At 46.9% G+C, this 55,759-nt stretch carries 44 protein-coding genes, 6 tRNA genes, 1 riboswitch and 2 other annotated features (1 of these 53 running past the window's edge); of the genes, 42 read left to right on the top strand and 8 right to left on the bottom strand.

The window, feature by feature from the left end; all coding sequences use genetic code 11:
• Window positions 1-6 precede the first annotated feature (6 nt).
• The 16 genes from BK127_RS28660 to BK127_RS28585 all read left to right on the top strand — a co-directional run bounded on the left by BK127_RS28660 (window position 7) and on the right by BK127_RS28585 (window position 12,807).
• Window positions 7-86 (top strand) — tRNA-Leu (locus tag BK127_RS28660).
• Between the two features lie 488 nt (window positions 87-574).
• Window positions 575-2,254 (top strand): sensor histidine kinase, encoded by a 1,680-nt coding sequence (locus BK127_RS28655; protein WP_179097641.1) that lies wholly within the window; start codon window positions 575-577, stop codon window positions 2,252-2,254.
• A gap of 6 nt (window positions 2,255-2,260) precedes the next feature.
• Window positions 2,261-3,886: a response regulator gene (locus BK127_RS28650; RefSeq protein ID WP_076235526.1), complete on the top strand. Its 1,626-nt coding sequence runs from the start codon at window positions 2,261-2,263 to the stop codon at window positions 3,884-3,886.
• Window positions 3,887-3,999: 113 nt separating this feature from the next.
• Window positions 4,000-5,352: an ABC transporter substrate-binding protein gene (locus tag BK127_RS28645; protein WP_076235525.1), complete on the top strand. Its 1,353-nt coding sequence runs from the start codon at window positions 4,000-4,002 to the stop codon at window positions 5,350-5,352.
• 105 nt (window positions 5,353-5,457) lie between these two features.
• Window positions 5,458-6,336 carry a carbohydrate ABC transporter permease gene (locus BK127_RS28640; RefSeq protein ID WP_076235524.1) on the top strand — a complete coding sequence of 293 codons (879 nt, stop codon included), beginning with the start codon at window positions 5,458-5,460 and terminating at the stop codon, window positions 6,334-6,336.
• 1 nt (window position 6,337) lies between these two features.
• Window positions 6,338-7,177, top strand: a complete 840-nt coding sequence (locus tag BK127_RS28635) for a carbohydrate ABC transporter permease (RefSeq protein WP_076235523.1) — start codon at window positions 6,338-6,340, stop codon at window positions 7,175-7,177.
• A gap of 48 nt (window positions 7,178-7,225) precedes the next feature.
• Entirely contained in the window at window positions 7,226-8,215 is a 990-nt protein-coding gene (locus tag BK127_RS28630; protein ID WP_076235522.1) for a zinc-dependent alcohol dehydrogenase, read from the top strand.
• Window positions 8,216-8,233: 18 nt separating this feature from the next.
• Window positions 8,234-9,076, top strand: coding sequence for a sugar phosphate isomerase/epimerase family protein (locus tag BK127_RS28625; RefSeq protein ID WP_076235521.1), 843 nt, complete (start codon window positions 8,234-8,236; stop codon window positions 9,074-9,076).
• 219 nt (window positions 9,077-9,295) lie between these two features.
• Window positions 9,296-9,370 (top strand) — tRNA-Gly (locus tag BK127_RS28620).
• Window positions 9,371-9,380: 10 nt separating this feature from the next.
• A tRNA-Leu gene (locus BK127_RS28615) sits at window positions 9,381-9,460 on the top strand.
• Window positions 9,461-9,470: 10 nt separating this feature from the next.
• Window positions 9,471-9,544, top strand: a tRNA-Pro gene (locus BK127_RS28610).
• 34 nt (window positions 9,545-9,578) lie between these two features.
• Window positions 9,579-9,649 (top strand) — tRNA-Gly (locus BK127_RS28605).
• Between the two features lie 124 nt (window positions 9,650-9,773).
• A tRNA-Arg gene (locus BK127_RS28600) sits at window positions 9,774-9,847 on the top strand.
• A 217-nt stretch (window positions 9,848-10,064) separates the two neighbouring features.
• The gene (kduD, locus tag BK127_RS28595; protein ID WP_076235520.1) at window positions 10,065-10,820 is read left to right on the top strand and encodes a 2-dehydro-3-deoxy-D-gluconate 5-dehydrogenase KduD; all 756 of its coding nucleotides are present in this window, start codon (window positions 10,065-10,067) and stop codon (window positions 10,818-10,820) included.
• Window positions 10,820-11,803: a sugar kinase gene (locus BK127_RS28590; protein WP_076235519.1), complete on the top strand. Its 984-nt coding sequence runs from the start codon at window positions 10,820-10,822 to the stop codon at window positions 11,801-11,803. Before kduD ends, BK127_RS28590 begins: the two co-directional genes overlap by 1 nt.
• A 341-nt stretch (window positions 11,804-12,144) precedes the next feature.
• A complete protein-coding gene (locus BK127_RS28585; protein ID WP_076235518.1) occupies window positions 12,145-12,807 on the top strand; it encodes a bifunctional 2-keto-4-hydroxyglutarate aldolase/2-keto-3-deoxy-6-phosphogluconate aldolase in 663 nt (220 codons plus the stop codon).
• 248 nt (window positions 12,808-13,055) lie between these two features.
• Here BK127_RS28585 and BK127_RS45005 read toward each other — a convergent pair whose 3' ends face one another.
• The 6 genes from BK127_RS45005 to BK127_RS28560 all read right to left on the bottom strand — a co-directional run bounded on the left by BK127_RS45005 (window position 13,056) and on the right by BK127_RS28560 (window position 22,820).
• Window positions 13,056-13,532 carry a hypothetical protein gene (locus BK127_RS45005; protein WP_256711490.1) on the bottom strand — a complete coding sequence of 159 codons (477 nt, stop codon included), beginning with the start codon at window positions 13,530-13,532 and terminating at the stop codon, window positions 13,056-13,058.
• A complete protein-coding gene (locus tag BK127_RS45000; protein ID WP_256711489.1) occupies window positions 13,471-14,052 on the bottom strand; it encodes a Rieske 2Fe-2S domain-containing protein in 582 nt (193 codons plus the stop codon). Before BK127_RS45000 ends, BK127_RS45005 begins: the two co-directional genes overlap by 62 nt.
• Before the next feature lie 219 nt (window positions 14,053-14,271).
• Window positions 14,272-18,825: a glutamate synthase-related protein gene (locus BK127_RS28575; RefSeq protein ID WP_256711488.1), complete on the bottom strand. Its 4,554-nt coding sequence runs from the start codon at window positions 18,823-18,825 to the stop codon at window positions 14,272-14,274.
• Window positions 18,826-19,336: 511 nt separating this feature from the next.
• Complete coding sequence (locus tag BK127_RS28570) at window positions 19,337-20,683, bottom strand: glutamate-1-semialdehyde 2,1-aminomutase (protein WP_076235516.1); 1,347 nt, start codon at window positions 20,681-20,683, stop codon at window positions 19,337-19,339.
• A 40-nt stretch (window positions 20,684-20,723) separates the two neighbouring features.
• A complete protein-coding gene (locus tag BK127_RS28565; RefSeq protein WP_076235515.1) occupies window positions 20,724-21,521 on the bottom strand; it encodes a PhzF family phenazine biosynthesis protein in 798 nt (265 codons plus the stop codon).
• Between the two features lie 147 nt (window positions 21,522-21,668).
• Window positions 21,669-22,820, bottom strand: coding sequence for an LCP family protein (locus tag BK127_RS28560; protein ID WP_083689666.1), 1,152 nt, complete (start codon window positions 22,818-22,820; stop codon window positions 21,669-21,671).
• A gap of 246 nt (window positions 22,821-23,066) precedes the next feature.
• On the opposite strand from BK127_RS28560, the gene BK127_RS28555 reads away from it, so the two are divergent.
• From BK127_RS28555 to BK127_RS28525, 7 genes are all read left to right on the top strand, one after another.
• Window positions 23,067-24,143 (top strand): ABC transporter ATP-binding protein, encoded by a 1,077-nt coding sequence (locus BK127_RS28555; protein ID WP_076235514.1) that lies wholly within the window; start codon window positions 23,067-23,069, stop codon window positions 24,141-24,143.
• The gene (locus tag BK127_RS28550; protein ID WP_076235513.1) at window positions 24,136-24,930 is read left to right on the top strand and encodes an ABC transporter permease; all 795 of its coding nucleotides are present in this window, start codon (window positions 24,136-24,138) and stop codon (window positions 24,928-24,930) included. Before BK127_RS28555 ends, BK127_RS28550 begins: the two co-directional genes overlap by 8 nt.
• 4 nt (window positions 24,931-24,934) lie before the next feature.
• Entirely contained in the window at window positions 24,935-25,723 is a 789-nt protein-coding gene (locus BK127_RS28545; RefSeq protein WP_076235512.1) for an ABC transporter permease, read from the top strand.
• A 245-nt stretch (window positions 25,724-25,968) separates the two neighbouring features.
• Window positions 25,969-27,264, top strand: coding sequence for a serine hydrolase domain-containing protein (locus BK127_RS28540; protein ID WP_076235511.1), 1,296 nt, complete (start codon window positions 25,969-25,971; stop codon window positions 27,262-27,264).
• A 112-nt stretch (window positions 27,265-27,376) separates the two neighbouring features.
• Entirely contained in the window at window positions 27,377-27,841 is a 465-nt protein-coding gene (gene bcp, locus BK127_RS28535) for a thioredoxin-dependent thiol peroxidase (protein ID WP_076235510.1), read from the top strand.
• Window positions 27,842-27,934: 93 nt separating this feature from the next.
• Window positions 27,935-29,104: a serine hydrolase domain-containing protein gene (locus tag BK127_RS28530; RefSeq protein ID WP_076235509.1), complete on the top strand. Its 1,170-nt coding sequence runs from the start codon at window positions 27,935-27,937 to the stop codon at window positions 29,102-29,104.
• Window positions 29,105-29,243: 139 nt separating this feature from the next.
• Window positions 29,244-30,683, top strand: a complete 1,440-nt coding sequence (locus BK127_RS28525) for a polysaccharide deacetylase family protein (protein ID WP_076235508.1) — start codon at window positions 29,244-29,246, stop codon at window positions 30,681-30,683.
• A 100-nt stretch (window positions 30,684-30,783) separates the two neighbouring features.
• Here BK127_RS28525 and BK127_RS28520 read toward each other — a convergent pair whose 3' ends face one another.
• Entirely contained in the window at window positions 30,784-31,530 is a 747-nt protein-coding gene (locus tag BK127_RS28520) for an MBL fold metallo-hydrolase (protein ID WP_076235507.1), read from the bottom strand.
• A gap of 128 nt (window positions 31,531-31,658) precedes the next feature.
• Between BK127_RS28520 and BK127_RS28515 the strand changes: the two genes are divergently transcribed.
• The 12 genes from BK127_RS28515 (at window position 31,659) to BK127_RS28460 (ending at window position 48,395) form a co-directional block, all read left to right on the top strand.
• A complete protein-coding gene (locus BK127_RS28515) occupies window positions 31,659-32,087 on the top strand; it encodes an Lrp/AsnC family transcriptional regulator (protein ID WP_076235506.1) in 429 nt (142 codons plus the stop codon).
• Between the two features lie 151 nt (window positions 32,088-32,238).
• The gene (guaA, locus tag BK127_RS28510; protein ID WP_076235505.1) at window positions 32,239-33,777 is read left to right on the top strand and encodes a glutamine-hydrolyzing GMP synthase; all 1,539 of its coding nucleotides are present in this window, start codon (window positions 32,239-32,241) and stop codon (window positions 33,775-33,777) included.
• Window positions 33,778-33,936: 159 nt separating this feature from the next.
• Entirely contained in the window at window positions 33,937-34,125 is a 189-nt protein-coding gene (locus BK127_RS28505) for a hypothetical protein (protein ID WP_076235504.1), read from the top strand.
• Window positions 34,126-34,246: 121 nt separating this feature from the next.
• On the top strand, window positions 34,247-34,924 hold the full coding sequence (locus BK127_RS28500) for a response regulator transcription factor (protein WP_076235503.1): 678 nt from the start codon (window positions 34,247-34,249) through the stop codon (window positions 34,922-34,924).
• A complete protein-coding gene (locus BK127_RS28495; RefSeq protein ID WP_076235502.1) occupies window positions 34,921-36,324 on the top strand; it encodes a HAMP domain-containing sensor histidine kinase in 1,404 nt (467 codons plus the stop codon). The genes BK127_RS28500 and BK127_RS28495 overlap by 4 nt, the downstream gene beginning before the upstream one ends.
• 204 nt (window positions 36,325-36,528) lie before the next feature.
• Entirely contained in the window at window positions 36,529-37,659 is a 1,131-nt protein-coding gene (locus BK127_RS28490) for a Fe(3+) ABC transporter substrate-binding protein (protein WP_076235501.1), read from the top strand.
• Window positions 37,660-37,661: 2 nt separating this feature from the next.
• A complete protein-coding gene (locus BK127_RS28485) occupies window positions 37,662-39,314 on the top strand; it encodes an ABC transporter permease (protein ID WP_076235500.1) in 1,653 nt (550 codons plus the stop codon).
• Window positions 39,311-39,958, top strand: coding sequence for an ABC transporter ATP-binding protein (locus tag BK127_RS28480; RefSeq protein ID WP_076235499.1), 648 nt, complete (start codon window positions 39,311-39,313; stop codon window positions 39,956-39,958). The genes BK127_RS28485 and BK127_RS28480 overlap by 4 nt, the downstream gene beginning before the upstream one ends.
• A gap of 387 nt (window positions 39,959-40,345) precedes the next feature.
• Window positions 40,346-40,446: riboswitch (purine riboswitch) on the top strand.
• Between the two features lie 180 nt (window positions 40,447-40,626).
• Window positions 40,627-42,024 (top strand): NCS2 family permease, encoded by a 1,398-nt coding sequence (locus tag BK127_RS28475; RefSeq protein WP_076235536.1) that lies wholly within the window; start codon window positions 40,627-40,629, stop codon window positions 42,022-42,024.
• Window positions 42,025-42,171: 147 nt separating this feature from the next.
• Window positions 42,172-42,470 (top strand) — a binding site (T-box leader).
• Between the two features lie 45 nt (window positions 42,471-42,515).
• Window positions 42,516-42,835 (top strand) — a binding site (T-box leader).
• Between the two features lie 94 nt (window positions 42,836-42,929).
• A complete protein-coding gene (locus BK127_RS28470; RefSeq protein ID WP_083689664.1) occupies window positions 42,930-44,564 on the top strand; it encodes a 2-isopropylmalate synthase in 1,635 nt (544 codons plus the stop codon).
• 174 nt (window positions 44,565-44,738) lie between these two features.
• Complete coding sequence (locus BK127_RS28465; protein ID WP_076235498.1) at window positions 44,739-45,575, top strand: class I SAM-dependent methyltransferase; 837 nt, start codon at window positions 44,739-44,741, stop codon at window positions 45,573-45,575.
• A 333-nt stretch (window positions 45,576-45,908) separates the two neighbouring features.
• The gene (locus BK127_RS28460; RefSeq protein ID WP_076235497.1) at window positions 45,909-48,395 is read left to right on the top strand and encodes a hypothetical protein; all 2,487 of its coding nucleotides are present in this window, start codon (window positions 45,909-45,911) and stop codon (window positions 48,393-48,395) included.
• A gap of 274 nt (window positions 48,396-48,669) precedes the next feature.
• On the opposite strand, the gene BK127_RS28455 is transcribed toward BK127_RS28460, so the two are convergent.
• The gene (locus BK127_RS28455) at window positions 48,670-50,634 is read right to left on the bottom strand and encodes an ABC-F family ATP-binding cassette domain-containing protein (RefSeq protein WP_076235496.1); all 1,965 of its coding nucleotides are present in this window, start codon (window positions 50,632-50,634) and stop codon (window positions 48,670-48,672) included.
• Between the two features lie 374 nt (window positions 50,635-51,008).
• On the opposite strand from BK127_RS28455, the gene BK127_RS28450 reads away from it, so the two are divergent.
• From BK127_RS28450 to tatC, 7 genes are all read left to right on the top strand, one after another.
• Window positions 51,009-51,782: a helicase-related protein gene (locus BK127_RS28450; protein ID WP_179097640.1), complete on the top strand. Its 774-nt coding sequence runs from the start codon at window positions 51,009-51,011 to the stop codon at window positions 51,780-51,782.
• 224 nt (window positions 51,783-52,006) lie between these two features.
• The gene (locus BK127_RS28445; RefSeq protein ID WP_076235494.1) at window positions 52,007-52,642 is read left to right on the top strand and encodes a 5-formyltetrahydrofolate cyclo-ligase; all 636 of its coding nucleotides are present in this window, start codon (window positions 52,007-52,009) and stop codon (window positions 52,640-52,642) included.
• A 97-nt stretch (window positions 52,643-52,739) separates the two neighbouring features.
• On the top strand, window positions 52,740-53,222 hold the full coding sequence (gene moaC / locus BK127_RS28440; RefSeq protein ID WP_076235534.1) for a cyclic pyranopterin monophosphate synthase MoaC: 483 nt from the start codon (window positions 52,740-52,742) through the stop codon (window positions 53,220-53,222).
• A gap of 41 nt (window positions 53,223-53,263) precedes the next feature.
• Window positions 53,264-53,764 carry a molybdopterin adenylyltransferase gene (gene mog, locus BK127_RS28435; RefSeq protein ID WP_076235493.1) on the top strand — a complete coding sequence of 167 codons (501 nt, stop codon included), beginning with the start codon at window positions 53,264-53,266 and terminating at the stop codon, window positions 53,762-53,764.
• Window positions 53,754-54,758, top strand: coding sequence for a molybdopterin-binding protein (locus BK127_RS28430; protein WP_083689663.1), 1,005 nt, complete (start codon window positions 53,754-53,756; stop codon window positions 54,756-54,758). Before mog ends, BK127_RS28430 begins: the two co-directional genes overlap by 11 nt.
• A gap of 36 nt (window positions 54,759-54,794) precedes the next feature.
• A complete protein-coding gene (locus tag BK127_RS28425; protein WP_083689662.1) occupies window positions 54,795-55,085 on the top strand; it encodes a twin-arginine translocase TatA/TatE family subunit in 291 nt (96 codons plus the stop codon).
• A 36-nt stretch (window positions 55,086-55,121) separates the two neighbouring features.
• Window positions 55,122-55,759 carry the 5' portion of a twin-arginine translocase subunit TatC gene (gene tatC, locus BK127_RS28420; RefSeq protein ID WP_076235490.1) on the top strand. It continues 124 nt past the right edge of the window, so only the first 638 of its 762 coding nucleotides appear in the window; the start codon lies at window positions 55,122-55,124; its stop codon lies beyond the right edge, outside the window.

Below are 55,759 nucleotides of genomic sequence, written 5' to 3'. Positions count from 1 at the left end.
CAATGCGCGCGTATGGCGGAATTGGCAGACGCACTAGACTTAGGATCTAGCGGGCGACCGTGGGGGTTCAAGTCCCTCTACGCGCATCATGTACAAAAGGGTTCCTGATCACTCCTATATCTTATAGGTATGCATAATCAGGAAGTAAGCTGACAACGGTTTTATACCGTGTCAGCTTTTTTTTATTTACTCTGTGTTTTTCAATAAAAGATGTGTCGCAATAAATGTAAATTAATGTAAATTAATTTGGTTTTGGTTAAATGAATTTCCAATGACTTTATGGGCATTTGGTTGTGTGTGGTGTACAATGACTACGAATACATTGTTCATACTGCCAAAGTATAGAGGTGAATGTGGGGAGAAAAAGACTTAAGTACGTAGGAGTCGAAACTAGATTATGAAAGCGATTTTAAAGCAGATAGGTGAATTAAAAAATCTTGCCACCGTTGTCTTAGCGAGTGCCAAGAGGAAATTTTATAAGAAGGAGTTCAACGCTGTGGAGACAATACTCAAGCTGATTCAACGGTTCAGTCATGGATGTAGATGGTTCCAATTAAAAAATCATAAGATTGAGATGAAATTGCTGCTAACGTATCCTTTGCTCATCATTGTCTCTATTACTGTGGTCAGTGTATTTGCCATATATTTTAGCATGTTCCTGTTTCGCGAAAAGTCCCAAGATAATTTTCAAAATGTATTGAAGCAAATCAGCTATAACATGGATACACAGTTGAAACAGCAGGACTTGGATACATATCTGTTTATTCAGGATCTGAAGGTGAAACGTTTTTTTGATTCCAGCAACATGGCGGATTCACCAGAATCTGTACAGCTCAAAATTGATTTGCGTAACTTGTTAACGAACTACTTGCTATCTCATTCCAATATCGAAAGAATCGTTCTTATTAACAACCATGATGAGATCGTAAGTAATACCGATGAACCGATTCCGCTTTCTTTGGCTGATTACCATCAAGCAGCAGCGCGTGGTGACGGTAAAATGGTATGGATGAAAACGCAGATCTGGCCTGAAAACAAGGTAGTCATTCCTGTATTGAGGCAAATTAAAGACTTGTCCACGCTAAAAAATAACGGGGTGCTATTGTTATTTTTCAAAGAAAAAATATTCAAAAATAGCGATTTTAAGGGAAATCTGCGTGTGTTGGAACAGGATAACTATGTAATTTCAAGCAACTATTCAGATCAAATAGGCAGTCAATACTCCCTACAAAATGTAAACGCTCTTTCGGGCAGTACGGGGTCTTTTGTTGATACATCCAAGGGTATGTTCTTTAGTTATTATAAATCAGAATATACGTATTGGACGTATTTATTCAGCATACCGACAAAGGAGCTCTATTCCGGAATTGAGGTTGTACGCAACTGGGTTATTGTCGTAGCTATTCTATTTACAATCATCGGAATTTTGCTGGCAAAAATGATTGCAAGTAATATTTCCAAGCCCCTCATACAAATTATTCGTGAAATGAGAAATATCGAGACCAACGATTTATCGGTCAATTTGAATTATGACGGCAATGATGAATTAACCTCGCTGGCTGCTACTTTTAACAATATGATGAATCGGATCAGAGAGCTGATCGAAAGAGATTCCAATTTACAAAGGCTCAAGCACGAATTGGAAATGCGAGCGCTGCAGGCGGAGATCAATCCACATTTTTTGTACAATACATTGGAAGCGATTAATTGGATTGGCCGTATGAATAAAGTGAATGAAATATGCGATATTACGGCGATGCTTGCTGATATTATGAGATACAGCATCGATCAAAGCAAAGATATTGTAACCATTCAGGAGGAATACGAGCACACTCAGAAGTATACGGGTATCCAGCGCATACGTTATGCGGATAACCTTTCTTTTTTTATGGACCTTCCGAAGGAAATGTTAAACGTGCGTATTCCCAAATTAACTCTACAGCCTCTTGTTGAAAACGCTATTTTGCATGGATTCGAGAATAAACGGGAGGTCGGAAAAATAAAAATTTTGGGCATTGTCGATGAGGAATTTATCAAGATCAGGATTGAGGATAACGGTTGTGGCATGACACAGGACAAAGTGCATTCTCTATTGTCTCAACAGGAGCCAGGAACACATAGGGGCATCGGTATTTATAATGTTCACCAGCGAATCCGGTTATTGTTTGGAGAAGGATATGGTCTGAGCATCCGCAGCGAGGTTGATAAGGGCACTAGTATTACGATTACTTTACCATTAAATGAAGTGAGGTGACTGATCATGTACAAGGTATTAATTATTGATGACGAAGCAATGATCAGGAAAGGTTTGCGTGAATCCGTTCCTTGGACCGATATTGAGTGTGAGGTGGTCGGCGTTGCTAGCAACGGATACGATGGGCTGCAGGCGATAGATCGATGGGAACCAGATATTGTAGTAACTGATATTAAAATGCCGGGATACGACGGTATCCAGGTTGCAGAGCATGCGATTCAGACAAACCCTCTGGCGAAAGTCATCTTACTTAGTGGATATAGCGAGTTTGAATATGCACGCAAGGCGATTCAACTGGGTGTGTTTCACTTTATGTTAAAGCCGACCGTATATGAAGAAATGAAAAGGGTCATTGCGGATGCAGTTCGAAACATTAAATCAGAGGAACGGCGAATCCGTGAGTTGGCGAAGTTCAGGAGCGAATTTCAACAGCAGTTGCACATGTATCGCAGCATCTTTTTAAGAAAAATCATTTTGAACGGTCAATCGGATTCTGGAGCACAGGCTTCTGACGACTCGCTGCGGCTTTATGAAATTCCGTTGGAACGGGACTCCTATTTGATTGTATTCAAACCGGATGAGCTGGACACCTTTATTGATAAGGAAGAGGAAAAGCAATACTGGATGACATCCATTACATCTAGTGTGGAGCAATATGTAAGCAGGCGTTCGTCCTGCTATTTTGTTCCTTTAAAAGATGAATGGTTCAGTATCGTATATGTAACCGAGGATGAAGAATGCCGTGAAGCGATAACACAGATTTGTGAGGAGATCCAAAGCCTCCAATTGACCAATGATATGCCGTTAACACTGTCGTTCAGCATCAGCCGTAGAAAACCGAGGTTAACCCATTTGAATCAGGCTTACTTGGAGGCGGTGGATGCTATTCAGCATATTTTTTATATGGGTGCAGGCTCCATCATCTTTCATGCAGACGTATCGCAAGCATCTGACAAGGAGGATGGCAGCGTTCCATTTGCCTACTATAGCGAATGCAGCAAATTGATCATCAAGGCGCTTCAGGTTGGTGACGAAGAGAGATGCCAGCACGAGCTCTCCGATTTGTATCAGTCTTTCACCAAAAATCAGGAGCGACCGGGTGTTGTAAGAGCAGTGAGCGTTGAAATTGCAGCACAGGTGCTTAGCTTTGTTGTACGTGGACATATAGAGCTGGATTTCAATACGAGGGAAAAACTGTTTAACGATATCATGTTATGCGAAACTTCAGAGGGCTGTTTCAAAATTATTGAAGATGTTGTGATTTCGATGGTACGTGAAATTTACAAACAAACGAAAACACGGCATAAAAAAGTGATTGAGCAAATCATCGGGCTGCTGCAAGAGCATTATTCGCAAAATATTAGCTTGGAATGGCTGTCGGATCAGGTTCATTTAAACAGTAACTACATTAGCAGATTGATTAAAAAAGAAACCAAAGAAACGTTTACAGATTTACTTACTAATCTTAGAATCGAACAAGCCAAAAAACTGCTGCAAAATCCACTCTATAAAATATATGAGATATCCGGGATGACAGGCTTTGAGGACCCTCATTATTTTTCCGTCAAATTCAAAAAAATAACCGGGATCAGCCCGAGCGAATATAGGGACCATTACAAGGACTTGTTTTAAATTTGGTTTATGTCATGATTTTAAACGAAATGTACATTTTGTAGTCTACTGATTCGTTCCGGGTTGTCTTAAACTAAATGAGTAATCGAAAGAACTATAAGGGGGAACCTTGAATGAAAAGGTATGGAAAGGCTTTCAAAAGTGGGGTAGCCGGGCTGGCGCTTACCCTGGTTATGACTGCATGTTCGTCTGGCGCTGGAAACGCTCCGGTGTCTGGCACGGATGCCAAAAGTACGGCAGATTCCGCAAAAAAAGTAACGCTGCAGCTGATGTTTCCTAAAAACAGCGGTTCTGCTGATCCGCGTGCGCAATGGATGCATGATAATGTTGAGGCGTTCAAGAAGGTAGAGCCCAATATCAATTTTGATGTGATTGATAACACGAGTGGTGACAACTACCTGACGACAGTCACAACGAGAATGGCTGCAAATGATGTGCCTGATATTTTTCAAACATGGACACTGGAAAGATTGAGGCCTTTTGCCGAATCGAATCGTGTATATGATCTTACCGAATTTTTGAATTCGACTCCGGAATTAAAGAGTAAATTTTCTCCCTCTGCCTTAAGTGCTACTACATTCGGTAATAAAACATTTGCAATGCCATTAACACAGGATTTGGAGATTATTTATTACAACAAGGAAGTTTTTCGAAAATTCAATCTGCAGACACCGCAAACGTACGATGAATTGCTTAACATCATTGATGTTCTGAAGAAGAATGACATCGTTCCGATTACACTTCCCAATAAAGAGCCATGGGTCGGCACCATTCTTTTTATGATGCTAGCTGAGCGGATCGGTGGTATGGATGTTTATCAAAAAACAGTGATCGAGAAAACAGGCTCCTGGACGGATAAACCTTTTGTAGATGCAGCTGCCATGATGCAGGATCTTGTAAAACGAGGTGCTTTCGAGAAAAACGTGAACAGCTTGACCCGTCCGGAATCGGAAATCAAGTTAAGTCAGGGTAAAGCCGGTATGTATATTGGTTTAACATCATCGAGCAACGCGAATCTTGTACAATCGATGGGCGATAAAGTGGGCTTTTTCAATTTCCCTAATGTAACAGGAGGCAAAGGAAGCAAAGACGATTATTTGCAAACGCCAACAAACGCCTATTCGGTTAGTGCGGCAACGAAACATCCCGAGGAAGTTAAGAAGTTTATCAAATTCATGTACTCCGAGGAACGGCAATTGGCTTTGGCTAAGCTTGGGAATATGCTGGCTTATCAATTTACGGCGAAACCGGGCGATTTACCGACACTTAGTGAAGATTTGACGAAAGCCGGCAAAAGCGCGAAAAGCTCCATGTACTTCTGGGATTTGCCATTAGGCGTATACATGGGCAAAGAGCTGAATAATACGACGCAAGGCTTTTATATGGATGTCGACCCTCAGCAAGCACTTGCGGCTTTGCAAAAGAAGGCAGAGGATCAGTCGAAGCAAGCACCAGGATCGAAATAGGGGATAGGGAAGCGATAGCAACTACTGGGGAGCCTAAGGATTCTATGATCAGGTTCCCTCCCTCCTGGTGGTCATTAAGTGTATGAAGGAGGCACATATCCCAACATGGAAAAAATGCTGCGGAACAAATGGACAATCTCATTTTTTGTTTTTCCGGCGCTGCTTATTTATATGTATGTGCTGCCGATTCCGATCATTAAATCCATCTATTACAGCTTTTTTGATTGGAATTTGATTGGAACGCAAATATTTGTCGGTCTTAAAAATTATTCAGACCTGTTTATAAATGACAATATTTTTATGATGTCACTGAAAAATACTTTGATTTTCTCATTTGGCTGCATCGTTCTACAGCTTCCCTTAGCCTTTCTGCTAGCCAATTTGTTGAATGGCGGCGTTAGGGCGGTTAATTTTTTTAGAAATGTTTATTTTTTTCCGGTTATTATTTCAGGGACCTCCGTTGGATTGCTGTTTTTATTTATTTTTCACAGCGACATGGGTCTGCTCAATATGATGATCCGGGTATTGGGATACACCGGGTTTGATAAGGATTGGTTGTCCGATTCGAAATTCGCCATATACGGTCCTATTATCGCATTATCGTGGCAATATTTTGGTTATCATATGGTGATTTACTTGACCGGGATGTCGACGATATCGAAAGATACGTTCGAATCAGCAAAAATTGATGGAGTTAACGGAGCACAGATGCTGCTACACATCACGCTTCCGCTGATCAAGCCATTTATCATTATTAGTCTTGTTCTATGCTTGACTGGATCGGTAAAAGCCTTTGATACGGTGATCTCCTTAACTGGAGGCGGCCCTGCGCATCATTCAGATGTACTGGCTTTACATATGTATAATACGGCTTTTGTTCAAATGAGATACGGTTATGGGAGCGCTGTGGCGGTAGTTCTGCTAATGATGAATATTATTTTTTCAGTCACGCTTTCGATATTTGCCCGGGAAAGGAGGTCATAGCATGCAATCCTCCACATCCCGCTATTTGGCCATTATTGTTCGATATGGGTTATTAGTTATTTTGGCAGCAGCTGTCATCTATCCGATTGTCTGGGTTTTTCTAGGTTCCTTGAAATCACAAGAATCGTTTTATACCAATCCATGGGGGCTGCCTGATCAATTTCACTGGGAAGTATATAAAATTATTTTTGTGGATTTTCATTTACAGATCAATGTATGGAACAGTCTCTATATTTCCGTCATTTCCACTTTGATTATCATTATGCTCTCGACGATGGCGGCGTATGGCTTAATCCGTTTAAACTGGAAGGGCAGCAGGATGGTACTGGGCGTCATCTTATTAGGGATTATGATTCCGGTGCATTCCACGTTGATCCCGATCTATCTCGACTTGCAAGCCTTTAACAACTATGTGGATACGAGAATCCTGCTCATGCTTCCCTATATTGCATTTGGTATACCTACTTCTATCCTCATCTTGTCGGGATATTATGCTACGATTTCCAAGGATATGGAAGAGGCAGCGGTTATCGACGGGAGCAGCATCATTGGTTGTTTTTTCAAAATCATCTTTCCAATATCGATGCCAGCTATAGCTACAGTGGCGATTCTAAGCTTTATTCATTCATGGAATGAGTTATTATATGCGCTGATCTTTTTGAGAAAGACTGAGGCGCAGACTTTACCGGTTGCTTTGCTGCAATTTATGGGCTTTTATTCGACGGATTGGGCTCAGGTACTTGCAGCTATTACAGTAGCTATGCTGCCCGGTGTTTTGATCTATATGTTTTTGCAAAATTATATCGTGCAGGGGATTACGGCCGGTGCTGTAAAGGGATAAACAAATTAAGTCTCATACTTAGCAATCTATAAACAGGAGGCCGTTCAAATGAAAAAAGCAGCGATTGTTGGAGAAAGACAGGCCATACTCGTGGAAGCGCCTATACCCACAATTCAAAACGATGAGGTGCTTGTTAAGGTACATGTCGCTCCGATGTGTTCGGAGTACAAAAAGTTTGTCAATGGAACTGTAGGACAATGTTTGGGACATGAGGCTGTTGGTGAGGTAGTGGATATTGCGCAGCATGGACCGCATCAGATTGGAGATCGCGTGGTTCTGATGCCCTTGAACGGCTGCGGCAAATGCCATCTTTGTCTGGCTGGAGATTACATTCATTGTCTGGACAACAAGATGTCCGACTGCACCATGTCGCAGTATATCGTTAAACCGGCTTTTATGCTAAAGAAAATCCCTGATGAAGTCAGCTACGAAAAGGCATCGCTGGCCTGCTGCGCTCTCGGACCGACGTTTGGAGCGATGCAGACTTTGGGTGTCAACGTGTTCGATACGCTGCTGGTTACGGGTCTTGGACCTGTCGGTATAGGCGCCATTGTGAATGCGCGTTATAGGGGAGCGAGGGTTATTGCCGTCGAATCCAATGCATATCGAAGCCAACTGGCGAGGGAGCTCGGAGTTGTAGATGTCATTGATCCCCGTGACCCTGATGCGCTGGAGAAGATTCGCTCTTACTGCGATCAGAATGGCCCTGATTATGCCATCGACTGCTCGGGTGCGGTTCCCGCTCACAGACTGTGTATTGATGCCGTGAGGCGAAAAGGAAGTGTTGTGTTTGTTGGGGAAAGCCACGTGGAAACTCCGGTTACCATCAGCAAGGATATGATTCGTAAAGGTCTTCATCTGTTTGGGGCGTGGCATTATAATCTGAATGACTTCCCGAAAATTATGCAGGTGATCCAGCACTCCCCGTTGGTGGAGAAAATGATTACCCATCGATTTCCGATGAGCCGTATTCAGGATGCATTCGAAACGTCGGCACAGCAAAACAGCGTTAAAATTTTATTGAAACCATGGGAGTAATCTAAGGGAGGAACGTATATGATACCCGCTTTAAACCCGGTAACGACCGGAAAACATGTACCATTTTTGGATTTTTTGGACGCTGCTGCGACAGCTCAATTTCCTGCAATTGATTATCCGATAGTACCTTTCAGTCAAGTAGCCGATGAACAATCCAAAGATGCAGCCAAGGAGTTATTGCTATCCAGGCAGCTTGTTCTGGGCAGCTTTGGGCTGCCGGTTGAATTCAGGAAAGACGAAAATACATTTTTATCGGATCTTAAAGAACTACCCAAGCACGCTGCATTGGCCAAACATATGGGTGTTACTCGCTGCTGCACCTGGTTATTTCCAGCAACAGACGAGCCTGTAGCGGAATACACGTGCCGATTTGTAAGAAGATTGAGAGAATGTGCAAAAATATTGGGAGCGTACGGCATACGTTTTGGTATTGAATGGGTCGGGCCCAAAACGTCAAGAACATTAAAACATGATTTCATCCATACGCTGCCGGGTACGCTGGATTTGATTGATGCAATTGGAGAGACTAACGTCGGTCTGCTGTTCGACAGTTTCCACTGGTTTACATCCCATGCGACCAAGGAGGACATTTTGTCGCTGAAGGCAGACCAAATTGTTCTAGTTCATATCAATGATGCGCCGGATAAGCCGAAAGATCAACAAATTGATAACGAACGGCTGCTTCCCGGGGAAGGTATCATTGATTTAAAGGTAATGCTGACCTCGCTCCAGCAGATCGGTTATGATAGCTTCATTTCCGTAGAAACGTTTAGCAAAGAATTGCCTCTGCTGCCACCTGTTGAAGTTGCTTTAAAAACGAAAAGCGCAGTTGATCGGGTTATTGCCGCAAGTCTATTATAAGTAAGGTTAAGTACAAAGCTTGGAACTACCTTTTCCATAGGAGGTAGTTCTTTTTTTAGAAGCCGATGACTGTGGTGAGGATTATCAAGATGCTTGCGAAACTTAGGAATCCGGCCATAAAAATGTAATATAATGTAAAATGTTATTGATTTCAAAAAAAAATTTGCATTTCATTACGAATCCTGATATATTACTATTTGTCGCTAAATTCACGGATATGCGGAAGTGGCTCAGCGGTAGAGCATCGCCTTGCCAAGGCGAGGGTCGCGGGTTCGATTCCCGTCTTCCGCTCCAAAGAAAATATGCCGGTATGGCGGAATTGGCAGACGCGCGCGACTCAAAATCGTGAGGGAAACCGTGGGGGTTCAAGTCCCTCTATCGGCACTAGTTTTAACGGGACGTAGCTCAGCTTGGTAGAGCACCTGGTTTGGGACCAGGGGGTCGCATGTTCAAATCGTGTCGTCCCGATATTCAGCAAATTCTTATGAGTTTGCCAGTCTTTGCGGGTGTAGTTCAATGGTAGAACTTCAGCCTTCCAAGCTGATAGCGTGGGTTCGATTCCCATCACCCGCTTCGAGCTTAAAGAAAAACCTTGATGATTGTATCAAGGTTTTTTTATTTGCAAAATGCCGATTAATCCTTAATAATTTAGGACTTGCATCCTCTTCTTAATTGTGATATATTATAAATCGTTCTTGTTTCAGTAGCTCAGCTGGATAGAGCAACGCCCTTCTAAGGCGTGGGTCGGGGGTTCGAATCCCTCCTGGAACGTAATGAATAACCATTAAAGCCGCGATGCTGTCGCGGCTTTTTATATTGCGTATCAAATTAGGGCCTGTTATCATTACAGGTTTTTTTCCATAAGCACTTGTGAATTTTCAAGGTGTGTCTGGCAACTCAGAGGTACTTCACTTATAATAAGAAAGGCAGACAGCTAACTATATTAGCTTTCCGGATAGCACATAAAATGTTCGAACGGGGTGTAAAGATGAGTTTTTTTGATTTGTCGGGTAAAGTAGCCATCGTAACGGGTGGAGCAGTAGGCTTGGGCGGTGGAATCTCATTAGGCTTGGCACAGGCAGGCGCTGATATTGCGATAGTTACAAGTAATGATCGGAATCGTGAAACACAGCAGCAAATCGAAGCTATGGGACGTAAGGTTCATACGATTGTAGCCAATTTGTCTGACGAAAAAGAATTGCCTCGAATCGTTAGTGAAACGCTCTCAGTGTTTGGCAAAATTGATATTTTAGTTAATAATGCGGGAATTATTCGTCGTACGCCTGCGGCTGAGCATGCTGCTCAGGATTGGCACGATGTGATTAATTTGAATATGAATGCCGTTTTCTTTTTGTGTCAGCTTGTGGGTAACGAGATGATCAAGCAAGGATCCGGTAAAATCATCAATATAGCTTCCATGCTTAGCTTCCAAGGCGGCATCAACGTTCCGGGTTATACGGCATCGAAGCATGCAGTAGCAGGAATTACCAAGGCTTTGGCCAATGAATGGGCGAGTAAAGGCGTGCAGATCAACGCGATCGCTCCTGGATATATGGATACAGACAATACGGCAGCTATACGTGCCGATCAAGATCGCAACGCACAAATTTTGGCGCGTATTCCTGCAGGTCGTTGGGGAACGACAACGGATTTGCAAGGACCAGCAGTGTTCCTGGCTTCGTCAGCTTCTGATTATATGAACGGCCACGTAATGTGTGTCGACGGTGGGTGGATGAATCGATAATGGCAAACGAACAAAGTTCCAATCGGACTCAAATGTTTCAGCCGGAGCTGATCACATTCGGTGAAACGATGGCGCTAATGATGCCGGCAAATTCCAAAGGAATTGAATATTCCTCGCAATTTCAGAGCTTGTTTGGCGGTGCAGAAAGTAATGTAGCTATCGGGGTTGCGCGTCTCGGTCATCGTGCAGGCTGGTTTAGCCGTCTTGGGAAGGATCCATTTGGTCAGGTGATATTGAAGAAACTTCGCGGTGAGGGCATTGACGTATCCCAAGTCGAGCTGACATCGGAGGCTCCCACGGGACTGATGCTTCGCGAGGTCGTTTCCGGTAAAACTTCTGTGTACTACTATCGTAAAGGCTCTGCTGCCAGCACCTTGAAGCCGGAGCACCTGAGCGAGGAATATATCAAGCAGGCGAAGTTTCTCCATGTGACGGGCATTACACCTGCTCTCAGCGCATCGTGCCGCGAAGCCGCTATTGAGGCGATGAGAATTGCGCGTAAGCATGGGGTTAAAGTGTGCTTTGACCCGAATCTGCGTCTGAAGCTGTGGGCATTGGATGAAGCCCGTGAAGTGCTGCTGGAGATGGCAAAAGAAGCGGATTATTTCCTCCCTGGGTTGGACGAGCTAAAGCTGCTGTACCAAACGGATAGCTTTGAAGAGATCGTAGTGAAATTAAGAGAATTAAATGCTGTTTCCATTGTAAAAGGTGGAGATGATGAAACATACGTAGTCGAGAAGGATTCGGTTCAGTCCGTTCCATATTTCAAAGTTGAGCAGGTCGTAGACACTATTGGTGCCGGTGATGGCTTTTGTGCGGGATTTATTGTCGGATTGCTAAAAGAGTATTCGCATGTAGAAGCTGTTCGTCTTGGCAACCTGATCGGCAGTATGGTTGTGCAAATGGAAGGCGATTGGGAAGGCATCCCAACCTGGGAGCAGGTTGAAGCCGTACTTAATAATGTGAAGCATGTAGAGCGCTAGGACAAGTCGCCCTGAGAACCGGCAGTCTCGCAAACCAGCATCACACCAACAGTAAAGCTTGTCCCGAAGGGGCCAAAGCGCCCCGAGAACCGGCAGTCACGCATACCAGCACCACACCAAAAGTGAAGCTTGTCCCGAAGGGGCCAAAGCGCCCCGAGAACAGGCAGTCACGCATACCAGCATCACACCATCAGTCCAGCGTGTCCCATAGGGACGAAAGCGGCCCGAGAACCCAACCCTATCGCATACGTGCCAAGGGAGTCCAGAGGGCAGCGTCCTTTGGGGCCCTCCCTATAGGGAGGGTTTGGGAGGGTAAAGTACAATGAAAAGGATGATCCAACATGAAAAAAATCAAGCTTGTACAGCAAATTTGCCAGGAAGGTGTAGTCGCGGTTCTGCGCGGAGAAACACCTGATGAAGTAGTTGAAATGGCTGAGCAAGCCATTGAGGGCGGTATTAAAGTTATTGAGGTCACAATGACTGTTCCGTTTGCACTGCAAGCGATTGAGAAGCTGGCTAAAAAATATTCCAGCTCCGCGCAAGACCCGTCCAAATACGCTATCATTGGCGTGGGTACAGTTTTGGATCCAGAGACGGCGCGCATCGCCATACTAAGCGGTTCTGAGTTTGTTGTAGGGCCAGCTCTGAACCCGGCTACAGTTACTTTGTGCAACCGATACCGAGTGCCAGTAATGCCGGGTGTGATGACGATCCAGGAGATTCAACAGGCGTTGGAGCTTGGTGTAGATATTGTGAAGCTGTTCCCTGGCAATCTATATTCACCAGCAACAATCAAGGCAATCAAAGGCCCATTGCCACAAGCAAATATCATGCCAACCGGTGGCGTATCGCTAAGCAATTTGGCCGAGTGGGTTAAAGCGGGAGCTGTTGCAGTAGGAATTGGCTCCGATTTGACTACCGATGCGTTGAAAGCAGGCGATTACAGTCTTGTAGCTAAAAAGGCAGCGCAATACATTGAGGCTTATCAAGCCGCCAAACAGTAATCGGGGTTGTATTTTGTTTTTTAGGATGATTTTTTTAATGATCAGCAGGAGATGGGGGCCGAGTGTTTCCATCAGTCTGCTGATTAAGAGTTGAAAATTAGTAGGATTCATGCGAACAGGTTCGATCAATATCCTCAGACCTATCCCCGTAAAGCTATTTAACCGCCACGGTCAATACCACAGGTATTCAACATATTCCTATACATACATAAAAGATGTTTTTCAGAATGGCTGCTTTTCTGCTGTTGTTAGATCTGGATTGGGCTGATCGATATTTGTGAATTCGGATCACCCGTTAAAAACGAATACCAGCGATTTCTGAAGCGCACCTGCGGACCATCGGCCAGGACATGGGCTTCCATTCGTAAAGCATCAGGAATAGGACGGGGATGCTGGCTCTCCACGATGAACTGATCCTCCTTAAGGACCTTGCTGCTGTACTTGGAAAATATAAGGATCACGCCCGGAAGTTTGGCAAAATTACGTCCTGCAACCCCGAATATGGCGGTAACTTCCTTATCTATAGGTGTAAATGTAACGTAATTGATGAATTGGCTGCGCTTAGTCTGATCGACAGGAGAGAGAAGCCAATGATTTGGAAATTGGTAATTGAGAAAGGCACTGCCGTTATGTATCCGAATGGTGTCTTCCGTGGCCTCAAATTCAATATTGATCTCCTTGCGGGATGTTTTTCCGATGAACGATAGGCAGGTGAGCAACGTCAAGTACGCTTTCCACCACACGTGTCAGATGAGCCTTCCATACAGCATCATAGGGAGCCATAATATAATCAGGATTTTCGAGAACCGGATATAGTTCCAGTGGAGGAAGGGGTTCTTTAGCCAGCTCCTGATAGGTCTTCGGATAAACCCAGATCAAATTGGCTTTTTCCAAAACTGGGTAAGAGCGCGTGTGGGCAAAATTGGGGATTTCGCGATTTGGATGGGCGGGAATATCGACGCACTGTCCTTCACCGTTAAAGCTCCATGCGTGGTAAGCGCGCTGTAATAGTCCGTCCTTGCAGCTGCCCAATGACAAGTCAGCACCACGATGCGGACAATAAGCATGCAGGGCACACAGCTTTCCCTGATCGTCACGAAACAGAACCAGGTCGCGTCCTAACAACCGTTTTTTCAATAGCTTCTGTCCCGCCCTTATCTCCTTGGTCCAACCGATTGCATACCAGGTACAGGGGAATATTTCATGATCTTCCTTACGGCTCTTCCGATACGTTTCGTTTTCCATACTGACAACCCTCCTAATATGTTAGTGTTGCCAATGGGTCAAATGCGATTCATTAAATAGTGAGCACAATCAGGCGTTAAGGCGCCTGCATGATCCGGGGATGGATCTCGGCAAGCTACTATTATATACACTATACCAACGGTAGTAGACTTTGAAACAAAAAACCATCCCGCCAAGGAGGGTTAGCTCCGGCGTGGATGGTCTGGTTATTAAGTGTTTTTATTCAGTTGCTACAGATTGGTCAGCTTGCAGGCCAACTGGCGCAATACGTACAAAGCTGGTCTCGAGATTGTTCAGCAAATGCTGTATCGTGTCAGCTGCATCCTGCTGCCCGGAACCAAGCAGCTCTTGATGGTAGGCGGTAAGCAGCTCGTTCAAATCCTTGCTGCTTTGCGCGCCAATCTTTTCGATCTTGACTTTCGCGCCTTTGGCAATACGGCGAGTGATGGCTTGCTCATCCAAGCCCATTTCAGGCACGAGACGTTGGTATATCACGCCACCAGTCATACCTGCGCAAATCCAAGGGCCAGGATCACCAAGCACTACTGCGCGGCCATTAGTCATATATTCAAAGGCGAAGCCCTTTAGATTGGCACGGCTCGCGATACCGCCCAGCTCATCCTGAAGCGGCGTATTGATTTCACCGCCAAATACGACATCGGCACCGGAAAAGCGGATGCAGGCACGGCTATCGGCATTGCCCTGAATAAGGAACAGCCCTTTTTGGGCACCGTAACCGAACGATTTACCTACGGAGCCGTTAATGTATTGATTGTTATGGCTAGGTGATTTCAAAATGGCAATCCTGCCGCCAAACGACATTTTGCCAACCCCGTCCTCAGCACCACCGTGTACAGTAATTTGCAAGCCATGTGCGTTAAAAGCACCGAGACCATTGCCTGGTACAGAACCGTCCGTCAAGTTCAACGATACCGTCGGTAGAGCCTCATAGCTTCCGTCGAAACGATTTCTTACGCGGTGGCTGGCATAACGGGTACCCAGAATTCGGGACTCGGCATCGACCTTGGACCAGTTGCGCTGAATAGGAGCCTGGAAGCTCAGGGAGTCAGGGAAGAACTCCTGCCCTTCTGCACCTGCGGCAATGCGGATATCCGATGAAATCTCGGAAACAGCCGCTGCTTGGGCATCCACGGCAGCTGCAAAGGAAACAGGCGCGGGCCGTAGGATTTCACTTAAGTCGATTTTATCGAGACCATTGATTTGCTGCAATAAATCAGAGCGTCCAACGAGCTCTTGTGCGTGCTGGAAGCCAAGCTGCGCGACGATTTCACGAATTTCTTCGCCCATACCGCCGAACAATCGCACAAGTGAATCGACAGCCGTATCATAGACACGAGGAACAAAGCGGCGCAAGCCTTTTTCTTCGGCTTCTTCCATGGAATCAATTTGAGTGGCAATCCCTACATGGCAAGTATCCAGGTGACAGCCGCGGCAGGTCGTGCAGCCGATTGCTTGCATGGAGATACTGCCGAAGCCGCAGCGGTTGGCGCCAAGCATCATCATTTTGACGACATCAGCACCGGATTTCAATCCGCCGTCAGACCAAAGCTCAACCTTATGTCGCAGACCGGCTTCAATTAAAGCCACGTGCGCGAGCTTCGTACCGATTTCGGTCGGCAAGCCGACATGTGTCAAGGAATGGATACGTGCCGCGCCTGTGCCGCCGTCAAACCCGGACAATGTAATAACTTCCGCACCGGCCTTGGCTACCCCGACTACAATCGTCCCAATGCCTGGTACGACAGGAACCTTGACGATAATTTTAGCTTTGCGTCCACTTGCTTCCTTCAACTCGGAAATAATTTGAGATAAGTCCTCAATAGAATAAATATCATGGTTATTGGATGGAGATATCAAATCGGAACCGATAGTCGCATTCCGTGCTGCTGCGATCTTGGCAGTAACCTTGGAACCCGGCAAATGTCCGCCTTCACCTGGCTTGGCGCCTTGACCGATTTTGATTTCCAGAAAAGCTACTGCATTGGCAAGCTCAATGTTAATCCCGAAGCGACCGGAAGCCACCTGCGCTCCGCGTGTTTTGGTGTAGCGGCCAAGCATATCTTTAATTTCTCCGCCTTCACCGTTCATGGTGACCATGTTCAAACGCTCGCCTGCCTCGGCATAAGCGCGGAACGCTGTTTCATTCTGCGAACCGAACGACATGGAGGAGATTAGCATAGGCAGGCTATGTCCGCCAACGCCGATATCGACATGAGAAGGCTCCAGCGGCTTGCGGCCTTCCTGAAGAGCTTTATCATAATTAAAGTCGGCAACGTGACGAATCGAAATCGGGTTGCGCTGCTCTTCCTCGCGCAGCTTATCCCGATAGTCGCTGTAAGGAGCGGTGCCTGCAGCAGCTTCACCCAATGCTTTCCACATTCTTTGGAAGAAGTGGAAATTGCGTGCCGCTTTGGCTTTTGGATTGGAGAAGTCCTGATAACGGGCTTCGGCATCCTTTTCCAGCTCTGCAAAACCGGTACCAGCCTGTTCACTACCTAAATAGTTAACAATATCAAGTACATCGGCAAGCTCCGGCTTGAGGCCAATCGAAGAGAAGAAACGCGTATAGCCGCGAAGCTCATGCGTACCGATGGTCGAGATGACTTTTTCCAAGCCTTTGGTTAAAGCACTGTACACCTTGCGTGCCGCCGGTGCGCCGTTTTTGGCGGATGCGGTAGCGAACAAGAGATAAGGTGACAAAATATCGGCACCGAGTCCACAGGCAACGGCAATATCGTGCAGGTTACGAATAGCAGCTGTGCGCAAAATGAGGGTAGCTTGGCGGCGCAGATTATGGCCGTTGGACAGTTTTTCTACTCTTAGGGCGATATCGACCTGGGATACAGCAAGATGTGGGTCTATGAATAATCTATCATTTTGATGAGCATCGGCATCATCCAGAATAATAAGCATAGCACCGTTACGAACTGCGGACACCGCTTCTGCTGCCAGTGCATTCAAGGCTTCCTTCAAAGAAGCGCCTCGTGCAAACGTGGTGGACAATACAACTACAGCGTGCTCACCTTGGGCGGCGAATAATGCGCGAATTTGCTCCAGGCTTAATTGATTCAGTTCGGTAAAGGAGTTTTCGGCATTGCTTCCTTCAAGCACCAGAGGTGTAAGTAATTCTATACGCAAACGTTGATCAGGCTGTTCATAGATGCCTGGGCGCGGACCGACAATAATACGAGTGGAAAAGTGCTCCATTTCGCGATCGCGGTCAATCGCTGGGTTCGTAACAACGGCTACACTTTCTTTAATAAAGTCGGGAATATTCGTGCGTTCCCAGTTGATACAGGCATGGGGACCATCATGACCCAGTGAGCGAATAGGCTCAGCACCGGTTTCCGAGATCGATTCAATCATTTGGATACCTTCACGGTCCCAACCAAAAGCACTGTAAATCGCATCAACGATTGGTGCTGCTTCTGCTGCAGTCACCTCACCGTCAGGCTGCTCCATATTCTTAAGATGCTTGCGCAAGCCTGTGAATTGAACGCGTTCGATTGCACGATCATAAACAAGGGATTGAACACCGGAGTACGGAATAACCTGAACATGCTCCCCAGGTGTCAGGACGACGCCGACTTTTTCGCCGGGTGCAATGGGCTTCGGATCAGCAACCATTTCACTGACCGTAATGACACCCTGCTCGGACGAGAAGTAGAGTGAGGCTTCACTTTCAACCATCCATACCGGACGTAAACCAAGTGCATCCACGCTAAAAATACATTCATTGCCATAACGAGATACGATACCGGCAGGACCTTGAGCATAATGACCCCATACCTGACGATAATACACATATAAATCCTGCAATTCCGGACGGAACAGCTTCATTTCGTTAATAATCGGAGGAAATACAATTTCCATGGCTTCAAACAAGCTGATACCATAACGGTGAATGAAGGTCTCGATGGTCCGATTCATATCCTGAGAGTCGCTACCGCCGTCTACGAGCTGAACGCCCACCAAGTCTGCTTCCAGACGTAACTTTTTGACGGTATTGATTTCGCCGTTATGACCGAGCAGGGAAAAGGGCTGCACACGGAAAAAGCTGGATTGCGTATTGGTAGAAAACCGATTGTGACCGATAGTGACCTGAGCCGCAAACAACGGATCACGTGTATCGTTAAAATATAGAGGAAGGATGCTCGCAGCACCCATCACTTTGTAGGCCGCGGTGACATTGCTAAGTGTAGCTACATGAACGGTATAACGGCGTTCGATCGCTGTATGAAGTTCGAATAAGCGGTCAGCGGTCTTCTGCTCCTGCACTTTACAGGTGGCGGCAATTTGCCAGAAGGTAGGCTCGTCAGCACGGCCATTAGCGCCAAGTACACTGCTGTCTACCTGATCTTCCTGCTCCAAAATAATTTCAACACCAAACTGGGTAAACAGCTCACGAATGCCGCTTTGCATATCCTTGACAGAGATGTCAAGCTTGCGGGGTACGAATATATGAGCGACGGAGAACTGCTCACTGTACGCTTGCTTACCATCCAAACCTGCATCGTTAAGCTTTTGTTCCCAAAGAGCACGTGGAATATCAGTTAAAATCCCACAACCGTCCCCTTCCCCGTTAATAAAGCCTGAACGGTGCTCCAGCTTGACAAGGGCATCGATGGTTTTACGAATATTGTCTCTGGACGGAAAACCGTCCTTTTCTATAATACAAATAATCCCGCAGCTGTCGTGCTCGACAGCTAATAAATCTCGAAATTGTCCTTCATTACGCATAGCTTCATTCATGTTAGTGGTCAGCAGGCTGACCATCACCTCCCAATCAAAAGTTGTGGCTTAAGTCTCAACGATACGTGAGCGTGCGAGCTGCAAGCTGTAAGAATTAAATCAGAAGAAGGAAAGCGGACAAATTTACCAACTACCGCTAATGAATAAAAATTCATTGTTCCTGTATAAAGAGTGGAAGGCAACAGATTGTAAGCGAATAAAAATACGTATAGCCAAAAGGAGACGTAAAACCCGGGATTGATAAAATGAGCAACAAATTGAACTGGAATATTGCTTGAAAGCCCAAGAATCTGCTAATTTACCAGAAACAGAGTATAGATAGGATATCACGAAATAGCGCTAGGCACAATAGAACATTATAGGTAAAACGCAGATGTAAGCGTTATTTATTGTGCATAATTGGTGAATAAAGAGAAAAATATAATTATTTTAGATCTCTGTAAAAGCGAACGAACTATTATCTCAATCAGATAATAGTTCGTTATTTGGGGTTATGAATGAGGGCGTACTGTTACCGATTAGCTGCCATAACGGCAAATGCATGCTCTGCCGCTGCTATAGTTGCCGTAATATCCGTCTCTGTATGGGCAGCGGTCATAAACCAGGCCTCATATTTGGAAGGTGCCAAGCAAATCCCCTGCTCAAGCATCAATCGGAAAAAACGAGCGAATTGTTCGCCGTCCGTGTCCTGTGCTTCGTCGTAATTACTCACAGGATGATCGCAGAAGTGGGTAGACAACGACCCGCGGATGCGGTTGATCGTCAGCGCAATGCCGTACTTGCGCGCGGCTTGGGCCAGTCCGGCTTCGAGGCTGGCTGCCAGTGCATCTAGCCGGTCATAAAGGCCCGGCTCCTGCAGTGCCTCCAGGCATGCAATGCCTGCTGAAATGGAGGCAGGGTTCCCCGCCATCGTCCCGGCTTGATAGGCCGGACCTAAGGGAGCTACCTGCTCCATGATCTCCTTACGGCCACCATAGGCACCAATCGGCAGTCCACCGCCGATGATTTTACCAAGGGCCGTGAGGTCTGGCTCGATGGCTGAAAGGCTTGCTGCCTTAAGGCCATCAAAGGTTTGCGCTGAGCCATAGTGGAAGCGAAATGCAGTAATAACCTCGTCGTAAATGACGAGAGAACCATTGCTGCGTGTAGCTGCACACAGCTGCTCCAGATAGCCGGGTATCGGCATAACCATACCAAAATTGCCGACAATCGGTTCAATCATCACAGCAGCAATCTCGTCGCCCCATCTGTCGAGTGCTTCCTTCAGCGCTTCAATGTCATTATAAGGAACGGTAATGACCTCACTTGCTATGCTGGGCGGTACGCCTGCACTGTCTGGTATACCCAGTGTGGACGGTCCAGAGCCTGCCGCGACCAACACCAGATCGGAATGACCATGATAACAGCCTGCAAATTTAATGATTTTGCTGCGTCCAGTAAACGCACGAGCGACACGTATGGTAGTCATTACAGCTTCAGTACCGGAATTGACAAAGCGCACTTTATCCAATGAGGGGATGGCGGCCTTGAGCATCTGTGCAAAGGTAATTTCTAGCTCTGTTGGTGCACCGAATAAGGTGCCGTTCTCAGCGGCACGACAAATGGCTGCTGTCACGTGCGGATGGGCATGTCCAAGTATAATGGGGCCGTAAGCAGCCAAATAATCGATATACTTTTTGCCATCCTCATCCCAAAAGTATGCACCCTGGCCACGTTTCATAAATATCGGGGCGCCACCACCGACTGCTTTGAAGGAGCGGGATGGGCTGTTGACCCCGCCAACGATGTGCTGGAGGGCCTCTTTGTACAAATACTCGGAACGCGGTCCGGCCTGGCTGTTAGTATGAGGTTCAGTCATAGAAAAGCTCCTTCATTATGTAAGATAGGTATCAGGAAGTTTAATGGAGCAGAAGCCCTTTAATTACGATAACGGCTTGTCCTTGAATCAGTACCCTACTGTCGGCTGTCTGGAGTTTTAGCCTACCGCCTCTTTCGGATAATTGAGCGGCTGTCATTGTACTCTTGCCCAGCTTGTCCCTCCAATAGGGTGCCAATGCACAGTAGGCAGAGCCTGTTACCGGATCTTCATCGACGCCTACCGGAGAGAAAAAGCAGCGGGCTACAAAATCATAATCCGGGTTATCAGACCTACTTGTGACGAGCAAGCCCCGACTGGGCAGGTTTTTAAGTATTTTGAAATCAGGCTTTAGTTCTTGTACGGCTCCTTCTGACTCAAGCTCCACAATATAATCCAGACGATTGCGATAAATGGCTACAGGCGTTACACTGCCCAACGCCTCAAGCAACTGAGGGGGAGCTTCTGCAGGGGCAGGAGGCTCTGCAGGGAGATTCAGCTCGATTCCATTATTCAATCGCTTGGCTGTCAGCACCCCACTCTTAGTGTGAAATCGAAGCTGCTCGATTCCATAGGCAGCCCCTGTTTCCCATATGACCTGCGCAGAGGCCAATGTAGCATGACCGCACAGATCGACCTCGGTTTCAGGTGTGAACCAACGCAGGCGGTAGCTGCCATTTCCCATTGCACATAAAAAGGCGGTTTCGGACAGATTGATTTCCTTGGCCACCTTGAGCAGCCAATGGTCGTCATCAGGGAATTCCTGAAGGATGCAGACAGCTGCCGGATTTCCAGAGAAAGGAGTAGAGGTGAAGGCATCAACAGTATAAATAGGGATCATTCGAAACAGCTCCTTTTGGAAAAATAGATAAAATCAATTCTATAGGAAAAGCCGCCCCATCCACTATAGAGTGGCGTAGAGCAGCTTTCACTGCGGATGCGATAATAGTCTGGATATTTATGGGGTTCTTACGTAATTCTATGCTCACTATGGATTCGAGCTGGATTGGGGCTTATTGACTGCCGCTGGCTTATTGCTTGGAGCTGTTGCAGCAGGTAAGACAGGTTTATTTGTCACAGTTGCATTTTTGCTGGAACTGGTACCTGCTCGCTGGTCAGCTTCTACGACATTGTTTTTGCTATTCACGTCTTTCGTCATATTTGTTTTTGAGTCTTGTCCATTCAAGAGTGACTTGATGAACACTTGCAGCTTATCCCGATTTACCGAGATAACATCTGCTCCTCCAACCTTCTTTTCAAGAAGCAGCTCGGATGGAGGAATCTGCTGGCTGATCAAGCCTTCGGTTTTCGCCTCATAACCGAGTGAACCAAGTTTAATCATATCTGTCGTAGACAGATTGGTTTGTATATAAGGGTCAATACTGCTTAGTATACGTGGGATTTTGAGCAGGGAAGAGGTAGATTGCATCTTTTTAAGAACAACCTGAACAAAATTCCTCTGCCGCTCGGTACGAGCGAAATCGCTTAAGGCATCATGACGGAAGCGAACATATTGCAGCGCCATTTTGCCATCGAGATGCTGCATCCCCTTCTTTAAATTAATATCATATTCGTGGCCATCCTCAGCATCCGAATATTTCATATTCTTCTCTACATCGATATCGATGCCATCAATGGCGTCCACTAGCGCGATAAACCCTTTGAAATCGGTATATACGTAATATTGGATAGGGATGCCAAGCAGATCGCTTACCGTTTTCATCGTCAGGTTAGCACCGCCATAAGCATAGGCCGCATTGATGCGGTCCTCACCGTACCCGGGTATTTTCACGTATGTATCCCTCATGATTGAAAAGAGGTGCGCTTTTTTGGTGATTGGATCTATGGAAGCGACAATTAAGGAGTCTGAACGCGGCACCTCGTTTTGTTTCATACCCCGTGAATCACCGCCAAGCAGCAGAACATTGACACGTTGGTTGCCCTCCCACTTCGGTGGCAAGTAGGTTTCGACGTTTTTCGACGTGTTTTTTGTCGACATGGTACTGAGTGGTTTATTGCCGGAACCTGGCTTATTTTGGATATGATTGGCGAAACTCAAAAAAGCATATGTATAATATCCGACACCACACAAGAGCAGCAGACATATAGCCAACAGCGACCACTTCAATTTCCTAATCATTGTGCGCCCCCTTTTCATTCTGTCGATTTGCTTTTGATTTGTACCGGGTTCGTGTATCATAACATATATAGGGTTTGAAAAAGCTGCAGAATCATACCTCAGTCAAGGAGGAAATGTTTCTCTGTTTTCATTTTCTATCTTAATTATAGTTCGTTTGTTTTATTGATATCAAGTTTCATGAAATCGGATATTTTGTCGAACTTCCGTACATAAATATGCTGAAATGATTTTCAACAGGAGGAAGCTATGTTTGCTATTGATGTGAATGACCTACGTAAGGAATTCAAGATTCAGAAAACACGTGAAGGACTTAAAGGGGCCGTACGTGACCTGTTCAACCGGGAGTACAGCCAAGTTACAGCGGTCAAGGACATCTCCTTTCAAATTAACAAAGGGGAAATTTGCGGTTATATCGGCGAGAACGGGGCCGGCAAATCGACAACGATCAAAATGCTGACGGGTATTCTCGTTCCCACCTCCGGCAGTATCAAGGTGAATGGCTACATCCCTTACAAAGAGCGGGAAGCGTTTGTGAAAGGGATCGGTGTTGTATTTGGTCAGCGCAGCCAGCTGTGGTGGGATATCGGTGTGATTGAGTCGTTCCAGCTGTTGAAAAAGGTGTATCGTGTCTCTGAAGCTGATTTTAAGCCTCGTTTAAGTGAGTTGGTTGAACGACTGCAGCTCGCGGATCTGTTGAACAGGCCTGTCCGTAAGCTGAGTCTGGGCCAAAGAATGCGCTGTGAGCTGGCGGCATCCTTGCTGCACAACCCGCAGATTGTATTTTTGGATGAGCCGACCATCGGTCTCGATATTGTAGTGAAGACGGAAATTCGCGAATTTCTCAAGTCGATGAACCAGCGTTACGAAACAACGATTTTATTGACAACGCACGATTTGCAGGACATTGAAGCACTCTGTTCCAGGGTCATCATGCTCGATGATGGACGTATTATATATGACGGCGGACTCGCCGAGCTGAAAGAAAAATGGGGCAAGGGCAAAGATATTATTATGCGATTTGCCGAAGCTGTACAGCTCGACCGATTGAAGGAGCTGACTCAAGGTATGGATGTGCATTGGTCAGCAGATGATGAAGGGACTGCCCGGGTGTGGATTCCGCAAAATGGGGCCAACGTCTCCGATGTTCTCAGCCGCGTAGTCGGTGTGATGAATATTGAGGATATCAAAATTACCGAAACGAACACAGATGACATCGTAAGGGAAATTTATAAATCCGGTTCTGCCGAAGTGAAGTCCAAGCCCGCCCTGCAAGACGATTCTGCACAAGCAGCGGAGGAAAAGGGTGTGAACTCGCATGCTTAGCGCTTATATGGAGATTATCCGCATGCGGTTTCTCATGATGCTGGCTTATCGCGTCAATTACTACAGCGGAATTATCATTTATGCGCTTAACATAGGTGCGTATTATTTTTTGTGGAAGGCGATCTACGGGACAAGCGAGACACTGGGCGGTATGACGGTGGCGCAAATGACGACCTATGTAGCCGTTTCGTGGATGGCCCGGGCGTTCTATTTTAACAATCTGGATCGCGAAATTGCTAGTGAAATCAAGGATGGCAGTGTTGCGATTCAATTTATTCGCCCCTACAACTATATTATTGTGAAAATGATGCAGGGCTTCGGTGAGGGCATCTTTCGGCTGTTTCTGTTTATGGCTCCGGGAATGGTTGTGGTTTCGCTGCTGTTTCCGGTTAAGCTGCCTACCGATCCGGTAATATGGGTTGTCTTTATGATTATGTTATTTCTAAGCTTCCTGATTAATTCACAAATTAATATCATAACTGGGCTATTTGCTTTTTTTCTGGAAAATAATGAGGGCATGATGCGGATGAAGCGGGTGATGGTTGACTTGTTTTCCGGATTGGTCGTGCCAATCTCATTTTTCCCTGGCTGGGCTGAAGGGGTGCTGAAGCTGCTGCCGTTTCAGGCAATTACGTATTTGCCCGGCGCCGTATTTACCGGTAAAGTGACCGGCAGCGCCGTATATGAAGTATTAGGTGTGCAGCTTTTATGGTTCGTGCTGCTTATTGTGCCGTTAGCTTTGCTGTGGCGCGGCGCACGGACACGGCTGTTCGTGCAGGGAGGTTGATCGTATGGCATTTTATGCAGGCCTGGTGCTTGATTATTTGAAAAATTATATGAAGACACGTCTTAGCTACCGTTCGGATTTTTGGATTGAAGTATTGTCTGATCTATTGTTTAATGGTTTGAATTTGTTCTTCATACTGGTGGTGTTTCAGCATACACAGCTGATTGGCGAGTGGAACGAGCAGCAGGTTTTGTTCGTGTACGGTTATTTTATGGTTCCGTTCGGTATATTCAGCGCCTTCTTCAGTCTGTGGGGATTTACAGAAAAGTACATTGTGAAGGGAGAAATGGATCGAATTTTGACCCGCCCCGCTTACAATCTGGTACAGCTCATGCTGGAAAATATGGATCCGTCCTCCTTGTTCAGCGCCTTAACCGGTTTTCTGATTATGATGTATTCGTGGTCGCATCTGGGTCTAACTCTTTCCTGGTATGATCCTTTGGTGCTGATTGTGCTTGTGGCCGGTTCGATCATGATTTACGGGGGCATCTATATTTTCTTTATCGCCACCTCGTTTTTCTCGGACTCCCCAACCGGAATTTTACCATTGATCTACAATTTGCAGAACTATGGACGGTATCCGATGACGATTTACAACAAGCTGCTTGGCTTCTTGCTGACTTGGGTATTACCGTTTGGTTTTGTCGGTTTTTTCCCGGCTGCGTATTTTCTGGATCGTGCAAACTGGGGAGGTTTTGCTTTGCTGACACCGCTTGTCGGATTGGTGTTCCTGGCGTTCGGTTTAACGGTTTGGAACATTGGTGTCAAGCGTTACCGCGGAGCAGGATCGTAAATGTTTCCGCTTCTGAACAGCCTTCTCTACCTGAACAGTGGGGGAGGTATTTTTATCAACGGAAATGTACATGCGTACATTTGGAAATATTTTAATGTTAAATTCAGGTTATATTCAGCTTCGCATCATTCTTTCTTCATAAATTCGGCCTATAGTTTTAAAATGAGGGGTTCATGACTAATCTGGACAGAAATACATAACCCTACATACTGAACCTATAGAGAAAGGATTTGGAGGGAAGCGGGATGCTGGATACAGAATTAGAGAAAAAAGGCCGTCGATCCACAAGAGCTTCCGAAAATGGAGGCCGTCGGTCGTTGGTGGGGCTGCGTACAGCTGCTATTTGTTTATTAAGTGCGATATTGTTGACTACAGCTGCCTGTAGTAAGACCCCTGCCAAGGGGGAACCGACAGCCTATTCGGGGCAAAAGGTGGTGCAGTCGATGGAAAGCATTCTGCCGCCGGATTATTGGCCAACAGCAGGCTGGAAAACTGCATTACCGGAGGAGCATGGAGTTGACTCGGCGTCCATTGCGGCAATGGTCGAGGATTTCAAGGATCACAATGTGCACAGTTACGTCCTGATTCGGGATGGATATGTATTGTCAGAAGGTTATAGTCAGGCAGTGGATGCAGATACGCGGCAGCCGCTCTATTCCGTGACCAAAAGCGTGACATCCGCGATTACAGGGATGCTGATAGGCGAACATGTGCTTACGGGTGTGGACCAGAAGCTAAAGGATTTTTTCCCTGGTATTGAGCGAGATGCGGCTAAAGGCAATATAACGGTGGAACAGGTGCTGTCGATGACTTCGGGGCTTGAATGGGACAACAGAGGTGAGCGTTCCTCCAATGAAATGGCGGATTCACCGAACTGGTTGCAATATGTTTTGGAGCGACCTGTGACGAGCCAGCCAGGAACGGTATTCAACTACAGTAATGGCAATGCACATCTGATGTCCGGTGTATTGCAGACGGCGCTGGGTGTACCGATCAGCCTGTATGCCAAATCCAAGCTGTTCGACCCGCTCGGTATTACGAATGTGTCCTGGGGAGTTGATCCGCAAGGATATTCAATTGGTGCCTGGTCATTGCAGCTTACGACTCGGGATATGGCCAAGTTTGGATTGATGTATTTGCAAAAAGGTCAATGGGAAGGCAAGGAAATTGTGCCGCGCTCATGGGTCGAAGCATCTGTTCAGCAGCGTGTAGCTGAAAATTACGCAGATGGCACACGCGGCGGCTATGGATACTTTTGGTGGCTCAAGCCGGTTTCCAATTCGGGAAGCGCGATACTTGATCATGATGCTTTTTATGCAGCAGGTTCGGGTGGACAGCGTATCTTTGTAGTTCCCGATTTAAATCTGATTATGGCTTTTACAGGTAATAACCAGAAGGAAGACTACATGCCAGAAGGTATGCTGTTCAAAGCGACCACGGCGGTCAAATCGAACCAGCCATTAGCTGCTAATGCTGCGGGAGAGGCGCGACTTACTGCTGCACTTCAAGCCTTTAAGGCAATGGTAGACAAGCTGGAATAGAAGATCTCAAGCATTTCACAGCTCAGGATATCCGATATCGGTTATCCTGGTTTGTACATAGAATGGGTTCGTACAAAAGCAAGTTTCGTACATAGGAAAGGTGGATAAAAGAATGTCACAGCTTGAAGTGGGACAGAAGGTTCCTGATTTTACATTGCCCTCGAGCAGCGGCGAGCTTGTATCCCTCCAGCAATATCTTGGAAAAAAACTTATTATTTATTTTTATCCGGCTGATCTGACACCCAGCTGCACTCAGGAATCTTGTGATTTTCGCGATGCCAACGGAGCATTTGACGCCATGAATGCAACTGTACTGGGAATCAGTCCGAATGATCTGAAATCTCATCATAAATTTATTGCCAAGTATGATCTCCCTTTTGAACTGCTGTCCGATCCCGATCATAAGGTCAGTGAGCTGTTTGGCGTTTGGCAGCTTAAGAAGCTGTACGGTAAAGAATATATGGGCGTGGTGCGTTCAACGTTTCTTATTGACGAACAGGGTATTTTGGTTAAGGAGTGGCGCAAGGTTAAGGTTAAAAATCATGTGACCGAAGTTCTTCAAGCGGCAGAAGAATAAGCTATTATTATATAAATAAAGGACGGTAGAGAGATGAGGTATCTTTCGAGTAAGAGCCGATATATAGCTGCCTGTACGTTGGTGGTAATGGTAATGCTTGCTGTTACCACCGCCTGCGGGAATCAAAAGGAAACCAAAGCGGATGTATACTCGGACCGTGAGATCATCAAGCAGCTTCAGGAATTAAAAAAGCCTGATTATTGGCCTACGGAGCAATGGAAGAGCTCGACTCCTGAGGCTCAAGGGATGGATTCGACGGCGCTTGCCGACGTGATGAAGCAGGTTCCAGGGAACAACATCCATAGCCTTGTGCTGGTACGCAACGGTTATATACTGGCTGAAGGCTATAATGCAGATGCGTCGCCTGATGTAGCTCAGGATATTTTATCAGCTACGAAGAGTTTGACCTCAGCACTAACAGGTATCGCGATCGATGAAGGTAAGTTAAAGAGTGTGAGTCAAAAGCTGTCGGAGGTGCTGCCTCAAGCGGTTGCGACCAGTCCGGACAAAGGCGCGCTTACGATTGAAAATTTGCTGACGATGACATCAGGGCTGAAATGGGACAATGAAGGTGAGCGCTCCTCCAACGAAATGGTCGACAGCAGCGATTGGGTCAAATATATACTGGATCAACCACTGGTTGGGAAGATGGGCAAGGACTTTAATTACAGCAACGGAAATGCACATCTGATGTCGGCTATTTTGCAAAAGGCTGTGAATATGCCAACGGCCAAATATGCGGAGCAGAAGCTGTTCACGCCGCTCGGCATTAAGGACGTGGAATGGTATGCCGATCCACAAAATATTGATATTGGCGCCTTCTCGGTACATATGAAAGCACGGGATTTGGCGAAAATCGGATATTTATACTTGCACAATGGACTTTGGGATAAGCAGCAGGTTCTCTCCACCAAGTGGATTGAAGCTACCTTGAAGAAGCATGATGATCAGGAATTTGCCGATGGTTCACTGGGCAGCTACGGTTACTTCTGGTGGCTGAAAAATATTGAATCCAAAGGAACGGCAAATCGCATTAATATGTTCTATGCTGCGGGCTCAGGCGGACAGCGCATCTATGTGCTGCCCAAGCAAAATCTGATAGCGGTATTTACCGCAAGCACAGCCAACTCGTTCGTTACGGAATCCTTGCTGGAGAAAATAGTCGGAGCGATTCGATCCGATTCACCACTGCCTGCTAATGCGGATGGGGTCAACAATTTGAATGCCGTTATGACAAGCTTCAAGCAAATGAAGGATAAGTGAGCAGTGAGCACCAATAACGATAGATAGACCAATAGCAGGACCATAGAATCGTCAGCCACTTGTGGCTGTACGGTTCTTTTTTGTGCAGCCGAACCATATAGTCTAGTAAAATAACGGATGATTCGGAGGGTTACTTCTAATGCCAAGCGGCCTGCATGCTCGCTCACACACCTATTACAAAAGGTTGGTACTGGGTTATTTGTTATTTTGTTTGGCAGCCTTATTTTGTTTTTCTAATCGTATCTATGCCGAGACAGAACCTGTGGTGGGGGAGCCAGATTCTCATGAGGTTTATCTGAAATTAAAAAAAGGTGAGCGGGTCTGGAAGGATAAAGTGTACGTGGCTCCACAGCAGCCAACCGTATATTTGACCTTTGATGACGGTCCAAGCAAGCTGACTGGACAAGTACTCGATATTTTACAACAGGAAGAGGTAAAAGCGACGTTTTTTGTATTGGGCAAGCAGGTGGAAGCTTATCCTGACCTCGTAAAGCGAGCGGTGGCTGAAGGCCATGCTATTGGCAATCATACATATAATCATGTATATGGTGAGCTGTACAAAGGCTTTTCTTCGTTTTGGGAGCAGATTGAGCGGACAGAGGACATATTAGCTGAGACTGTGGATATCAGGCCTTCTTTGATTCGTGCGCCGGGCGGAACGTTCGGTAATTTTGATGCATTTTACTTTTATTATTTGGATCAGGCGGGGTATGAGGTGCACGATTGGCATATCGACAGCGGTGATTCCAAGAGAGTTGGCGTGCCCGCATCGGAAATCATCCAGACCGTCCGCAAGGGGCCGTTCCAGGATGAGCTTATCGTGCTGATGCACGATGGAACCGGACACGAGCAAACCGTGAAGGCGCTGCCTGAAATTATACGATTGTTCAAGCAAAAAGGATACGTGTTTGCTGTGCTGCAACCATCGGTACAGCCGAAGCATTTTGCTCTGGGTAAGGTACAGCAGCCGCGCCCATCAAGCGAAGCGGGGTATGAGAAACAACTGGCTGAGGCCAAAGTCCACGAGCTGGCAATGTCTGCTCTCGAACAGAGCAGACATGCGCAGCAGGCAGCAGGCAAGGCGAATCATAGTGAATCCAGCCCAATGATCCAAGAAACTGCCGGTGGTGTATCCACATCAACTGTTGTCGGAACCAAAGGGAGTTTATTATTGACGAATCATACACGTTCCGCGGCGGTTCCGCTTGAAGTGCTGCTGGGTAGAAAGAGTCTTAAGTTGGATACCGAGCATTATCGTTTCAAGCATGGTCACTATCAGGTACCTTTGCGCCAGTTAATGGAGTCATTGGGTGGCGACATACAATGGCGCGGTGAGCAGCGAACAGCTGTTGCCCATTATGGGCTGCATACGCTGGAATATGATTTTGCCCGGCAAGAGCTGCGTGTACGCGACCACGGCACCACAACGACGATCCATCTGCCGCAAATGGAACTGCAAGAGGGTACCGTTTATGTGCCACTGCGGGGTACGCTGGATAAGCTCAGAATCGGCATCGCAGCCTATGGCCCAGAGGACGGGGTGATGAAGGTTCAAGTGGGGATGAACCTGCGGTTGTAGAATCAATAAATCAACTTATCCACAATCCATCCACATTTAGCCCCTTTTTATCCACAAATTATTAAGGGTTTGTTGAACGGCACAGAAAAACCAGGGTTCGTTACAGCCATTCACCATCCAGAGGGATGCTCACCCGATTCATCAGGTCTTCTTTTAGTAATTGGGATCGAAGGTCTGCTCGTGTTTCCAAACAGTGATTGATTGCTTCCAAATGGACAGCAATCACCTGCGTATGTGACGAATGGCCGCAAACTTGAGCAATATCTGCTGCTGTCATTGTAATGGGATCACCTGTAACAAATCGTGCCCCTCCCGCATTGACCACCGTGATCTCAGGCTTGTAGGCGTCAAGCGCAGCCTCGACTTCTTCGCAATAAATCGTATCACCTGCCAAGTATAAGGTCGGCTCGCCTGGTGTCTGCAGAACAAAGCCAGAGACTGGCCCCATAGCCCGACCGATGTCGCCTGTGCCATGACGGCCTTCGGTTCGGTACAAGGTGAGATTGTTATGGCGCAGTTCCTTGTCGACTGGATTGACATGCTGAAAGCCCCTGCCTGTCATAGACGCATGATCATTAGGCTGGCAAATGAGTGGAATCTGCTTGGACAGCTTCTCCATAGCTGGCACGTCCCAATGGTCGAGGTGTGTATGTGTTACAATGACCAGACTGGGGTTTAGCAGCGTTTCCAGTGGGACCGGAAGAGGCATCAGTGGATTACGTCTGTCATTTTCCGTGTTGATAATAGGAGGATTTGCTCCGGCCTCACTGAACATAGGGTCAACGAGGATTGTCTCTCCACCATATTCCAACCATAGTGTAGCATTACGTATAAGCCGTACTTTCATCGGATAACCTCCAGGTATAGTTAAAAAGGATTTATACACATTGTAGAGAAATAAGAGCTATTGGGGAATATACAGATGAAAGACAATTCCTGATTCCCTTTTCATGATGAAAGGAATGGAACTTCAGCTTGAACACATATACAATTGACGAAGTGGATTTGCTTATTTTGGAATGTCTGCTGGAGAATGCTTCCCGAACACACAAGGAGATCGGACAAATCGTACATTTAACAGGTCAGGCGGTTGGTGCCCGAGTTCGCAAGCTGGAGGAGCTTGGTGTTATTGAAGGTTACACGTTAAAATGGAACCCGGAGAAAATCGGCAAGTCACTGCATGGCCTGATTACCGTTTATATGAAATCAACCGTCTCCCATCAAACCTTTCAGGATTTTGTGCAGCGGGATAGTCGTGTGCAGGAAGTGCATCGGATTACTGGCGAAGGCTGTTACTGGCTGCGAATATTCGTGGATGACAATATGAGGCTGAATGAATTTTTGGATGATCTGCTGAATTATGGAAATTATCGACTCAGTCTGTCTATAGGCAGAATTAAATAATGATGCGTGAACATAAGCTTTGTGGTTAAAAACAGCGTTACGCCGAACTTTTTGCTGTGGTTTTCATCATTTTCATGGAGGGGCATTGCCCTTTCCTTGGCGGAAGCTTATAATTATGTCTATTGATTTAGAGCCTATTTAGGAGGAAATTATGGACAAGCCAAATGAAATTATCGTGGTATTGGACTTTGGTGGCCAATACAACCAGCTGATAGCACGCCGGATTCGAGATCTGGGTGTGTACAGTGAGCTGCTTCCCTACAATACATCTGCTGAGAAATTAAAGCAGCTTCAGCCTAAAGGTATCGTATTTTCAGGAGGACCGTCCAGCGTATATGGGGACAACTCTCCGTTGGTAGACCCCGCTGTCTATGATTTAGGCATTCCGATTTTCGGAATTTGCTACGGGATGCAATTAATGGCGCATCAACTGCAGGGCAAGGTAGAAAAAGCGTCCAAGCGCGAGTATGGCAAGGCAGAGGTTGATTTTGCCGATCATTGTCTGCTGGTTCAAGGTCTGGATAAGCAGCAAACCGTATGGATGAGTCATGGCGATCATGTTGTAGAGCTTCCTGAAGGATTCGTTGTTGATGCCGGTACAGAGCACGCGCCGATTGCAGCCATGAGCCATCCAGGTAAAAACCTGCTGGCTGTGCAGTTCCATCCGGAGGTACGCCACTCCATTTACGGTAACGACATTATTCGCAACTTCCTGTATGAGGTCTGTGGATGTGAAGGCAACTGGACGATGGAAAGCTTTATCGAGGACACGATTCGGGATATCCGCAATCAGGTTGGCGACAAAAAAGTACTTTGTGCATTGAGCGGCGGTGTCGATTCCTCGGTTGTGGCCATTTTGCTGCATAAAGCGATTGGTGACCAATTGACTTGTATGTTTATTGACCATGGCTTGCTCCGCAAAGGGGAAGCAGAAAGCGTTATGGAAACCTTTGTCGGCAAATTTGGACTGAAAGTGGTCAAAATCGACGCACGTGATCGTTTTATGGGGAAATTGAGCGGTGTAGACGATCCTGAACAAAAGCGTAAGCTGATCGGTACGGAGTTCATTCGCGTGTTTGAAGAGGAATCGGCTCAATTCGACGATTTCACTTTTCTGGCGCAAGGTACGTTGTACACGGATATCGTGGAAAGCGGAACGGCAACAGCGCAAACGATCAAATCGCATCACAATGTAGGCGGATTGCCAGAAGATATGAAATTTAAGCTCGTAGAGCCGTTAAGTGCTTTGTTCAAGGATGAGGTGCGTAAGGTTGGCGAGGAATGCGGCTTGCCAGCGGCAATCGTTTGGCGTCAGCCATTCCCGGGTCCGGGTCTAGCGATTCGTGTACTTGGCGAGGTTACTGAAGAGAAGCTGACGATTGTTCGGGAGTCCGATGCGATTCTGCGTGATGAAATTGCCAAAGCGGGCCTGGATCGCGAAATTTGGCAGTACTTTACAGCGCTGCCTAATATGAAAAGCGTTGGCGTAATGGGCGATGCCCGTACTTATTCGTACACCGTAGGTATTCGTGCGGTCACTTCCATTGACGGGATGACGGCTGACTGGGCACGTATTCCTTGGGACGTGTTGGAGAAAATCTCGGTGCGGATCGTTAACGAAGTGGATAACGTCAATCGTATTGTTTACGATATTACGTCCAAGCCACCAGCTACGATTGAGTGGGAATAGGCTGGAAAAAATCAGTGTCGTTAATCGCTTGAAAGCCTTGATGTATAAGGGTTTTTGGCGTTGGCGATACTGAGATTCCACGTACAACTGCAACAATAGAGTGCAAGAAATTACTCTCTTTTATTTGCGATGTTTAGCAAATAGAAGGGAGTATTTTTTATGACCAAAATCAACGAACTAATTGAGGATTTCAGACAAGCCTCGAAATTAGGGCCCGAGGGCCGGAAACCAATTCAATTTGGGAAACAGGGACTGCAATACACGCAACGGTTGCCAAATGGGCAAAGGATACCCATTTTCAATCGCGAACAAGCTGATGCTCAGAATGATGTCCATAATGGAAAATAATATCACTCGGTCGTAAGGGCCGAGTTTTTTTACTGTTCATCCTGGTTGTGGAACTCTCCATTTTCTTTTATAATTACCTCCGTACTAGTTGATAAGGATTCTCAAACAAAAGGGGGAGCCGATGAAAACCATTTTGCTCATTGAAGACGAGAAAAATTTATCGCGCTTTATTGAATTGGAGCTTCGGCATGAATCGTTTGAGGTGACGGTTGCTTATGATGGAAAGCGGGGGTTAGAGCTGGCTTTGCAGCAGGAGTGGGGTGTTATCTTATTAGACCTTATGCTTCCTGGTATGGATGGAATTGAAGTGTGCCGCCGTATACGTGAGGTAAAGAGAACACCGCTTATTATGCTAACAGCCAGGGACAGCCTACAGGATCGGATCTCTGGATTGGACAGTGGTGCTGATGACTACATACCTAAGCCTTTTGCGATTAAGGAACTGCTGGCACGCATACGGGTGGTATTTAGAAGACAGGAAGATAGCTCGGAGACGGTGATGCAGCTTCTTACTTTTCAGGACATTACAATGAATCTCGATTCAAGGAATGTGACCAAGGGTGGCAGGACCATTGATCTGACTAAGAGAGAATATGACCTGCTTTTAGCCTTCATGAGGAATACGAATCGGGTGCTGGCCCGAGAAGCTTTGCTGGATATGGTATGGGGCTTTGAGGCTGTGGTGGAAACGAATGTGGTAGATGTGTATGTGCGTTACTTGAGGAACAAAATGGATAATCCCAATGAGGACAGCTGCATACAGACCGTACGCGGCATTGGTTATGTGATGAGACGATGAATAGGTTACCCTTACGATTCGCTCAAGTTCCGATGAAGTGGAAGCTGACAATTTGGTCTACCCTGCTGCTCGTTTTGCTATTCGCGGTTTACAATATAGTGCAATATGTTTTTGTGGAAAGATGGATGATCAAGCAGGAAGAAGCGAACACACAGCAGGATATGAGAGAGATTCTGAATTACTTTCTGGAGAACGAGGTATCCTTTGAAGAAGCTGAATTCGTGCAATTGCGTAATTTTCTCGAAAAAATCAATCGTCGCGATCAGCTTATTCGTGTTCTGAATGAGAAGGGGGAGCCAATCCTGACTGTATCCGATGATATTCCAGAGCAGTGGGTGGAGGCTAAATCTGTAAGCACGACAGAGTTGATCGGGATGAAACAAACGAATGACCGTTTAGTTATTATGAGAAGTCCGCTTACGATTTTCAGATTCAATGGGACTGTAGAAATTGTTAAAAATATCGTGAATTTCGAGAAGCTGACGGATGCCTTCTTCTACGTGATGGTTATATGCGGTCTGGGGGCTGTAGTAGTCAGCGGCCTCGGTGGACGGCTGTTAGCAGGTCAATTACTTAAGCCCTTACAAGCGATGGCGGAAACGATCCGGAACATTAAGAAAAAAGGGCTGCACGAGCGAATGCAGCCAAACGATAACCAGGATGAGATCGCTACCTTAATGGTCATGTTCAATACCATGATGGATCAAGTGGAGCGCTCCTTTCAACAGCAAAGGCAGTTTGTCGAGGATGCTTCTCATGAACTGAGAACTCCGGTGGCCATTGTAGAGGGGCATTTGTCCTTGCTGCAGCGGTGGGGAAAAAATGATCCTGCCATATTGGAGGAATCGCTAGAAGCTTCGATTCAAGAGATTGCTCGTCTCAAAATGCTGGTGCAGGAGCTTCTGACACTTAGTCGTGCAGAGAAACTTGACCCGTCTTACAACTTTGAAGTGACGGATCCTGAGCAAGCAATCCGAGCCATGCTTAGGAATATGGCTATGCTTCACCCAACGTTTCATTTAGAAGCCGAACTGGGAGCATTCAAGTCGGTATCCCTGGTGATATCGGCCCAGCATCTAGAGCAAATTCTGCTCATTGTGTTGGATAATGCGTTCAAGTACTCAGAGAAGTGCAAAACCATTTGCATACGCGCCACCGTGAATGAAGACGCAGCTTGTATAGAAGTAATCGATTCGGGCATAGGCATACCCGAATCCGATATGCCTTTTGTCATGGATCGTTTTTATCGTGTGGATAGGGCACGGGGTAGCGGGCAGGGAGGACATGGTCTTGGTCTAGCGATTGCCAAGCGTCTGGTAGAAATGTATAACGGAACGATGACATTGCAAAGTATTGAACATAAAGGTACAACCGTGTGTATTTCTTTACCAATAAGGTAAAGAAATATTTTTTTTCACATCAAATTCTCATTTTCGTAAGCTATAATGTTAAATAGCCGAGCTCAACTGGTAATGATATTCATTATCATCTAAAGAACTCAAACGATTTAAGGTACATAAGAGAGAGGAGTCTTTTTTTGTCTGCTCATTGAGAATGAGTATTAATATCAATTACTTTATAACGAATGGAGATGTAGATTTCAAATGAAAAAGCAAGCCCTATTCAGTACCATGCTGCTGATCATCCTGTCAATTATCGTAGCCGCATGCGGTTCAAGCCCTACAACGGGTGGGACTTCTTCCACGCCACAGCCAAAGGCAGAGAGTACCAGCCCGGCGAATTCTTCACAAGCGCCAGCAGCAAGTTCGGCTACTGGCAAGGATCAGGTTGTTAACATTTTTACAGCCAGACACTACGATGTAGATAGCGTATTATTCAGCGCTTTTACGAAACAAACAGGTATTAAAGTCAATGAAATCAAAGGTACGGCCGAAGAGCTGGTTGAACGTTTGAAGCGTGAAGGTGCTAGCTCAGAGGCGGACTTGTTCATTACTGTAGACGGAGGCGTATTGAATTATGCCAAGCAGAACGGTGTACTGCAAGTGATTCAGTCTTCTAGTGTTGACCAGAACGTACCTAAGCAGTGGCGCGACAAGGATAATAACTGGATTGGTATAGCCACTCGTGCAAGGGTTATCGTGTATGCTAAGGACCGGATTAAACCGGAGCAATTGTCTACATATGAGGATCTGGCCACAGACAAGTGGAAAGGGAAGGTATTGGCCCGCTCTTCAACGAGCTTGTACAACCAGTCACTAGTAGCTTCATTCGTTGAACTCGATGGAGAAGCAAAGGCTGAGGCATGGGCCAAAGGTATTGCTGCTAATCTGGCCCGCAAGCCGGAAGGTGGAGACCGTGACCAAGCCAAGGCTATTGCCGCCAAAGTTGGTGATGTTGCGATTATGAATACCTATTATGTAGGTCAAATGCTGGCGTCCAAGGATGCGGAAGAAGTCAAAGTAGCCCAGAACATCGGTGTCTTTTTCCCAAACCAAAGCACAACAGGTACTCATCTTAATATTAGCGGCGTGGGTCTGACCAAGAATGCCAAAAATAAAGACAACGCGATCAAGCTTATCGAATATATGACTTCAAAAGAAGGCCAAACCCTTCTGACGCAAGGCAGCTTTGAGTTCCCGGTTAATGAAGCGGCGGACAAGCCGGAGCTATTAAAAACCTGGGGGACGTTCAAATCCCAACAAATCGATTTTGCGAAGCTGGGCGATCATAACAAAAAAGCGACCGAACTTCTTAACAAGGCAGGCTGGAAGTAGGGATGATTGTTTCCACTTGGCTGCGCAACCTGAAGAAATATAACAACGGATGGAATTTATTAAGCGTGATAGGGGCCTTCGCGGCCCTTCTTCCGTCTTTATATATTGTGACAGGTCTCTTTCATTCCCCTAATGAGAATTGGCAGCATATAAAGGACTATTTACTGCTGGATTATGCTATGCAATCTTTATGGCTTGTGCTCGGTACAGGTATCTGTACCGTGTTGATTGGCGTAACGCTTGCCTGGCTAATAGCCGCCTATGATTTCCCGCTCAGACGTTTTTTTACTTGGGCTTTTGTGCTGCCGCTCGCTGTTCCACCGTACATTGCAGCTTATACCTATGCCAACATGTTGGGTTACACAGGCAGTGTTCAAATTTTTATGCGCAATGTTCTGGGCTGGAATCTGAATCAAGCCTATTTCGATATAATGTCGATGAAGGGAGCCATTGTTATTTTCAGCTTGTTTTTATTTCCTTATGTGTATCTGATCACAAAAACGTTCCTGGAGAGGCAAAGTGCCTCTTTTATTGAAAATGCCAGATTGTTAGGCAAAAATCCACTGTATATTTTTTTTAGGGTTGTATTGCCACTGTCGCAGGCTGCGATTATCGGGGGAGTAAGTCTGATCGCTTTTGAAGTATTGAATGATTTTGGGGTTACAAAGTACTTTGGGATTCAGTCTTTTACTACTGCCATTTTTCAAACCTGGTTTGGCATGTATGACGTAGAATCGGCGATTCGGCTGGCTGCACTGCTAATGAGCTTTATTATCGGCTTATTCATAATTGAAAGAGTTCTTCGGAAACGGAGGCGGTATCATGCTTCAACAAGCAGGACCCGCCCTCTTAGCCGGAGGCGACTACACGGTATGCCTGCACTTATAGCTGTTATCTTAAGCGGTTTTATTGTTTCGTTCTCTTTTCTGGTTCCAGTCCTTCAGCTGAGTGTATGGGCGACATGGACGTACAAGGAAGTTATGAGTTCCCAATTCTGGGGGCTTCTCTTCAATACACTTTTTATATCGCTGGTTTCGATCGTTGTTTTGATGCTTTTTGCTGTTATTGTGGCTAACGTATGCCGTTATCAGCGCTCCGCTTTTACACTTATTTTGTCCAAACTTATTTCCTCAGGGTACGCGATTCCAGGAGCCGTTCTCTCGATCGGGGTACTTGCTGTGTTCATCTCATTGGATAACCAGCTTGGCGGGTTGTATGAGAAGTTCGGTTGGGGGGTGAACAAGCTGGTGCTCAGTATGTCATTGCTTATGCTTATCTTCGCTTATGTGATCCGATTTTTAGCCGTTGGCTTTAATTCTGTGGAGGCGGGATTCGAAAAGATAGGAAATCGTTACACGGAAGCATCCCGGCTGCTGGGGTTGGGGCTTACGAAAACCTTTTTCAAGGTCGATTTGCCATTGATCAAAGGAGCTGTGTTCACAGGCTGTATTTTGGCTTTTATGGAAATTGTCAAAGAGCTGCCGCTCACTCTGCTTCTGAGGCCATTTAATTTTGACACATTAGCCACAAAAGCCTACCAATACGCCAGTGACGAACAAATTCATCAAGCCTCCATTCCCTCCTTATTCATTATAGCCGTTGGGATGATCTCTGTTTATTTCTATTACTGGTTAGGAGAGAGAAATTCAGAATGACTTTTTTTGAAATGAACCGTATCTCTTTTCAATATGCCAAAGGCAATGAGAGCGTGCTTCACGATTTCTCTATGCAGTTGGACCAGGGCGAAGTGGTTGGTATCCTCGGTCAGAGCGGTTGCGGGAAAAGCACGCTGCTTCGGCTCATATCCGGGCTGGAGGTACCCTCTTCAGGAAACATTGTGATCAATGGTACAATGATGGTGAGCGAAAGGTCATTCATTCAGCCTGAAGCCCGCGGCGTTGGTATGGTTTTTCAGGAATATGCCCTTTTTCCCCATTTAACTGTAGCGCAAAATATTATGTTCGGATTACACCGGTTATCCAGAGCTGAACGTAAGCAGCGGCTGCAGGCGATGTTAGAGCTTGTACAACTGGAGAGCTATGGGAAGCGGTATCCGCACGAGCTTAGCGGAGGGCAGCAGCAGCGTGTTGCTTTTGCACGTGCTTTGGCGCCGGAACCGGCTGTATTGCTCATGGATGAGCCCTTCAGTAATTTAGATGCCGGACTGAAGGGGGAAATTCGGAAGGAGTTGCGTCAACTACTGCGAACGGCAAACATTACTTCGATTCTCGTTACCCATGATAAAGAAGATGCCGATGCTATATGTGACCGGATTGTTCATATGACTAACGCAGGATAAGCTTAGCTTCCAGGTCCGTATTGAATACACGGAAATCACCCGGAAGGGTGGCAACCGGATCGTCTACGACGCTACGATTGAATGGGAATACATTTGTAATAAACATGTAATCTGATATTCATCTGATTTACATGTAAATAGCCTATACTAGTACTCAACCCCCCTTTTAAAATATATACTTTAGACCCGCAGCCCGTTGCTGTGGGTCTCTTTTTTCTTGAAAATGGAATTTCAGGAATGAAAAGGGGTGAAGGGTGGACAAGGCCATACAGGGCGATCTTTTCTAGTTAAGCTGCAGGATAAATAACGAACAATAAGGTGCATTTTTATTGAAGTTGTTCGGAAAATCGATTGACAAGCTGGGCATACGCTTTTAAAATAAATGATATCAAAAGGAAAATAGCGATTCGTATAATTTCGGGAATAGGCCCGGAAGTTTCTACGAGATCACCGTAAATGATCTGGCTACGAACAAACGAAGGATGACAAATCTATCCTCAAGATGACCGACACCTATAGTAATTCCTTGTGCAAAATAAGGGGCGTATCAGGTTTACTGGTTATGGATTAGGGGATTATGGTAGTTATTGCCTTTGTTTGCGAACTTAGCAGAAATCGGGCTGAGTTTTTTCGTTGTTCCAAGAAACCATTTGGAGGGATTTGGGGTAATGGATCGATTTTTTAAATTGAAAGAGAACGGCACCACGGTACGCACCGAGATCATGGCCGGTTTAACGACGTTCATGACCATGGCGTATATTTTGGCGGTCAACCCGAACATTCTTAGTGCGTTTGGCTCAGGTGCTACAGGGATGGATTGGATGGCTGTATTTTTGGCAACAGCGATAGCGGCCGGTGTGATGACGATTGCAATGGGACTGTTCGTGAACTTTCCAGTTGCGTTAGCGCCGGGTATGGGACTCAATGCGTATTTTGCAACAGTTATTTTATCTTCTCAAGGCCAGTTTACGTTCCAGATGGGGTTAGCGGCGGTCTTTATTTCTGGATTGATCTTCATTCTGCTAACCGTCACGAAGGTACGTCAGTTGCTGCTGGTAGCGGTGCCGGATAGTTTGAAGCATGCCATTACAGTCGGTATTGGTCTGTTTATTACGATCATAGGCTTGAAAAACAGCGGACTGATGACGGTAGCGGTTGAATCAGGCAAGGATATTCCTGCGCACAAGTTTACGGATGTATTATCGTTTGAAACGGTTATTCATATGGGTAGTTTGAAAGATCCAGGCGTTGTGCTTTGTATCATTGGTCTGGTGCTGATTTCAATATTGCTGGTGCTGCGCGTACGCGGAGCCATTTTGTTTGGTATTTTGCTCACAACCGTAGTTGGGTATTTCATGGGGCAGGTTAATCTCGGCATGCTGGGCGACGCCAAAACCACATGGGTACCGGATCTGAGCAAGCTGGCATTTGCGCAGTTCGATTTTAAGGGGCTAATGAATGTCGGAATTATATCGGTGATCGCGACGTTTACGTTTGTCGAATTGTTTGATACGTTTGGCACTTTGGTGGGAACGGCGAATCGTGCCGGTTTTATGAAAAATAAAGCCGAAGGCAACAAAAAAGTCGGTAAAGCGATGATGGTCGATGCCGTTGCGGTCAGTGGCGGTGCGTTAGTTGGTACAAGCACGGTGACGGCTTTTGTAGAAAGCGCTGCGGGTGTTGCACAGGGTGGACGAACAGGTTTAACAGCGGTGACGACAGGGGTATGCTTCCTGCTGGCCTTGTTCCTGGCTCCGATTGCTGCCTTGATTCCGGGGTCGGCTACGGCTGCTGCCCTGATTATTGTCGGTGTGCTGATGATGCAATCGGTCAAGGATATTGATTTTCAAGATTATGTCGTTGCAATTCCAGCGTTTTTGACCATTGCCTTAATGCCGTTTACGTATAATATTGCTAACGGTATTTCATTTGGCATTGTAACGTATGTCATTCTTGCAACGGTTGCCAACTTCAGAGAAAGTGGTACTTATAAGGTTCACTGGCTGATGTGGGTGCTTGCTGTGCTGATTATACTACGGTATGCTTTCATCGGCAGCGAAGGCTAATCATACTGAGTGTTGAGGAATATAACGGTGCTCCCTGGGGCGCCGTTTTTTTACTATTTGGGCAAGCCTAAGTGAAAATTAAAATATAATTTTATTTTTTGAGCATTGACAACTGCTGAGCAGCATACTATACTAACAAACAATATCATAAACGCGAAGAACGGGAACAGTAGTCGGTCGGATCTGTCCAGAGAGCTGCGGGTGGTGCAACGCAGTCAGAGAAGCCAATGAAACTCGCCCGGGAGCGGTGGAACTGAATCGGTGTAGCGCTGCACTTTGAATTAGGTTCTGACGGGTAGCCTCCGTGATCGGGTTGTGCTGAGGATATACAGGATCGAGGTTACAGTCAATCCGGAGTTATCATCAGTGCTCTAAGCGGACATTCAGCTAACAGCTGAGGTCAACAAGAGTGGTACCGCGACAAGCTACGGCCTGTCGTCTCTTATACAAGAGACGGCAGGTCTTTTTAGTTTCACTAAAACAGGATACAAGTAAACGCGAAGAACGGGAGTAGTAAAGCTTATCTTTTGTCCAGAGAGCTGCGGGGTGGTGCGACGCAGTCAAAAGAGGCTTGAAGCTCGCCCGGGAGCGGTGAAGCCGAACATCATCCAGCTTGAGTCTGGATGGTCGTAGGCTTCGACGGACAATCCCCACGTGATCGGGGAGCGCATCGTTAGAGTGTACGCTTGAGATTGGCTTAGCAGCCATTCATGCCCATTCCTTGCTAATTACGATGCGCATAAGTGGATTTCCTATTTCGGGAAATCAACAAGAGTGGTACCGCGGCAGCCAAAGGCCTGTCGTCTCTTATACAGAGACGATGGGTCTTTTTTGCGTGGATATTAGCTGAGAACGATGAAGAATTAAAGAAAATTGCGGTTTATTATACTGAGGAGGCGTTATCCATGACAACCAATAACAACGAAACAAATCAGAAGGAACAGCAAGCAGGCCAGGAATCAAGCTCTCTTAAAAGAGTCCGCATATTCGATACTACACTGAGAGATGGCGAGCAGGCACCGGGAGCTACGCTGCACCCAGAGCAAAAGATTGTTATCGCCAAACAGCTGGCTATGCTTGGTGTTGATGTGATCGAGCCTGGATTCCCGATCTCAAGCCCTGGAGATTTTATGGCGGTACAGCGTATCTCACAGGAAATACATGGTGTTGAAATATGCGGCTTTGCGCGCTCAGTCAAGGAGGATATCGATTCAGCGATCCGTGCGACTGAAGCCGCTGAGCGGAGAAGGCTGCACATGTTCTTGTCCTCATCGGACATTCATCTGGATTTTCAACTGCGCAAATCGCGGCAGCAGGTTATCGATATCGCTCGCTCGATGGTAGCTTATGCCAAGCAGTTTGTAGAGCGTATCGAGTTCTCTCCGATGGATGCTACGCGGACGGGTGATGAGTTTTTATTCGAAATCATTGAGGCGGCAATTGAAGAAGGGGCTACGATCATCAATATTCCTGATACTGTTGGCTACGCGATGCCTGAGGAATACGGTGCGATGTTCACCAGAGTGATGAATCATGTACGAGGTGGCAAGCAGGTGGAGTACAGTGCCCACTGCCATAACGATCTGGGGCTTGCTGTCGCCAATAGTTTGGCCGCAATTCGTGCGGGGGTCACTCAGGTTGAGGTGACGGTCAATGGTGTCGGTGAACGTGCTGGCAACTGCTCGCTGGAGGAATTGGTCATGGCGATTGAAACTCGTAAAGGAGCCTTGGGGGTGGAAACAGGTATTCGTACTGAGCATATTTATGCCACCTCTCAAATGGTGAGCCGGGCAATGAGCTTTCCGATTGCCTTTAATAAACCGATAGTGGGGCGCAACGCGTTCCAGCATGAGGCAGGCATTCATCAGGACGGACTGCTTAAAAATCGGAATACGTATGAAATTATGGACCCGGAAAAGCTGGGTGTACCGCGCAGCATGATCATTCTGGGCAAGCATTCGGGACGGCACGCAATCAAGCACCGGGTAAGCCAATTCGGTGTGCAGCTGACGAGCGAGCAGATGGAATCGTTGTATGTGCAGTTCAAGGAGCTGGCTGATCGCCAAAAGGTTGTACAGGATCATCAACTGCTGGAACTGATCGGTCATACCGTCAATGAGGTGCTGGAGCCTTATACGTTGGTGCAGGCTCAGGTTCTGACTGGCACTGAAGGACATCGGATGTCCTCCTGCATCATTAAGGACAATCGGTTGGGCAAAGAGCTGGTATGCTCGGGAACGGGTGATGGCGCTGTCGAAGCATTGGTTGCGGGTATCAAGCAGGCACTGCCTCTGGATGTACAATTTACCGATCTGGAGCTGTACTCGCTGTCATCAGGTGAGCAGGCTAATGGTGAGGCCATAGTTACCGTAAGCGTGGAGGGAAATCATTACAGAGGTGTATCGGTACATCAGGATGTATTGATGGCGGTAGCTCAAGCGTTCATGGCGGCCTGCAATCAGGCAATACGGGAGCATCAAATCAATGAGGCTGCTCAGGATGCTTTTTCCAGCGAGGACGTTGAGATCACGATTCCGTAAGTGGGGGCTTAGGATAGGGAGCAGCCAGAGAGTCGGACGTATCTGGAACTTGGCTCACAATAGTATGGCTATGTGTTCATGATACGTCGATTTTAGGCTGTAAAAAGCGCTAGTATGCATTGTGAATCTATTCATCGGTTGGCTTGGTAACTGCCATTGGGAAGGGTGATGACGATGAACCGGATTGTTAAGTATTATGAGACCTTTGATGAATGGGGACGTTTGGACCGGGAACCGTTGGAATTTAACATCAATTGGCACTTTATTCAGCAATATTTGCCTGGACATGGAGCAGTTCTCGATAATGGAGCGGGTCCCGGTAAATACGCGCTGAAGCTGGCACAGCTTGGATACAAGGTAACGCTGACCGACCTGACACCGAAGCTGGTCGAGTTAGCGAGGGCTAAAGCGGAACACTTAAGCCTGCTGGAGCAATTTACTGCTTTTGAGGTTGCTGATGCGACAGATTTAAGCCGGTTTACAGACGGTCAATTCGCAGCTTCCTTGATGCTCGGGCCGTTGTACCATTTGCAGCAGGAAGCGGATCGGGTGGCCGCTGTGCAGGAGCTGAACAGGGTTACCGAAATGAATGGAGTCGTATTCGTGGCTTTTATGCCGCGAGTACGCCACGTGCTAAGCTCACTGCTGTCACCCACAAATTGGAAACCCCACGATGAGGCTGCTGCAATTATTCGCTTTATGGAAACCGGTACATTTGATCATCAGGATGAGGGAAGATTTACAGGAGCTTACTATTATAACATAGAAGAGATTCAACCGTTTATGGAGACTCAGGGCTTTGAAACGTTAAAAATCATCGGTTCCTCCAATATCGGTTCACTGCTCTCACAGGCCCAATGGAATTACTGGAGGGAACGTGGGGATGAGGAAATAGAGAAAATTTTCGACATTTTTCTGAGGACAGCTGAAAACCCTTATGTGTTAGGTGCTTCATCCCATATTTTGTATATTGGCAGGAAAAAATATAGTCAAAAATGTGTGAATATTTAGAATTGTAAAATCAGGAAAAAGGGCTGTGGATATTACTTATCCACAGCCCTTGTGTATAGTGGGGGTAAGTGGTGTGATCGCTTGTACAGCAACGTTTTTTTGTCCTCTTATTTCTGGCGAAAGCGGGATAACTTTTTCACAATCAGCCTGTGGATAGTGTGGATAAACCTGTTGATAAGAAATAGAAGTATTGATTGTTAAGTAAAAATGAAGGCATCGTTATGTGGACAAGATTGTGGATAATAACGACATGGATTTTACTTCGTAAATTGCATATAAAGGGAAAAATTAGGGGATGTTACTCTCGTTAAGGGTTGGCGGGAGGTGGTCAGTTTGTCGAAAAGGCCAAAAAACAGCAAAACGCTTTGGCAGTGGTTCATTGTATTTCTCATCAGCTTGCTGGTGTACGATTGCTCGTCGATGGGTACTTGTGTACTTGCGGAGCAGGAAAGTCAAGAAAACCGTTGGAATCATTTTTCTCCATTAAGTAAACAGATCGTATTACTTTCAATTCCAGGTTTATCTTTTATGGAAATGGGCTGGGCAGGAAGCGATGGTGTGCTGGGGTTGCCTCAGAAGGAAGATCAGGAAGCCGGATTAACGGAAGGGATGCCCCATTTGAAGGCACTTGGGCTGCATGCTGCGTGGGGTGCAATGAATATTCGGACCCCAGCAAAAGGCTTGGAAAATGTATATATATCCATGGGTGCAGGACAGTGGGCTGAAGCAGATTCGAGTGTACAGAGCCTGAATCAGGGAGAACGCGTAGATCAGGAATGGGTAGGACCGTATTATCGTCGTCTTATGGGGCAAGAAGCAGATGGAAACATTATTATACCAACAATCGCTAATATTCACCGTAAGAATGCAGCCAATTGGTATCAGGCAAGCCCCGGACAATTGGGTGAGATGTTGCGAGCAGCGGGAGTACGGCTGAGTGTATGGGGAAATATGGATCATGCTCGGAGTGCAGCTTGGGATAATGGCAATAATCTTACAGCAGTCATAGATAAAAGATTTCACAGGTATGCACCGCTGAGTGTCATGGATAAAAAGGGAACGGTCGCTGAGGGGGATGTTGGCGGTAACGGTCTGCTTGTGAATCACGATTATCCTTATGGGTTGGCCACTCATTACAGCTGGTTAATGGAAAAATGGAAAGAGCAAAGCTCACCCGCCCTCACAGTTATGGAGCTGGGAGATTTGGGACGCCTGTATGAGGAACGCAATAGTTATGATCAAGCTGTTTTCGGGAGGCTGAAGCAGAGGATCCTGTCCGAGATCGATCAATTCATTGGGCAGCTCGCTGCTTCTGTGGATACTGTATCGGGTGGAGCTGCAGAGCTGTGGATCATGAGTCCTCAGGTGAATGCAGACGCACTGAAGCAGAAGGCCCTTTTGGCCCCGATAGTTCGTTATGTACCGTTGGGTGGGGAAAGCTTGTTAACCTCTGCGACTACGAGGCGTACCGGGGTTGTATCGCTGGTTGATCTAGCACCGACCTTATTACAGTCGTATGGACTTTCGACCCCCAAAGAGATGATCGGTTTCCCGATGACCGCTGAAGTTACACCTAATGCACTGGAGCACTTGTTAAAAGATGTGGGCCGTAAGCAGCGTATATACAAGCTTCGCCCCAGTCTGCTGTATGGACTCGCGATCTATGAGATTGTCGTCATGCTTCTTGTATTATTAGCAGTGCTGTTCAAATCGTTACGACCTATCCGGGATAAGGAAAAAATGCTTTGGCGGGCATTGTTATTTTCGTTGTTGCTCTTACCTGCGGGGCTGCTGGCGATGGGGTGGCTGCCTACAGCCTCTACTGCGTCAACTGAAGCTGTGATGCTCATGATCACCTTTGTGTTGTGTGCAAGCTTAGCACTGGCATGGGCTGCCAACCATCCCAAGTATATGATGCTTGGTTTATTCTGGTGCGGATTGATCGTGGGCCTGCTTATTTTTTACGATGGCTTGCATGATGCGAAAGCTATGAAGGGCTCCGTGCTTGGTTATGATGTAATGATCGGAGCCCGTTATTACGGGATCGGCAACGAGTTCATGGGCGTGCTGCTCGGGAGCGCGCTCCTCGCTCTTACCGCGCTAGCCCAGGCACAGCGGCTCACTCGCCGGCGCAAGCCGCTTGGCGCTGCGCTGCCTTGGCGGCATACGGACGGCCGCTCGGGCAGCATACCGCCAGCACAATCGGCGGGACAAACGAAAGGGCGGAACGCCTGGCTGCCTGCGGCAGGAGTCGGCGCGGTCGTCACTGGCTACCTCGCAGCGCCGGGACTTGGTACGAACGCCGGCGGCGCCTTGTCCGCGGCGGTGGGGTTTGGCGCGCTGGCCGCGCGCCTCGCAGGCTGGCGCAGCTGGAGGCGGCTGGCGCCAGCCCTCGCGCTGCTGCTCGGCGCAGCGCTCGGGGCCTTGTGGCTGCTGAACGCAGGTGCAGCCACTGGACTGGCGGCCGATGGGCAAAGCCATATCGGCCGTGCCTTCGGGTCGCTGGGGCAAGGGCGGCTCGATGTTATTGGTGCGACCATCATGAGGAAGCTTAATATGAACGGGCATCTGATTATGGTGTCGGCTTGGAGTAAGGTGCTGATCACGGGGCTTCTGGTCATGACGGTTCTGGTGCTGCGGCCGCGTGGACGTTTTCAGCAATGGCAGCGGCGGTACCCCTATCTGATGCATGGCTGTGCAGCCAATGCGATTGGTTCGATTGCTGCGCTGCTGCTGAACGATTCGGGTATTGTTGCAGCAGCCACGATGATTATATATGGCAGTGTTCCCTTACTATTATTAAGGCTTGATGACATCTAAGCGAGAGCGCGGCATCCTTTGGCAAGCGACGTCGTCCCATTCATAAAGTTAATGACATTAATCATCATCAAATGATGATGTAGAATAAAAGGGCGATGCCAGCTAAAACATCGCCCTTCCATGTAAATATACATCTATATTACACCGTACCTGTGTCGTTGGTTTTTTATACTCTTGCCGTCAAGGACTCCGTTTATTTTGCTTTGTCAGGTACATCCCCATCACGCTAATCCGATCCTCTATCATCCGCTGGCATCATTTGGCATCATTATAGCTATTCTGCCAACTGCTCCCACTGCTCGTAGCAGTCAGCAAGCTCGGCTTTTTTGCCTTCGATGGCTTCATTCGTCTGCTGTACGCGTACGTAGTCGTTAAAGACCTCCGGCTTGGCAAGCTCTGCCTCCAGTGCGACCAGTTCATCCTCAAGCTGCGCTATCGTTTGCTCCAACTGCTCGAGCTTGCGTTGGCGTGCGCGATCCTCGCGTTTGGCCTGTTTGCCAGACTCGTAGCCGCCGCTTCCGGCATCAACCGCTGGCTGACCGATGTTACCAGCAGTACCTTTACCAACGGTGCTCTTGCTTTTGGCTGCCTCCAATAGAAGTCGCTGCCGTTCAATCTCGGCCAGCTCCTGCTTTTTCTCGACATAGTCGTCGTAGTTACCTAAATAAGCGGTGACACCAACACGCGTCAACTCCAGCATCGATTCAGCCATTTTATTTAAAAAATATCGGTCATGCGATATAAATAACAGCGTTCCCTCATAATCCATAAGAGCGGATTCCAGCACCTCACGGCTGTACAAATCCAGATGGTTGGTTGGCTCATCGAGAATAAGCACATTGGCTTTTTGCAGCATCAGCTTGGCCAGTGCGACTCTTGCCTTCTCGCCGCCGCTAAGTGCGGAAATCTTTTTGAACACATCCTCACCGCTGAACAAAAAGCTACCCAATACCTTGCGAATTCGAGCCTCCTCAATATGAGAGAAAGCGTTCCATACCTCATCAATGATCGTATTGGCCGGATTCAGCCCGGATTGCTCCTGATCATAATACCCGATTTTTACATTTGAGCCCCAATCGATCATACCTCTCGATGGCTGCTGCTGACCCATTAAGGCCTTCAGCAGTGTCGATTTGCCAATCCCGTTAGGACCAATCAAGGCGGCAGTATCGCCACGGCGCAGTTGGAAGGAAACATCCTTAAGCAGGGGCTTTGTTTGATCATACGATACAGCTACATGCTGAACGTTCAGCACTTCTTTGCCTGTAGCCTGTTCAACCTCGAAGGAGAAATGAGCTCTTTTCAAATCGCCCATCGGCTTGTCAAGCCTGTCCATTTTGTCGAGTGCTTTACGCCGGCTCTGTGCACGTTTGGTTGTGGATGCTCGAACGATATTTTTCTGAACGAATTCCTCCATTTTGGCGATTTCACCCTGCTGTTTCTCAAACTGCTTCAGTTGTGTCTCATAATCAGCCTGCTTCGTATCGACATATTTGGAGTAATTACCGGTGTAACGGCGTGAATGCGTCCGTTCGATTTCGTAGATCGCGTCGACCAAGGCATCGAGGAAATAGCGGTCATGCGAAACGACCAGAATAGCGCCGGAATACGAGCGTAAATAGCCCTCCAGCCAGGTGAGTGTCGGGATGTCCAGGTGGTTCGTAGGTTCATCCAGGAGCAGTAAATCTGGCGCCTGCAGCAGCATCTTGGCTAAGGCCAGCCGTGTTTTTTGACCGCCACTTAACGTGTTAACGGAAGTTTCCGGTGCAAAATCGCCAAAGCCCATCCCATGCAGCACCCCGCGAATCCGTGCTTCGGCTTCATAGCCGCCCTGCTCCTTGAACCACTCGGAGCGTGCGGCATACTTTTTCATCGTGTCTTCCGTTTGTTTCTCATCAGCCAGCACAGCAGGGTCGGCCATCATAATCTCCAGCTGACGGAGCTCCTGCTCGGCTTCCTCCAAATGCGTGAATACGCTTTTCATTTCTTCCCAGATCGAACGGTCCGAGATTAGACCACTATTCTGCTTTAAATAGCCAATTTTCGTTTCCTTGGCCTTAAACAGCTCGCCCGAGTCATAAGACATTTCACCAGCGATAATTTGCAGCAGCGTTGATTTGCCGGCGCCGTTAACACCAACCAGTCCAATCCGTTCACGAGCCTCAATTTGCAACGATATATTTGAAAGCACAGCGGAAATGCCGTAGCTTTTCGATATTCCTGATACTTGCAGCAGCATACATAATCCTCCCAAATAGTTAAAAGCGTATCTTATAATAAAATATGTCCAAAAGTCTTTTAGTCAGCACCGAATAGTACAAGTGTTCTTAGAAAAAGCGTTTCGTGATCCTACGATGACTTTTTGAACAACCTATACCAGTGTATCATGTTCGCGGTTATTTTTCAGCTTGTAAGCTTTAAGGACACTTGCTGTGTTTTCTTTTGATAGCCTGTCGTTTATGTTAAAATATAGCCTACTCATCTCTGTTGAAAAGAGATTTACAGGCGAGTTATACCAGCGGTTTAAATGATGAAAGGATTCAGTCGAATAGGTAGGATTTTAGATGAAGGTTCATGTGCCACGTAAGCACTGAAGAAGGAAGGGGGATTGCTATGATGATATGTACGGAAATAAGCGTCGAACTGACGCGCGAGGAACGCAGTGAGTATGCATTGTCTGAAGCGAGAGCTCAGACAAGGATTGCAGCTGAGGCTTCAAGTAAAGTGGATATAGTCAGATCGCTGCTGAGCAAGCATTCGGATGATGAAAGAGTGCTCGTGCTAGGGCAGAATTTGAACCAGTTGGAGCGGATCGCTCAGTTAGTCGGTGCACCACTCATAACAGGCAAAATGGCAAGTCCTAAGCGTGACGAGCTGTATGAGCAATTTCGTCAAGGTGAGCTTCGAACCCTTATTGTTTTCAAGGCAGCCAAATCAACCATTGTTATACCTGACGCGCGTGTGATGATTCAAGTATCGGGATCATTTGGTTCAAGAAAGGAAGAGTCGCAGCAGCTCGTTCGTCATGTGTATCCTGAGTCGGAAGGTGGCAATGCCTACATATACTCGGTTGTTACCAAAGACACGAAGGAGCAGGAGTATGCTACACAAAGGCAGCGATTTTTAAGAGAGCAGGGTTGTGAATACACGATTATCGATGCTGCTGTCATTGCTGATCGTCATGAAAGTACTGCTACCTTGGATGCAGGCGCTGCAGCCTCGCTACCATATATTAAGCAGGGATCTCCTGCCTGGAAGGCATTGCTGCCCACACTTCAGGCACAGACATCTATGGAATCTCCGGCTGCACCGGCTGCACCACAGGAAAGAGGCTCCAATCTGTTATCTCTCGACGATTATCGAATGAGAAAACGTAATCGCAGTTGAGTCCGATGCACAGGCTATGGAAATTGTAGGAATGTTGGAGCCTGGAGGTTGTCAATTATGATCAGCAGTTTACGGATCCAATGGATAAAGCGGCAGCAAAGATCGGAAAATGCCGGATTTTGATAAGGGCAATTAGACCTGCTGACACCGAATACTGTTTTTCTTCTCATGATATGTTAGAATGATGTTAATCACGTTGCGAACCATCAAGGAGAGGCCTTGCCATGAATATCAAAGAATGGAAAATAGAGCTGCGACGCCGGGCCGAGGCGCAAAGAAATGGCCTGACACCGACTGAACGCAGCACCAAATCAGCACGCATTAATGAACTGATGTTACGTCGTATTGATGAGGTTCTGGAATCACGCGCGAAGCTGGGCCGTAAGCCCACGATTTTTACTTATATGCCGATCAAGTCTGAGGTCGATATCACTCCGATTATGGAGTCCTGTTGGACCCGCGAGTACCGTGTGCTTATACCCAAGGTGCAGCCAGAGCAAAAGCTGAAGCTGTATGAAATTCGCTCCTATTCCGATTTGGAAAAGGGGAAATATGGGATACCGGAACCAGCGGCTGATACGCCACAGCATTCCATCGATATCCGACATATTGATGTGGTTCTTGTACCGGGCTTGGCATTTGACTCCCATTTGGGACGGCTGGGTTACGGTGGGGGCTACTACGATCGGTTCATGCAGCAGTATGTTCGGTCCGGATATACGAAGCCCTACATTATTGCAGGTGCTTTTGACACCCAGATTATTCAGGAAGTCCCTATGGGGCTGTTCGATTTCCGATTAGATGAACTGATTACGGAAGCGAGAACGATTCGTGCGCCCAAAACAACAAAATCGATTTAAAGCACGATTCAGGTGAACTGTCTGATGATGTGTCTTTATGTCACGCCTCACTTTACTATCATCCGAATCGAAAGGGGTCTTCCTTGTGACCGAGCCAATGCCGCTAACCCATTTTAATGATCAGGGTCGAGCCCGGATGGTCGACATATCGGACAAGCAGGAGACCAGCCGCGTCGCTACCGCAAGGACTACCGTTACGATGCAGCCGTCCACGCTGGAGTTGATCAAAGAAGGCAGGATTGGAAAGGGGGATGTTCTGGCGGTATCTCAGGTTGCGGCGATTATGGCTGCCAAGAAAACATCCGACTGGATTCCGATGTGCCATCCCCTTTCCTTGACGGGTGTGGATGTCCGCTTCTCCGATAATGGAATGAATGAATTATACATAGAAGCAAGTGTCAGGACCAAGGGCCTGACCGGTGTTGAAATGGAGGCATTGACCGCTGTCTCAGCAGCTGCACTCACCGTGTATGATATGTGTAAGGCAGCGGAAAAAGGGATGATTATCGGTCCTACGCTGCTGGTTAGCAAAACAGGTGGTAAAAGCGGCGATTTTCATAGAAATGACACTGATTCTTAATAACTATACGTTACAATGGAGCCATGGGGAGGAGTAAGCTTATGCGTTGGAAGGTGGCGATTTTGACCGCAAGCGACCGAGGTTTCCGAGGAGAGCGGGAAGATACGAGCGCCCAGGTTATTCGTGAGTTGATTGAAGAAGAAATCAATGGAGAAATCATTGAGTATCGGGTCGTACCGGACGAGAAAGATGAGATTATGGCTGCATTGATTGAAATGACCGATTATTTCAAGGTCGATCTGATTTTGACGACTGGTGGAACCGGTCTTGCTGCACGAGATGTAACGCCAGAAGCGACTCTCGCTGTAATTGATCGACAGGCTCCTGGATTTGCCGAAGCGATGCGTATGATTTCTATGCAAAAAACACCCAAAGCGATGTTGTCCAGAGCGGTTTCCGGGCTGCGCGGCAGAACCCTCATTATTAACTTACCGGGAAGCCCCAAGGGTGTCTCTGAAAATTTGGAGGCGATTATGGGACAATTGCCACATGCACTTGGCATTTTGACCGGCCTGGTAGGAGATCATGGCAATGAAACCTGAAGCGATGCTGCGGGAAGTCAGGGTGGAAGAGGCCATTGGATTGGTACTGGCGCATGATTTGACGCAGATTATTCCCGGGCAGTTCAAAGGCCGCTTGTTTACAAAAGGTCATATTGTCCGTGAGGAGGACATTCCTGCGTTATTAAATATTGGTAAGGAGCATATTTATGTGCTCGATCTTCAACCGGGGTGGCTGCATGAGGATGAAGCGGCACTGCGTATGGCGAAGGCCGTTGCTGGACCGAATTTGGAGTTGACTGCTCCTCACGAGGGGAAAATCAATGTAAAGGCAGCGATTCATGGATTGGCCAAAATCGACAAGACGGCTGTTGATGCCATCAACGCAATCGAGCAGATTGTGCTAGCAACGATCAAGACGAATACGGTCGTGAAGCCCGGTCAATCGCTCAGTGGGACTAGAGTGATTCCGCTTGTGGTCGAAGAAGCGAAGGTTGGACAGGTGGAATCGTTAGCAGCGGGTGCTTCAGCATCGGTGATCGAAGTCAAGCCATTTCGGTCCCTGCGTGTAGGGTTGATCACGACCGGCAGCGAAGTCTTCAAGGGCCGTATTCAGGATAAATTTGGCCCAATCGTACGCGATAAAATAGCTGCGCTCGGCTCCGAGGTCATCGAACAGCGGCTGGCCCCTGATGAAAGTGACACGATTGTGCGTGAGATCCGTTACTTTCTGGAAGAGCAGAAGGCAGACCTGATTCTTGTTACCGGCGGAATGTCCGTTGACCCTGACGACCGGACGCCAGGTGCGATTAAGCAGGCCGGGGCACGAATCGTCAGCTACGGCACCCCTATGCTGCCAGGCTCGATGCTGCTGATCGGTTATTTGGGTGAGGTGCCGATTATGGGGCTACCTGGTTGTGTGATGCATGATCCTTATACCACCTTTGACGTGCTGCTGCCTCGTATATGCGCTGGAGAAACGATTGTCCGAGCCGATATTACGGAAATGGGCTACGGCGGATTATACGGATGTTAATTTGTTAAAGATAAACAAGAAATGGAGCTGGACGATATGAGTATTACCCATATCCTGCTGATAGCAGTTGTGGCGTTGATTTTGTTCGGTCCGAACAAGCTGCCTGAGCTGGGTCGTGCCATTGGCAAGACGCTGCGTGATTTTAAAAACGGTGCCAACGACCTGATGAGTGCTGCCACTGAATCCGAACCTGAAAAAGGACGGAAGGATGTTACACCTCCTTCTCAGCCGGCTGCTCCAGCAGCTGCAAGCCAGCAGGAGTCTGTGGTACAGCCATCTCCTCAAGCAAGTACGCAACAAAAGGATTCCCGAAGACTTCCGGAGTAAACAGGAGTATCTACAACAAGCTAAAGTTGGTGAATCATGACGAATAATGATGAAGGCATGTCCTTGGTCGAGCATCTTGGTGAGCTGCGCAAACGGATTATTTGGGTGCTGCTCGTGTTAATAGGTGGCATGGTGATTGGTATTATCGTGGCACAGCCATTAATCCTGTATCTAAAAAATGTTCCCCCTGCATCAGGGATTGCCTGGAACGCCTTTTCTCCATGGGATTCCATCAAGCTGTATATGAATTTTGCCTTGGTTACAGGTCTGATTGTCACATTGCCCTTTGCGTTGTATCAAATATGGTCTTTCCTCAAGCCGGGTCTGCGTGTTGAAGAACAAAAGGCTTCACTGATCTTTATCCCGCTTGCTTTTCTACTGTTTTTGATCGGTTTGGCTTTTGCTTATTTTGTTGTTTTTAAAATGGCATTTATATTTACTTCGGAAATTTCCGAACGGTTGGACATCAAGGAAACCTATGGGATCACGCAATATTTTACGTTTATGTTTAACATTTTGCTGCCGATCGGACTAATCTTTGAACTGCCGATTATTATTATGTTTCTTACCAAGCTGCGCATTCTCAATCCCAAAAGACTTCACAAACTACGCCGTTATGCCTATATGATTCTTGTGATCGTTGCTGCGATGATCACGCCACCGGACCTGATTTC

It is taken from the genome of Paenibacillus sp. FSL H7-0331 (assembly GCF_001956045.1).
This window is presented reverse-complemented; position numbering and strand designations above follow the sequence as displayed.

Bases quoted from the DNA above. Each gene is read 5' to 3' on its own strand.
- BK127_RS28455 (WP_076235496.1), bottom strand. From the start codon at position 50,634: ATGCTGCTGCAAGTATCAGGAATATCGAAAAGCTACGGCATTTCCGCT.
- BK127_RS28575 (WP_256711488.1), bottom strand. From the start codon at position 18,825: ATGAATGAAGCTATGCGTAATGAAGGACAATTTCGAGATTTATTAGCT.
- BK127_RS28530 (WP_076235509.1), top strand. From the start codon at position 27,935: ATGCTTGCTGTTACCACCGCCTGCGGGAATCAAAAGGAAACCAAAGCG.
- BK127_RS28525 (WP_076235508.1), top strand. From the start codon at position 29,244: ATGCCAAGCGGCCTGCATGCTCGCTCACACACCTATTACAAAAGGTTG.
- BK127_RS28540 (WP_076235511.1), top strand. From the start codon at position 25,969: ATGCTGGATACAGAATTAGAGAAAAAAGGCCGTCGATCCACAAGAGCT.
- kduD (WP_076235520.1), top strand. From the start codon at position 10,065: ATGAGTTTTTTTGATTTGTCGGGTAAAGTAGCCATCGTAACGGGTGGA.
- BK127_RS28495 (WP_076235502.1), top strand. From the start codon at position 34,921: ATGAATAGGTTACCCTTACGATTCGCTCAAGTTCCGATGAAGTGGAAG.
- BK127_RS28505 (WP_076235504.1), top strand. From the start codon at position 33,937: ATGACCAAAATCAACGAACTAATTGAGGATTTCAGACAAGCCTCGAAA.
- BK127_RS28625 (WP_076235521.1), top strand. From the start codon at position 8,234: ATGATACCCGCTTTAAACCCGGTAACGACCGGAAAACATGTACCATTT.
- BK127_RS28650 (WP_076235526.1), top strand. From the start codon at position 2,261: ATGTACAAGGTATTAATTATTGATGACGAAGCAATGATCAGGAAAGGT.
- BK127_RS28465 (WP_076235498.1), top strand. From the start codon at position 44,739: ATGAACCGGATTGTTAAGTATTATGAGACCTTTGATGAATGGGGACGT.
- BK127_RS28545 (WP_076235512.1), top strand. From the start codon at position 24,935: ATGGCATTTTATGCAGGCCTGGTGCTTGATTATTTGAAAAATTATATG.
- moaC (WP_076235534.1), top strand. From the start codon at position 52,740: ATGCCGCTAACCCATTTTAATGATCAGGGTCGAGCCCGGATGGTCGAC.
- BK127_RS28425 (WP_083689662.1), top strand. From the start codon at position 54,795: ATGAGTATTACCCATATCCTGCTGATAGCAGTTGTGGCGTTGATTTTG.
- BK127_RS28450 (WP_179097640.1), top strand. From the start codon at position 51,009: ATGATGATATGTACGGAAATAAGCGTCGAACTGACGCGCGAGGAACGC.
- BK127_RS28640 (WP_076235524.1), top strand. From the start codon at position 5,458: ATGGAAAAAATGCTGCGGAACAAATGGACAATCTCATTTTTTGTTTTT.
- BK127_RS28555 (WP_076235514.1), top strand. From the start codon at position 23,067: ATGTTTGCTATTGATGTGAATGACCTACGTAAGGAATTCAAGATTCAG.
- BK127_RS28485 (WP_076235500.1), top strand. From the start codon at position 37,662: ATGATTGTTTCCACTTGGCTGCGCAACCTGAAGAAATATAACAACGGA.
- BK127_RS28550 (WP_076235513.1), top strand. From the start codon at position 24,136: ATGCTTAGCGCTTATATGGAGATTATCCGCATGCGGTTTCTCATGATG.
- BK127_RS28490 (WP_076235501.1), top strand. From the start codon at position 36,529: ATGAAAAAGCAAGCCCTATTCAGTACCATGCTGCTGATCATCCTGTCA.
- BK127_RS28635 (WP_076235523.1), top strand. From the start codon at position 6,338: ATGCAATCCTCCACATCCCGCTATTTGGCCATTATTGTTCGATATGGG.
- BK127_RS28560 (WP_083689666.1), bottom strand. From the start codon at position 22,820: ATGATTAGGAAATTGAAGTGGTCGCTGTTGGCTATATGTCTGCTGCTC.
- BK127_RS28630 (WP_076235522.1), top strand. From the start codon at position 7,226: ATGAAAAAAGCAGCGATTGTTGGAGAAAGACAGGCCATACTCGTGGAA.
- mog (WP_076235493.1), top strand. From the start codon at position 53,264: ATGCGTTGGAAGGTGGCGATTTTGACCGCAAGCGACCGAGGTTTCCGA.
- BK127_RS28500 (WP_076235503.1), top strand. From the start codon at position 34,247: ATGAAAACCATTTTGCTCATTGAAGACGAGAAAAATTTATCGCGCTTT.
- BK127_RS28480 (WP_076235499.1), top strand. From the start codon at position 39,311: ATGACTTTTTTTGAAATGAACCGTATCTCTTTTCAATATGCCAAAGGC.
- BK127_RS28645 (WP_076235525.1), top strand. From the start codon at position 4,000: ATGAAAAGGTATGGAAAGGCTTTCAAAAGTGGGGTAGCCGGGCTGGCG.
- BK127_RS28565 (WP_076235515.1), bottom strand. From the start codon at position 21,521: ATGATCCCTATTTATACTGTTGATGCCTTCACCTCTACTCCTTTCTCT.
- BK127_RS28520 (WP_076235507.1), bottom strand. From the start codon at position 31,530: ATGAAAGTACGGCTTATACGTAATGCTACACTATGGTTGGAATATGGT.
- BK127_RS28475 (WP_076235536.1), top strand. From the start codon at position 40,627: ATGGATCGATTTTTTAAATTGAAAGAGAACGGCACCACGGTACGCACC.
- BK127_RS28470 (WP_083689664.1), top strand. From the start codon at position 42,930: ATGACAACCAATAACAACGAAACAAATCAGAAGGAACAGCAAGCAGGC.
- BK127_RS28655 (WP_179097641.1), top strand. From the start codon at position 575: ATGAAATTGCTGCTAACGTATCCTTTGCTCATCATTGTCTCTATTACT.
- BK127_RS28445 (WP_076235494.1), top strand. From the start codon at position 52,007: ATGAATATCAAAGAATGGAAAATAGAGCTGCGACGCCGGGCCGAGGCG.
- BK127_RS28590 (WP_076235519.1), top strand. From the start codon at position 10,820: ATGGCAAACGAACAAAGTTCCAATCGGACTCAAATGTTTCAGCCGGAG.
- BK127_RS28585 (WP_076235518.1), top strand. From the start codon at position 12,145: ATGAAAAAAATCAAGCTTGTACAGCAAATTTGCCAGGAAGGTGTAGTC.
- BK127_RS28570 (WP_076235516.1), bottom strand. From the start codon at position 20,683: ATGACTGAACCTCATACTAACAGCCAGGCCGGACCGCGTTCCGAGTAT.
- BK127_RS45000 (WP_256711489.1), bottom strand. From the start codon at position 14,052: ATGGAAAACGAAACGTATCGGAAGAGCCGTAAGGAAGATCATGAAATA.
- guaA (WP_076235505.1), top strand. From the start codon at position 32,239: ATGGACAAGCCAAATGAAATTATCGTGGTATTGGACTTTGGTGGCCAA.
- bcp (WP_076235510.1), top strand. From the start codon at position 27,377: ATGTCACAGCTTGAAGTGGGACAGAAGGTTCCTGATTTTACATTGCCC.
- BK127_RS28430 (WP_083689663.1), top strand. From the start codon at position 53,754: ATGAAACCTGAAGCGATGCTGCGGGAAGTCAGGGTGGAAGAGGCCATT.